Source organism: Variovorax sp. YR216, from assembly GCF_900107745.1.
In the GTDB taxonomy this organism is placed as follows: Bacteria; Pseudomonadota; Gammaproteobacteria; order Burkholderiales; family Burkholderiaceae_C; genus Variovorax.
Genome location: NZ_FNRO01000014.1, coordinates 57,672 through 112,400 on the forward strand (window position 1 = coordinate 57,672; position 54,729 = coordinate 112,400).

Sequence of the window (54,729 nt, forward strand, 5' to 3'; positions counted from 1 at the left end):
ACCACCGCCAGCGCCGCGCATCGCGCGCAGATACAGGCGAGCCCGCGCTTCTCCTGCGGCACCCTGGCCAGCAGTTCGGGGCTGAAACTGAATTCCGCCGCCATGCACCAGCACGGTGGCTGCTTCTGGCCGGTTTCGCGCTCGACGTCCATCGCGCAGCGATTGGCCTCGCCGCACAACGGGCAGCGAGATGCATCGACGCCGGGAGATTCGCTCATCACGCCTTCTCGAAAGCGGGCAGCTTCTTCGCTACCGGGTGATTCTCGAGCGTCACGTACACCGGCAGGCCGTGGCTGTAAGCCGGATAGTCCTCGCCCTGGATCAACGGCAGCAGATAGCGCCGGCACTTGTCGGTAATGCCCCAGCCGTCCTCGGAGATGAAATCGCGCGGCATGAACTTCTCGGTGTTCGCGACCGCGTCGAGCGGCGCGGTGCCGATGCGGTACTGGTACGGCTCGTCGGCAATGCGCTCGATGGTCGGCATCACCGCGTTCTTGCCTTCCAGTGCCAGCTCGACCGCGCGCTGCCCGAGTTCATAAGCCTGCTTCACGTCGGTGGCCGACGCAATGTGGCGCGCCGCGCGCTGCAGGTAGTCGGCCACCGCCCAATGGAACTTGTGGCCCAGCGCTTCCTTCACCATCTGCGCCACCACCGGCGCCGCGCCGCCGAGCTGCGCATGGCCGAACGCGTCCTTCGTGCCCTGTTCGGCGATGAAGGTGCCGTCGGGGTGATGGCAGCCTTCGGACACCACCACGGTGCAGTAGCCGTGGTACTTCACCAGTGCGTCCACGCGTGCCAGGAACGCCGGCTGGTCGAACGGGATTTCCGGGAACAGGATGACCACCGGCACGCCTTGATCCGCGACCAACCCGCCGGCCGCTGCGATCCATCCCGCATGCCGTCCCATCACCTCGATCACGAACACCTTGGTCGAGGTGGCCGCCATCGAGCGCACATCCATGGAGGCTTCGAGCGTCGACACCGCCACGTACTTCGCGACCGAGCCGAAGCCCGGGCAGCAGTCGGTTATCGGCAAGTCGTTGTCGATGGTCTTGGGCACATGGATGGCCTGCAGCGGATAGCCCATCGACTGCGACAGCTGGCTCATCTTGAAGCAGGTGTCGGCCGAGTCGCCGCCGCCGTTGTAGAAGAAGTAGCCGATGTCGTGCGCCTTGAAGACCTCGATCAGGCGCTCGTACTCGCGCCGGTTCTTTTCGAGCGACTTGAGCTTGTAGCGGCACGAGCCGAACGCGCCGGAAGGCGTCGTGCGCAGCGCGGCGATCGCTTCGGCTGATTCGCGGCCGGTGTCGATCAGATCCTCCGCGAGCGCGCCGAGGATGCCGTTGCGGCCCGCGTACACGGTGCCGATGCGGTCAGGGTGCCGGCGCGCCGTTTCAATGACGCCGCAGGCCGACGCATTGATCACGGAGGTGACGCCGCCGGACTGGGCGTAGAAGGCGTTGAGGGTGGGCATGCGGCATTCTCCCGCAGCCCCTTGCACCGCGCCAGTGGCGCGAACTCAGCGGTTCAACGACCTGGAAGGCCCATCGAACGCGTGATCACCTCCTTCATGATCTCGTTCGTGCCGCCGTAGATGCGCTGCACCCGTGCATCCGCATAGGCGCGTGTCACGGGGTACTCCCACATGAAGCCGTAGCCGCCGTGCAGCTGCACGCACTCATCCATGACCTTGCATTGCAGGTCGCTGGTCCAGTACTTGGCCATGCTCGCGGTCGCCGTGTCGAGCTTCTCCTGCATGAGCAGCTCGATGCACTTGTCGACGAACACGCGCGCAACCTGCACTTCCGTCTGCAATTCGGCGAGCGTGTAGCGCGTGTTCTGGTAGGCGGCCACCGGCTGGCCGAAGACCTTTCGGTCCTTCACGTAGGCCACGGTCTGGTCGATCGCCGACTGCGACGCCGCCACCGCGCCGATCGCGATCTGGAGCCGTTCCCACGGCAACTGCTCCATCAGGCAGACGAAGCCGCGGTTCTCCTGCGCCGCGCCGCCGAGCAGCGCGTCCGCCGGCACGCGCACATCGTTGAAGAACAGCTCGGACGTGTCCTGTGCCTTCAGTCCGAGCTTCTTCAGCCGCTTGCCTTTCTCGAAGCCGGGCATGCCGCGCTCGATCAGGAAGAGGCTGGTGCCCTTCGCGCCGCCGGCCGGATCGGTCTTCGCGACCACGATCACGAGGTCCGAATGCCAGCCGTTGGTGATGAAGGTCTTGCTGCCGTTGAGCACGTAGCTCCCGTCCGGCTGCTGGATCGCGGTGGTGCGCACCGCCTGCAAGTCGCTGCCGGCGGAAGGCTCGCTCATCGCGATCGCGCCGATCATCTCGCCGCTCGCGAGCTTGGGCAGGTAGTGCTGCTTCTGCGCCTCGGTGCCGTAGTTCAGGATGTACGGCGCCACGATCTCGCTGTGCAGCCCGAAGCCGATGCCGGTGAAGCCGCGCGACCAGAGCTCCTCGAACTGGATCACCGAATAGAGCAGGTCGGCGCCGGAGCCGCCGTATTCCTCCGGCAGTGCCATGCAGAGAAATCCGTTCTCGCCGGCCTTGTTCCACACGGCGCGATCGACGTAGCCCTGGTCTTCCCAGGCTTCGTGGAAAGGCGCGATCTCCTTGTCCATGAAGCGGCGGAAGCTGTCGCGGAAGGCCTCGTGGTCGGGCGTGAAAAGTGTGCGTTCGATCATCGGGTTCAGCGTGGAGGAAAGACGGGGACGCGCTTCTGCAGGAAGGCCATCACGCCCTCGGCGAACGTCGGCTTGTCGAGCAACTCGCGCTGGCGCTCGCTCTCGTAGTGCAGTTGCTCGGAGAGCGAATGGTGCTCCGACACTTCGATGGCCTTGCGTGCTTCGAGCACCGCATGCGCCGGCAGCCGTGCGAGGCGCTGCGCGATCTTCAGCGCTTCGAGCAGAAGCAGCCCATCGTCGATGCAGGCCCAGATCAGGCCCCATTGCGCTGCCATCTCCGCGCCGAGCTTTTCGTCGAGAAGCGCCATGCCCAGTGCGCGCGCCGGCCCGACGCGGCGCGGGATGAACCAGGTGCAGCCGAGGTCCGGCACGATCCCCAGCTTGGGCAGGAAGGGCAGATAGAAGTACGCGCTGCGCGCCGCCACCACGATGTCGCATGCCAGCGCCACGCCCACGCCCGCGCCCGCCGCAGGCCCGTTGACAGCGCAGACCACCGGCACCGGCAGCGCGCGGATTTCCTCGATCAACGGATGGCTCATCGACTGCATCCATTCGGCGGTGCGATTGCCGAGCGTCTTGCCGTCGTCGGGCGGATTCATCGCGCTCAGGTCCGCGCCCACGCAGAAGGCCTTGCCCGCGCCGGTGAGCACCACCGCGCGCACCTCGTTGTGCATGCGCACCCGCGCGAGGCTGTCGCGTAGCCCCTCCTGCAATTCGAGCGCGATCGGGTTCAGCTTGGCCGGCAGGTTGAGCGTGATCGTCGCGATGCCGTCATTGACTTCGTAGAGAACGCTGTCGTTCATGCTCACAGCCTCTCCACGATGGTGACGTTGGCCATGCCGCCGCCTTCGCACATGGTCTGCAGGCCGTAGCGCTTGCCGCGCTGGCCGAGCGCGTTGACCAGCGTGGTCATCAGCTTGGTGCCCGATGCGCCCAGCGGATGGCCGAGCGCGATCGCGCCACCGTTGACGTTGAGCCGCGCCGGATCGGCGCCCAGCTTCTGCAGCCATGCGAGCGGCACCGGCGCGAAAGCCTCGTTGACCTCGAAGAGATCGATGTCGTCGATCTTCATGCCGGCTTTCTGCAGCGCACGTGCGGTGGCCGGGATCGGCGCCTCCAGCATGATCACCGGGTCGTGCCCCATCACGCTCATGTGGTGGATGCGCGCGAGCGGCTTCACGCCCAGCGCCTTCAAGCCGCGCTCGTTGACCACCAGCACGCCGCTGGCGCCGTCGCAGATCTGGCTCGCGGTCGCGGCGGAGCAGCGGCCGCCTTCGGCGATCAACTTCACGCCGGCGATGGACTCCAGCGTGGCATCGAAGCGGATGCCTTCGTCGATGGTGTGCATCTCGCCGCTCGCCGAACCGTCGGCGAGGCGGATATCGACCGGCACGATCTCGTCCTTGAACGCGCCTTCACGGGTCGCCGCGATCGCGCGCCTGTGGCTTTCGAGGGCGTAGCGGTCGAGCGCGTCCTTCTCGATGCCGTAGTTCCGCGCGATCAATTCCGCGCCGGTGAACTGGCTGAACTCGACGCCCGGGTAGCGCTTCTGCATCGCGGGGCTCATGTAGATGCCGAGTCCGGCCTTCGCCGGCAGGGCGTTGGGCGTGAACATCGGCACGCGCGTCATGCTTTCGACGCCCGCGGCGATCACCGCGTCCATCGCGCCCGACATCACCGCCTGCGCAGCGAAATGCAGTGCCTGCTGCGACGAGCCGCATTGCCGGTCGACCGACGTGCCCGGCACCGATTCGGGCAGCTTCGATGCGAGCACCGCGTTGCGCGCGACATTGGTCGCCTGTTCGCCGACCTGGCTCACGCAACCGAGGATCACGTCTTCGACGGCGGCCGGATCGATGCCGCTGCGCGCGACCAGTGCGTCGATGACCTGCGCGGCGAGATCGACCGGGTGCCAGCCCGCGAGCTTGCCGCCGCGACGGCCGCCGGCGGTGCGGCCGGTGGCCACGATGAATGCTTCTGCCATGGAGAGTCCCTTCGTCCGAGTGATGAACCCGGCACGGAAGGCGCTCCACTGCCGGGCAAACGTCGATGGTTCGACGCCCGGCGGGTCAGGTCAAGCCGGGGACATCCCGTGGAGCCAGAGTCGCCAAGGTGACGCGATGCGCCGCGGGGCTTCCTGCGCGACCGCGACCGACAGCCGCCGCGCGGAGAAGCGCACGCAGGCGGGTTCCAGCGCCGCGACCAGCGCACGCTCGTGCGAGTCGCTGCGGAAGTGCTCGCCGGGGTTCAGGACGATGTCCCGCCGGTCATGGTCGATCGTGATCCACACCGCGCCGCTCTGGCACTCGATGTCGACCTCGTGCGCATCGGGCAGCGTGAAGATCGCCTTCTTCGGCAGGCTCAGGGAAAGACGTTGCGGGCGGGCGTTCATGGCGGCTCCTTGCATTCACTCTGCGAATGAATATAGTCATCGCTCCTCCTGCTGTCATACGGTCATTTGGAACTCGTTGCATGCGTGCAGAGAATGCGAAGCCCCTTCCGTCGCCGATGGCCGAGCTGCCGCCGCTTGAGCTTTTGCGCAGCTTCGAGGCCGCCGCGCGCACCCTCAGCTTCACCGAGGCGGCGGGCGAACTCTTCGTCACCCAGTCGGCGGTCAGCCGGCAGATCCAGCAACTCGAAGCGAGCCTGGGCGTGTTGCTCTTCGAGCGCCGCCATCGCGCGCTCGCGCTGACCGAGTCCGGCCGCATCTACCAGCGCGCCGTCGTCGAAAGCCTGGAGCGGCTGCGCGACGCCTCGGCCCGCGTGCGCGCCGTGCCCGCGTCGCGTCAGATCGCGCTCACCACCACGCCGGGCTTCGCGTCGCTGTGGCTCATTCCGCGCCTTGCGCGCTTCACGGCGGACCATCCGCTGGTCGACGTGCGGGTCTCGGCCACGCTCGAAGTCATGGACCTCGAACGCAGCCGGATCGACGTCGCGGTGCGCTTCGTGCCGATCGAGCGCGGCACCGGGCCGACGCTGTTCGAGGAATCGGTGATGCCGCTGTGCGCGCCGCATGTGGCCGCCGCCCTGCATGCGCCGGGTGATCTCGTCGATCAGACCCTGCTCACCGTCGATCTCCCGAACCACGCCGAAGCGCCCACCGCCGACTGGGAACCATGGCTCGAGGTGATGCGGCTCACCGACCTGCGCATGAAGAACACCATGCGCTTCACGCAGTACGCGGACGCAGTCGCCGCTGCGGTGGCGGGGCAGGGCGTGGTCATCGGGCGGCTGCCGCTGCTTCGCGAACTGGTGCGTTCGGGCCAGCTCGTGGCGCCTTTCGGCGAGGGGGCGGCGTCTCGCCGGGGCTATTTCATCGAGACATCGCGCCGCGCCGCCACCAATGCCGATGCGCAGGATTTCGTCCGTTGGCTGCGTGCCGAGGCCGAAGTGGCGCAGCGCGGCTGAGCAAGCGCATTAAAGTGGAGGGCTTGGCCGTTTCGGCGGTCTTGCATCCACCGACCAGATATTCCGATGACCTCGACGATCGACAACGACGCTGCCGCGCCTGCGGCTCCGGCTGCACCCACGGCGCCCGCCGCCCCCCGAAAGCGCCGCCGCCGCGGTGGGCAGAAATCAAGGCCCGCTGAGGCGAACGCCGGCCAGCAGCCTGCTGCGCAGCAACCCGCCCAGAAGGCCCAGAAGACCCCAAAAGGCCAACAGAAGCCCGCACGCAAGGTGCATCCGGTGCTCCAGCGCCTCTTCGAGCTCTATCCGAAGATGTTCGGCGCGCGCTTCCTGCCGCTGAAGCTCGGCGCCTACCAGGACCTGCTTGCCGCGCATCCCGATGAGTTCAAGAAGGAAGACCTCAAGATCGCGCTTGGCCTGCATGCGCGCTCCACGCGGTACCTGGAGGCCGTCGCCGCCGGCGAACAGCGCCATGACCTGAACGGCGTCCCGGTCGAGCCGGTCGCGCCGGAGCATGTGCACCACGCGATCCTCGAAGTCTTCAAGCGCCGGCAGGCGCGCACCGGGGAAGACCTGCGTCCCAAGCTGCGCGAGCGGCTGGTCGCGGCCATCGAAAGCTCGGGACTCACGCGCGAGGACTACGTGCTCGCGATGCGCGGCGGCGACGAGACGTCGAATGCGGTGCTCGACGAAGCCTTCGCCGAAGTCGGCGCGCGCAACGCCAAGCGCGAGGCGCTCCGGCGTGCGTTCGAGGCCAGCGGCAAGTCCGTCGTGGAATTTGCCGAGATGTACGGCATGGCGCCGGAGGACGTCGAGCGGACGCTGCAGCGCGCGGCGGCCAGCAAGACGGCCTGACGTCCCGCCGCACAAAGAAAGACGGCACCCCTGAGGTGCCGTTTTTTTCATTCTCCGAGGCGGCTCAGGCTCCAGCCTTCACCTTCAGGCGCCACGCATGCAGCAGCGGCTCGGTGTAGCCGCTCGGCTGCTCGACGCCCTTGAACACGAGATCCTGCGCCGCCTTGTACGCGGCCGAGGTGCCGAAGTTGCCGGCCATGTTCTTGTAGAGCGGGTCACCCGCGTTCTGCTGGTCGACCACGGCCGCCATGCGTTCGAACGTGGCGTTCACCTGTTCTTTGGTCACGACGCCATGCAGCAGCCAGTTGGCGATGTGCTGGCTGGAAATGCGCAGCGTCGCGCGGTCTTCCATCAGGCCCACGTTGTGGATGTCGGGCACCTTCGAGCAGCCGACGCCCTGGTCGATCCAGCGCACCACGTAGCCAAGGATGCCCTGCACGTTGTTGTCCAGCTCCTGCTGGCGTTCGGCATCGGTCCAGTTCACCGACGGCGCGACCGGCACCTTCAGCAGGTCGTTCAGGATGTTGTCGCGCTCGGCTTCGGCGTCGATCTTCTCGAGCTGCTTCTGCACGTCGGCCACGCTGACCTGGTGGTAGTGCAGCGCATGCAGTGTCGCGGCGGTCGGCGAGGGCACCCAGGCGGTGTTTGCGCCGGCCTTGGGGTGGCCGATCTTCTGCTCGAGCATCGCGGCCATCAGGTCGGGCATGGCCCACATGCCCTTGCCGATCTGCGCCTTGCCGCGCAGGCCGCACGAGAGGCCGACCAGCACGTTGTTCTTCTCGTAGGCCTGGATCCACGGCGTGGCCTTGATGTCACCCTTGCGCAGCATCGGACCGGCGTACATGGCGGTGTGCATCTCGTCGCCGGTGCGGTCGAGGAAGCCGGTGTTGATGAAGGCCACGCGCGCGGCCGCCTCGGCGATGCAGGCCTGGAGGTTCACGCTGGTGCGGCGCTCTTCGTCCATGATGCCGAGCTTCACCGTGTTGGCCGGCAGGTTGAGCACCTTCTCGACGGCGCCGAACAGCGCGCTCGCGAAGGCCACTTCGGCCGGGCCGTGCATCTTCGGCTTGACGATGTAGACGCTGCCGGTGCGCGAGTTGCCCTTGCGCTTGAGGTCGATGGTCGCGATGGTCGTGGTGATGACCGCGTCCATGATGCCTTCCGGAATCTCCTTGCCGTCGGCGTAGAGGATGGCCGGGTTGGTCATCAGGTGGCCGACGTTGCGCACGAACATGAGCGAGCGGCCATGCAGCTTGACCGGCTTGCCGTCGGCGCCGGTGTATTCGCGATCGGGGTTCAGGCCGCGGGTGAAGGTCTTGCCGCCCTTGGTGACTTCCTCCGTCAACGTGCCTTGCAGGATGCCGAGCCAGTTCGAATAGGCGAGCACCTTGTCTTCCGCATCGACCACGGCCACCGAGTCCTCGAGGTCGAGGATGGTCGAGAGCGCGGCTTCGAGCACCACGTCGCTCACGCCGGCCGCGTCGCTCTTGCCGATCGGCGTGCTGCGATCGATCTGGATGTCGAGGTGGATGCCGTTGTGCTTGAGCAGCACCGACTTCGGCGCAGCCGCGTCGCCCTGGTAGCCGATGAACTGATCGGGGTTCTTCAGGCCGGTGCTGCTGCTTTGCAGCGCGACCACGAGCTTGCCGCCCTCGACCTTGTAGCCGGTCGCGTTCTTGTGCGAGCCGTTTTCCAGCGGTGCGGCCTGGTCGAGCACGTTGCGAGCGAACTCGATGACCTTCGCGCCGCGCGCCGGGTTGTAGCCCTTGCCCTTCTCGGCGCCGCCGGTTTCGGGAATGGCGTCGGTGCCGTAGAGCGCGTCGTACAGCGAGCCCCAGCGTGCGTTCGCCGCGTTGAGCGCATAGCGGGCATTGAGGATCGGCACCACGAGCTGCGGGCCGGCCTGCAGCGCGAGTTCGGCATCGACATTGGCGGTGGTCGCCTTCACGCCCTGGGGCTGCGGCAGCAGGTAGCCGATCGATTCGAGGAAGGCGCGGTAGGCCGGCATGTCGGCGATCGGGCCGGGGTGTGCCTTGTGCCAGGTGTCCATCTCGGCCTGGATGCGGTCGCGCTCGGCCAGCAGCGCGATGTTCTTGGGCGCGAACTCGCTGACGATCGCGTCGAAGCCCTTCCAGAAGGTCGCGCTGTCCACGCCGGTGGCGGGCAGCACGGTGTCTTCGATGAAGCGGTGAAGCTCGGTGGCGACCTGAAGGCCGTGGACGGTGGTGCGGGCGGTCATGGTTCTTTCTCCTGGGGGAATACGGGGATTCAGCCGGTAACTTTATTCGATACCTGGCTGGCGAGTAATAGCCGAAATCGGGTTTTATCGATGACCAAAATGCAGGTAATCGGGGCGGCGCCCCGCCAAATGCGAGCGTACGCCGGGTGAGCGCCTGCTTCCAGAGTCGGTGGCTAAACGGTCCCGGTGAGCCGTTGTGCCGCCGCGCATACCGGCTCGATGTAGCGCTCGTCGTAGCGGTGCGCCGGCATCGTCAGCGTGACCGCTGCCGCGAGGCCCCCGTCTGCATGCAAGACCGGTGCCGAGATGCCACCGAGTTCGGCCGTGCGATCGCCGACCGCAGCGTAGTAACCCTGCGCGCGGATCGATTCGCAGAGCTTGCGTTCCTTCGCACTCCGCGGCCATTCGGCTTCGGGACCGAACGCGATGAGGACCCGTGCGCCCGCGCCCCGATCAGCCGGCAGCAGATCGCCGGCGCGGACGTGATCGCGCACCGGATGCGGCGAGTCGACCCGGTAGAGACACAGCCGCGCCCAGCCGTCGCCCTGCGGCTGCCGGACGTGGTACGCCGCGCTTTCGCCGGTGGCGGCAACAAGATCGCGCAACACTGGCATGACGACGCCTTCGAGCGAGAACGAAGCGGCGTACAGGCCGTGCAGCCGCGCGATTTCCGCGCCGAGCGCGTACCGGCCGTCCTCCTGCCGGCGGATCAGGCGCGCATGCTCCAGCGACGCCAGCAGCCGCAGCACGGTGCTCTTGTAGAGCTGCGTGCGTTCGGCAAACTGGGCGAGCGTCAACGCGCCATCTCCGGCCTGAAATGCCGCGAGAAGGCTCAGCGCGCGATCGACCGCAGCGGCACCGCCGGGCGCCGCGTTGAGGTCGGACGCCGATTCGATCTGGGCTTTGCGTGGCATGGGCTTCCTTGACAGCGGGGGCGATCGCCGGTCTAATTCTGTTCTATGGAATTTAGTTCTGTTAGATAGAACTGTCAATTCCATTCGAACCCTAGGAGACAGTTCCTGTGAATCCACCCGACATCCTCATCAGCGAGGTCGGTCCGCGCGATGGCCTGCAATCGGTCAAGGGCACCATGCCCACCGCGGACAAGCTGCGCTGGATCGACGCGCTCTACGCGGCCGGCGTGCGTGAAATCGAGGTTGCCTCGTTCGTGCCTGCGCGCTTGCTGCCCCAGATGGCCGACGCTGCCGATGTTGTTCGCCACGCGGTCACGCTGCCTGGCCTGACCGTGATGGCGCTTGTCCCCAACCGCAAAGGCGCCGAGGCGGCGCTCGCGGCTGGCGCGCACAAGCTGACGATGCCGGTGTCCGCGAGCGTGGCGCATTCGCTCGCCAATGTGCGCAAGACGCGCGAGGAAATGGTCGAGGAGGTTCGCGCCGTGTCCGACCTGCGCCGCGAGATCGCGCCGCACGTCAAGCTCGAGGCCGGCATTTCCACTGCCTTCGGCTGCACCTTGCAGGGCGATGTGCCGGAAGACGACGTGATCCAGCTCGCGGCGCAATGCATCGCGGCGGGGGCCGACGAGTCGGGGCTTTCCGACACCGTGGGCTATGCCAATCCCGCGCAGGTGCGCCGGCTGTTCCGCCGCCTGCGCGCCGAGATCGGCGACAAGGCCGGCGCGGCGCACATGCACAACACGCGTGGCCTCGGGCTGGCGAACTGCCTTGCGGCGTATGAAGAAGGCGTTCGTACCTTCGATGCATCGCTCGGTGGCCTCGGCGGCTGCCCCTATGCGCCCGGGGCCTCGGGCAATGTCGTCACCGAAGATCTCGTCTTCATGTTCGAGGCCATGGGCGTGCGCACCGGCATCGACATCCAGAAACTCATCGCGGCCCGCTCGCCGCTCATCGCCGGCCTGCCGGGCGAACCGGTCTACGGCATGACGCCCGAGGCCGGCCTGCCCAAGGGCTTCATGCAAGGAACCGTTCATGTCTGAACCCACCCCACTGCCTTACGCAGGCGTCCGCGTCGTCGAGTTCACCCACATGGTGATGGGGCCGACCTGCGGCATGCTGCTGGGCGACCTCGGCGCCGAGGTCATCAAGGTCGAGCCCATCGAAGGCGACAGCACCCGCCGCCTGCTGGGTTCGGGCGCGGGTTTCTTCCCGACCTTCAACCGCAACAAGAAGAGCATCGCGCTCGACCTCAAGCAGCCCGAAGGCGTGGAGGCCGCGCTGCGCCTGGTTGCCACCGCCGACATCGTGAGCGAGAACTTCAAGCCCGGCACGATGAAGAAGCTGGGGCTCGACTACGAGAGCCTGAAGAAGCTCAACCCGCGCCTCATCTACGTGAGCCACAAGGGCTTCCTGCCGGGCCCCTACGACCACCGCACCGCGCTCGACGAAGTGGTGCAGATGATGGGCGGCCTGGCCTACATGACCGGCCGCGTGGGCGACCCGCTGCGCGCCGGCACCAGCGTCAACGACATCATGGGCGGCATGTTCGGCGCGATCGGCGCGATGGCCGCGCTGCGCCAGCGCGAGCAGACCGGCCAGGGCTGCGAGGTGCAGTCGGCGCTGTTCGAGAACAACATCTTCCTCGTCGCGCAGCACATGATGCAGTTCGCCGCCACCGGCCGCGCGGCCGACCCGATGCCCAGCCGCATCTCGGCCTGGGGCATCTACGACGTCTTCACCGTGAAGGACGGCGAGCAGATCTTCCTCGCGGTGGTCAGCGACAAGCAGTGGGCGATCTTCTGCAAGGCCTTCGGGCTCGACGAGATGTTTGCCGACCCGCGCCTGGCGACCAACAACGACCGCGTGCTCGCCCGCGAATGGATGATGCCGATCCTGCGCTCGCAACTCGCGAATCGCAGCGCGGCGGAACTCAGCGCCGTGTTCGAGCAGAACGAACTGCCCTTCGCGCCCATCACCAAGCCCCAGGACCTGTTCGACGATCCGCACCTCAACGCCACTGGCGGCCTCGCGCCGGTGCGCATGAACGACGGCAGCGAGTCGAAGGTGCCGCTGATGCCGTTCACCATCGGCGGGGAACGGCTCGGCATCCACCAGCAGCCGCCGCTCATCGGTGAGCACACGGATGAACTGCTGCGTGAGGTCGGCTACAGCGATGGGCAGATCGCCACGCTCAAGACGAGTGCCGTCGCCCGGGGCGTTTGACCCCGAAGCCAGGAACCCCGCGGAACCGGCTTCGCCGGGCCGCCAGGGTTGCCCCCGGAAGGGGGTGGAGAGCGACACGAAGTGCGCGAGCCTGGGGGTGAGTCAAATGTCTTCGTGGAGGCAGAGGATGTTGCCTTCGGGGTCCTCGAACCACGCCGCCTTTTCCGAGCCGAGCACGCAGACGTGCTCGACGGTCTTTAGCCCGGGCAGGTCATAGTCCGCGAAGCGCACACCCCGCTTCTCGAGCGCGGCCACCGACTCCGCGATGTGATCGACGCGGAAGCTCACCGCCGTGTGCTCCGCTTTCGTCCCTTCGGGCTTCGGAAAGAGCGCCAGCTCGGTGCCGCCGCAGCGGTAGATGAACTTGCCATCCGGCTTGGCGCCGAGCGGCTCCAGGCCCAGCGCGTCTTCATAGAACCTGCGCGCGCGATCAAGGTCCTTCACGGGCAACATGCACGTGACGCTGCTTGCGGAAAGTGGGTTCATGGCGTGCTCCGGAGGGTTTCCGAAGCCTTCCTTTCTAGGCCGATCGCGCCTTGAACGCAATGCCGGCGGTGCGATCGGATGCTGCGGGCGCATGCAAGCAGGCATCATTGGCGCCGCCATGGACAGACTCAAGCAACTCGAATCCTTCGTCTCGATCGCCACACGGGGCAGTCTCACCGCGGCGGCCAAGGCGGAGGGCGTCGCGCCCGCCATCGTCGGGCGGCGCATCGATGGGCTCGAAGAGCGGCTGGGCGTCAAGCTGCTGGTGCGCACCACGCGGCGCATCACGCTCACGCACGAGGGAAGCGCGTTCCTGGAGGATTGCCAGCGCCTGTTGACCGAGCTCGCGAATGCCGAGGCGAGCGTGAGCGCCGGCGGTGTCAAGGCCAGCGGCCACCTGCGCGTGACCGCCCCGGCGGGCTTCGGGCGCAGGCATGTCGCGCCGCTGGTGCCGCGCTTTCACGAGCTGCATCCGGAAGTGACCCTCTCGCTCAACCTGAGCGACCGCGTGATCGACGTGGCCGGCGAGAACTTCGACTGCGCGGTGCGCGTCGGCGACCTGCCCGATTCATCGCTGGTGAGCGTTCGCCTCGCCGACAACCGGCGCCGCTGTGTGGCGACGCCCGAGTTCGTCCGCCGCCACGGCGCGCCGAAGCATCCGTCGGAGCTGTCGCGCTTCGATTGCCTGAGCCTGTCGAGCGACGCCTCGCAGACGCGAGGCTGGGCGTTTCGCGTGCCGACCGCCAACGGCGAGCACGAGGTGATCCACCTCAAGCCCTCGGGGCCGCTCGACTGCTCGGATGGCCAGGTGCTGCACGACTGGTGCCTCGCCGGGCACGGCATCGCGTGGCGCAGCACCTGGGAGGTCGAAGCCGAGATCGACGCTGGCCTGCTGGTGCCGCTGCTCGACGATTTCGCCGCGCCCCCGAACGGCATCTATGCGGTCTTCCCCCAGCGCAAGCACCTGCCGCTGCGCGTGCGGCTCTGGCTCGACTTTCTGAAGGCGCACTATGCGCGGCCGGAGTTCTGGGGCGGCACAATCAATGCGCCATCGACAACCGAGGAATCCCACCGATGACGCTCGAAGCCATCCTTGCGTACCTGCACATCCTGGCCATCCTGACGATGGTCGTCTTCATTTCCAGCGAGGCGGCGTTGTGCCGGGCCGAGTGGATGAATGCGGCGGTGGTCGAGCGGCTCGCCCGGGTCGACATGGTCTATGGCATTGCGGCCATCGCCGTGCTCGCGACCGGCGTGGCGCGCACCTGGTGGGGCATGAAGGGCACGACGTGGTACTGGACCAACCCGTTGCTGCACCTGAAGCTGACGCTCTTCATCATCGTCGGCCTGCTGTCGATCAGGCCGACGATGACCTACTCGCGCTGGCGCAAGGCGCTGCGTTCGAGCGGCACGCTGCCGGCCGAGGCCGAGGTGCGCAAGACGCGCAAGCAGTTGATGGTCCAGGCGCACATCATTGCGCTGATTCCGCTGGCCGCCGTGTTCCTCGCGCGCGGCTTCGGCGCCAGGAGCTAGCGCGATGTCGCCGGCGACTTCCCGGGGGCTGTTCGCCGGCACCATCTTCACCAGCGCCTTCCTGCTGTTTCTCGTCCAGCCGCTGATCGCCAAGCAGATCCTGCCGTGGTTCGGCGGATCGGCGGCGGTGTGGTCGATCTGCATGGTGTTCTTCCAGGTCGTGCTGCTGGCGGGCTATGCGTATTCCGACTGGGTCACGCGGCGGCTGGCGTCCCGGGCACAGGCGCGGCTGCATATCGGCCTGCTGCTGGCGAGCCTCATCTTTCTGCCCATCGTGACGGATGCGCGCTGGAAGCCGACCGGCACCGAGGACCCGACGCTGTGGATCCTCGGCCTCTTGCTTGGCACGATCGGGCTGCCGTACTTCCTTCTGTCGACCACCGGTCCGCTGGTGCAGTCCTGGGTTGCGCGCACGCCCTGGGGCGCACAGGTCTACCGCTACTTCTCGTTGTCGAACTTCGCGTCGCTCGCCTCCCTGCTGGCCTATCCGGTGCTGATCGAGCCGCGCAGCTCGCTGGTCCAGCAGGCATGGGGTTGGTCGGCCGGCTATGCCGCGTTCGTGCTGTTGTGTGCGGGGACGGCGCTGCATGTCTCGCGGCGCTGGCCGGCCGGGGCGCCGGTCGTGGCGTCCAGTGCGACCGTTGCGCCATCGGCCCGGCCCGCCGCCGGCGACTACCTGATGTGGCTCGCGCTGCCGGCGCTCGGATCCTGGCTGCTGCTGGCGATCACCAACCACCTGACTCAGAACGTCGCGGCGATTCCCTTCCTCTGGGTGCTGCCGCTGTCGGTGTATCTGCTGACCTTCGTGCTGACCTTCGAGAGCGATCGCTGGTATCGCCGGGCGGTCTTCGTGCCGCTCGCCGCTGCAATGCTCGCGCTGTGCGCCTTCGGCCTGCAGGACAGCCTGGGCACCAACCTGCGGACCGCGCTGCCGATCTACGTCGTCGGGCTGTTCGCGCTGTGCATGTTCCTCCACGGCGAGATGGCACGGCTGCGGCCGGGCGGGGCGTACCTCACGCGCTTCTACCTGATGCTGTCGCTGGGCGGCGCCCTCGGCGGGGTGAGCGTCGGGCTGATCGCGCCGCACGTGCTGCCGGCCTACTACGAGCTTGGCGTGGGACTGATGCTCTGTGCGCTGATCGCAGCGGTGCTGTGGCGGCAGCGTCGCGTCGGCATGGTGGCATCACTCGGCCTGGCCGCCGCCTGCGCGTGGTTCCTGGCGCTGCAGGTGGCGGGCGATGCGTCCGGGGCGCGCCGCATGGAGCGCAACTTCTACGGGACGCTGCTCACGCTCGATACGTTTCGTGGCGATGCGAAGGAGCAGGTCCGCCAGATGTACCACGGCTCCGTCAAGCACGGCGAGCAGTACCTCGCGGCTGCGCGGCGCCGCGAGCCCACCACCTACTACGGCCGGTCATCCGGCATCGGCCTCGCGATCGAGTCGGCGCCGGCGAAAGGCCGCCGGGTCGGCCTGATCGGCCTGGGCGCCGGCACGCTGGCCGCGTATGGCCGGACCGGCGACGTCTACCGCGTCTATGAGATCAACCCCGAGGTGTTCACGCTGGCCGACAGCGAGTTCAGCTTCCTCGCCGACAGCCACGCCCGCATCGAGCGCGTGCTCGGCGACGCGCGACTGGCGCTGGAGCGCGAAAGCCCGATGTCCTTCGACGTGCTCGCGGTCGATGCCTTTTCGGGCGATTCGGTGCCGATCCACCTGATCACCTGCGAGGCGATGGACATCTACTGGAAGCACATGAAGCCGGATGGCATCGTGGCCTTCCATGTCACCAACCGCTTCCTCGCGCTCGCGCCGGTGGTCGAGCAGATCGCGCTGGAGAAGGGTCTGCATGTCGCCTTCGTGCACGACGAACCGGCCGACCCGGCGCTGCGCAACACCGATTGGGTGCTCGTCGCACGCGATCCCGACGTGCTCCAGCGCGACGCCATCCGCCGCGCGAGCTCCGACATCGCGCCGATCCCAGGCCTGCAGGCCTGGACCGACGACTACAACAACCTCTTCAGCGTGTTGAAGTAAGAGCCCCCCGACAAGCGGCCGGCGAAGACAGGCCCGTTCGGGTGAACCCCGCGGAACCGGCTTCGCCGGGCCGCCGGGGTTGCCCCCTGGAAGGGGGTGGAGAGCGACACGAAGTGCGCGAGCCTGGGGGTCAGCCTTTGGCCTCTGCCTCGCACTTCTTCATGAAGCTGTTCTTGGCGGCGCCCGCGAGCGGCTTGCCGTTCTTGTCGATCGCCTTGGTGGCGCAGGTGGCCGACATGGCCGCCTTGGCGTCTTTCTCGCACTTCTTGACGAAGCTGGTCTTGGCGGCACCGTTGAGCTTCTTGTCCGCAGCCTGGGCATCGCAGGTCTGTGCGTGTGCCACGCCGAAGGAGAGGGTGGCGCCCAGAGCCAGCAGGGAAAGGAGTTTTTTCATGATGGAGAAATCCTTGCAGATGGGTTGCGACAGGTGATCCCCCGCCGCCGGGGCTGCCCACCCTAACGGTCCATCTTGACTGTTGGATGACGTTCGTCACAGATCGTCATCCTGCCCCTCGTAAAATCCCGCGATGCTATTGGTCAAACAGGAGCTGCTCGCGGCACTCGCGAACACGCTCGAAACCCTCTCGCCCGGCGCCGGCAGCAAGGCCGCGTTCGAGTCCCCCAAGGTTGCGGCGCATGGCGACTTCGCCTGCACGGCGGCGATGCAGCTCGCCAAGCCCCTGCAGCGCAAGCCACGCGAACTTGCAGAACAGATCAGCTCGGCGCTGATGGCGACGCCGGTCTTCGCCCAGTGGGTGGACGCGATCGAGATCGCGGGCCCCGGTTTCCTCAACATCCGCCTCAAGACGGCCGCCAAGCAGCAGGTGGTGCGCGAGGTGCTCACCGCGGGCGACCACTTCGGCGAACAGCCCCAGGACGGCGAGCGGGTGCTGGTGGAATTCGTCTCGGCCAACCCGACCGGCCCGCTGCACGTCGGCCACGGCCGCCAGGCGGCGCTCGGCGACGCGATCTGCAACCTGCTCGCCACGCAGGGCCACGACGTCTATCGCGAGTTCTATTACAACGACGCCGGCGTGCAGATCCAGACGCTGGCCAACAGCACGCAACTGCGCGCCAAGGGGCTCAAGCCGGGCGACGCCGGATGGCCCGAGCAGGCCTACAACGGCGAATACATCGCCGACATCGCCGAGGACTTCAAGGCAAAGAAGACGGTGCGCTCGGACGATCGCGAATTCACCGCGAGCGGCGACGTCGAGGACATCGACTCGATCCGCCAGTTCGCCGTCGCCTATCTGCGCCACGAGCAGGACCTGGACCTCAAGGCCTTCCAGGTCCGCTTCGACAACTACTACCTCGAGTCGAGCCTCTACACCAGCGGCCGCGTCGAGGCGACGGTCAAGAAGCTCGTCGAGGCCGGCAAGACCTACGAGCAGGATGGTGCACTGTGGCTCAAGTCCACCGATTACGGTGACGACAAGGACCGTGTTATGCGCAAGGGCGACGGCACGTACACCTACTTCGTGCCCGACGTGGCCTATCACATCGCCAAGTGGGAGCGCGGCTTCCACAAGGTGGTGAACATCCAGGGCACCGACCACCACGGCACCATCGCGCGCGTGCGCGCCGGTCTTCAGGCGGCGGGTGTCGGCATTCCCGCCGGCTATCCCGACTACGTGCTGCACACGATGGTGCGCGTGATGCGCGGCGGCGAAGAGGTCAAGATCAGCAAGCGCGCCGGCAGCTACGTCACCTTGCGTGACCTGATCGAATGGACCAGCACCGACGCGGTGCGCTTCTTCCTGCTCAGCCGCAAGCCCGATACCGAATACACCTTCGACATCGACCTCGCGCTCGCGCAGAACAACGACAACCCGGTCTACTACGTGCAGTACGCGCATGCGCGCATCTGCTCGGTGCTCGCGGCCTGGGGCGGCGATGCCGCGACGCTCAAGGATGTCGACCTGTCGCCCCTGCAGAGCCCGGCCGCACAGGCGCTGCTGCTGCAGCTCGCGAAGTACCCGGCCATGCTCACCGGCGCGGCCAAGGATTTCGCGCCGCACGACGTCACCTTCTACCTGCGCGAACTGGCTGCCAGCTACCACAGCTATTACGACGCCGAGCGCATCCTGGTCGACGAGGAGCCGGTCAAGCGCGCCCGGCTCGCGCTGGTCGCTGCCACTGCGCAGGTGCTGCACAATGGCCTCGCTGTTCTCGGCGTGAGCGCGCCGCAGAAGATGTGATTTCGACCCCCACCATGAAGCAAAGACAAAGCGGCAACATCGTCATCGGCCTGATCATCGGACTGGTGCTCGGCCTGGGCGTGGCGCTCGGCATCGCGGTCTACGTGACCAAAGTGCCGATCCCGTTCATGACGAAAACCCAGCGCAGCGGCCCCGAACAGGACGAGGCCGAGGCACGCAAGAACCGCGACTGGGATCCGAACGCGCCGCTCGCGGGCAAGGCCGCGCAGCAGCCTGCGCGCCCGCCCGCGACGACCGCGAATGCGAGCCCGACGACGGCCCCGCCCCAGCCGGCGACGGCTGGGCCGCTCAACCCGCCGAGCGCGCCGGTGCCGGTCGTGGTCGCGCCGAATGCCAAGAGCACTGAATCCGCACCCGCGCGTCCGCGCACAGCGCCCGTTCCGGCAGAGGCGAACGCGACGCCGTCGAGCGATCCGCTGGGCGACCTTGCCCGGGCGCGCGCCGGCATCGGCGGCGGCAGCACGTCGACCGCCAGCGCCGGCAAGAGCGCCGGTAATAGCGCCGGTAATAGCGCTGGCACGGGCGCCGATCCGTTCATCTACTTCGTCCAGGCGGGGGCGTTCCGCACCAACGAAGACGCCGAGGCCCAGCGCGCCAAGCTCTCGTTGATGGGCGTCGAGGCCAAGGTGACCGAGCGCGAGCAGTCCGGCCGCACCGTCTACCGGGTGCGCGCGGGCCCGTTCAACAAGAAGGAAGACGCTGACCTGCTCAAGGAACGGCTCGACGGTGGCGGACTCGAGTCCGCGCTGGTCCGAGTCCAGCGTTGACCGCTGACATTTCTTTACTTCGCGTGTCCGGGGAACTCGCCCCGGAGCGCAGGCTCTTTCAGCCGCATAGGAGAACTCATTAATGAAACGTCGTGACTTTTCACTGGCCGCAGCTTCGCTGGGTCTTCTTCCGCTGGTTTCGAACGCGCAGGCGCGTATGCCGAAGGCCGGAACCGACTACATCGTGCTCGGCACGCCCATGCCGGTCGATGTACCGGCCGGCAAGGTGGAAGTGGTGGAATTCTTCTCGTACAACTGCCCGCACTGCGCCGCCTTCGAGCCGCAGCTGGAAGCCTGGGTCAAGAAGCTCCCTCCGAACGTCGTGTTCCGGCGCATCCCGGTGCCCTTCGTTGGCAACGACACCGAAGCCAAGCAGCGCATGTACTACACGCTCGAGGCCATGGGCAAGGTGGACGAATTCCAGCCGCAGATCTTCGACGCCATCCACAAGCAGCGCCAGCCGCTGTTCGGCGACGCAGCCATCCTCGCGTGGGCCGAGAAGCAGCCGGGCCTGGACGCCAAGAAGTTCGCCGAGCTTTACAAGTCCTTCTCGGTCGCCGGCAAGGCCAAGCGCGCGGCCCAGCTCACCAATGACTACCGGGTGGCCGGCGTTCCGGCGCTGGGCGTCGCCGGCCGCTGGTATGTCGACGGCGACACCGCCGGCTCGCTCGACCGTGCGCTGCAGGTCGTCGAGTACCTGATCGGCGAAGCCAAGAAGAGCTGAGCGCATTGCCCGGGACGGTCGCCGCGATCGTCCCTCCGCTTCGCAAAGCCCGCCTTGGCGGGCTTTTTCATCCTGGCCGCGAAACCGCGTCCAACGGCCGCATACAATCGTGCAGCAAGTTTCGTGCCTTTATGAATTCGCCATCCCACTTCCCCTCCCTTCGTCACCTCGGCCGCGCGGTCGTTCTGGCCCTGGCATTGGCGGGCATCGGCTCCGTCGCCCAGGCTGAAAAGGCCGACCGGGCCAAGCCGATGAACATCGAGGCGGACTCGATGCGCTACGACGACCTCAAGCAGACCAGCGTCTTCACCGGCAACGTGGTCGTCACCAAGGGCACGATCACCATCCGCGGCGAACGCATCGACGTGCGGCAGGATCCGGAGGGCTACCAGTACGGCGTGGTCACCGCCGCTCCCGGCAAACTGGCCTACTACAAGCAGAAGCGCGACGCCGGCACCGACGAATGGATCGAAGGCGAAGCCGAAACCATCGAATACGACAGCCGCGCCGACAACGTGAAGTTCATCCGCCGCGCGGTGATGCGGCGCCTGATCGGCGCGACGCCCAATGACGAAAGCAGCGGTCCGCTGATCGTCTACGACCAGAGCAACGACACCTTTACCGTCAACGGCGCCGGCCTGCCGCCGAATGCCGGGGTCGCGAGCCAGCCGAGCGGGCGCGTGCGCGCCATCCTGACGCCCAAGCCCGTCGCCCAGGCCCCGGGTTCAACCGCGGCCGGCGCCAAGACCCCGGCGCCGGCGGTCGAAACGCCTGCGCCCGGAAAGGGCCTGCGCTCCACGACCACCCTGGGCGGAGAAGCAAAGAAGTGATCGAAACCGCTGGCTTCAACGACAACGCGGATTTCACCGGCAGCCGACTCGAAGCGCGCGGCCTGCAGAAGTCCTATGGCAGCCGCAAGGTGGTCAAGGACGTGTCGCTCGGCGTGCAGAAAGGCGAAGTCGTCGGCCTGCTGGGTCCGAACGGCGCGGGCAAGACCACCTCCTTCTACATGATCGTCGGGCTGGTCCGGGCCGATGCCGGCGACATCACCATCGATGGCGAGCCGATCGCGCACATGCCGATCCATCGGCGCTCGCGCATGGGCCTGAGCTACCTGCCGCAGGAAGCCTCGATCTTCCGCAAGCTCACGGTGGAGGAGAACGTTCGCGCCGTCCTCGAACTCCAGCGCGAACCCGACGCCAACGGCCGGCCGGTGACGCTGTCGAAGCAGCGTATCGAGGAGCGCCTGGCCGAACTGCTGGCCGACCTGCGCGTCGACCACCTTCGCGACTCCCCGGCGCTGGCGCTGTCGGGCGGCGAGCGCCGCCGTGTCGAGATCGCCCGCGCACTGGCCACGCAACCGCGCTTCATCCTGCTGGACGAGCCGTTCGCGGGCATCGATCCGATCGCGGTCATCGAAATCCAGCGGATCATCAGCTTCCTGAAGGAGCGCGGCATCGGCGTGCTGATCACCGATCACAACGTGCGCGAGACGCTCGGCATCTGCGATCACGCTTTCATCATCAGCGACGGGCATGTGCTGGCGCAGGGCACACCGTCGGAGATCGTCGACAACGCCGAGGTCCGGCGCGTGTACCTCGGCGAGCACTTCCGTATGTAAGGCGGGGACTCCAGAGTCGTCATGAAACAGGGTCTCTCGCTGCGGGTTTCGCAGCATCTCGCGTTGACTCCCCAGCTCCAGCAGTCGATCCGGCTGCTGCAGCTGTCCACGCTGGAGCTCTCGCAGGAAGTCGAGCAGATGCTCGACGAAAACCCCTTTCTCGAACGCACCGTCGAGGACGCGCCGCGCGAGGAATTCGGCCTCGAAGCCGCCGACACGCCGGTGCGCGAGGACGATCGGCTCGCGGAGAGTGACGGCGACTTCGCCAGCGCCGCATCGTCTTCGCTGTCCGACACCACCACGGCGACCGGCGATGCGGAGACCGCGGTCGCGGAGGGCTTCGACGGCGAGCCCGACTGGGAGGGCGACGGCACCGTCGACCTCGCGCCGGACGACAGCGAATGGGGCAGCGACGCCCCCGCGCGCGCCAACAACCTCGGCGACGACGAGCGCGCCGACGCGACCGAACTCGCGCGCAGCCAGGAGTCTCTCCAGTCCCATCTGCACCGGCAGGCGCTGGCGCTGAGGCTGAGCGAAACCGACAGGGCTGCGTTGCGCTTTCTGATCGAATCGCTCAACGACGACGGCTACCTCGAGGATTCGCTGCCGGCGCTGGCTTCCGGATTGGCCGGCGACGACAACGACCAGTTCGACGACCTCGTGCATCACTTCCAGGTCGCGCTGGGCCTGCTCCAGAGCCTGGAGCCCGCCGGCGTCGGTGCGCGCAATCTCGGCGAATGCCTCACGATCCAGCTTCGCGCCCTCGCGCACGAGGACGAGACCGACGACGAGGAGCAGATCCGCAAGACCGCGATCGCGATCTGCAAGCAGCCGATGGAGCTGCTCGCCAAGCGCGACTTCAAGCGGCTCGCCACGCTCACCCGCAGCAATGAGGAAGAAGTCCGCGCGGCGCTGCAGCTCATCGCCAGGCTCGAGCCCAAGCCGGGCCGCCGCTTCGTGGACGTGGAGCGCAACGTCGTCATCCCCGACGTGATCGTCACGCGCGTGGGCAACGGCGGCAACGTGAAGTTCCGCGTCATGCTCAACCCCGAGGTGATGCCGCGGCTGCGCGTGCATGACATCTACGCCGGGGCGCTCAAGCAGCACAAGGGCGAGGGCAGCCAGGCGCTGTCGCAGCGCCTGCAGGAGGCTCGCTGGTTCATCAAGAACATCCAGCAGCGTTTCGACACCATCCTGCGTGTGTCCAATGCGATCGTCGAGCGGCAGAAGAACTTCTTCGTGCACGGCGAGCTCGCGATGCGCCCGCTGGTGCTGCGAGAGATCGCCGACGAGCTCGGCCTGCACGAATCGACCATCAGCCGCGTGACCACCGCCAAGTACATGGCCACGCCCTACGGCACGGTCGAGCTCAAGTACTTTTTCGGCTCCGCGCTCGGCACCGAGACCGGCGGGAACGCATCGAGTACCGCGGTGCGCGCGCTCATCAAGCAGTTCGTCACCGCCGAGGACCAGAAGAAGCCGCTGTCGGACAGCCAGATCTCCGAGATGCTCAAGGAGCAGGGCATCGAGTGCGCGCGCCGCACCGTGGCCAAGTACCGCGAAGCCTTGCGCATCGCCCCGGCGAACCTTCGCAAGGCGCTCTGAGCGCATCCTGACCTTGCGCTTTCAACGCGGTGGGGGACACGACGTCGGGTCTACTGGCTGCGGACCGCCTCGACCTGCACCAGCAGCTTCACCTTGTCCTCGAAGCCGAAGGTGGTGCCCCAGGTGATGCCCCACTGGCTGCGCTGCACCGTGGCCTCGAAGTCGCCACCGCAGGTCTGCCGGTTGATCAGCGGGCTGATGTAGCAGTTGAAGCGGACGGCCTTCAGGGTGACGGGGTGCGCCTGGCCCATCAGCGTGAGGGTGCCGTCGACCGCGGCCACCTTGTCTGCGCTGAAGCCGATCCTGTTCGACACGAAGCGACCGGTCGGAAACCGCGCCACGTCGAAGAACTCCGGGCTCTTGAGGTGCCGGTTGAGCAAATCGACGCCGGTGCTGACGGTGCCGATGTCGACCGTGATGTCGATTACGCCGCCTGTGCCGCTCGCGTCGATCCTGACCGTGCCGCCCTGGGTGCTGAAGCGGCCGCGGTTGGTGGTGGTGCCGTAGTGATCGATTTCGTAGATCACGAAGGTGTGATCCGGGTCGACGGTATAGGTCGCGCCCCGAATGGGACTGCCGCCCGGCTTGGGCGGTGGAAGGACTTCGGACGACTGCTGCGCCGCCGCGAGTGCCGCCGCGGTCGTCAGCGCGGCGAAGGCAATGAGCGGCTTGGCGGTGGCCGTGGCCGGAGCATAAGTCCGTCGTCAGCCCTGCGCCTGTAGGAGCAGCGCCCGCAGCGCCACCGGCTGGACCGGCTTGCGCAGCGCCCGCCACCCCCGCAGGCTCGCGAGGTCCTGCGTGGCATCGTCGATGTCGGCGGACACGAGCGCGATCGAGAGTGTCGGCGCGCGCCGCTGCAGTTCCTTGGCGAGCGTGATGCCGTCGATCGAGCCCGGCAGGCGGATGTCGCACAGGGCGATGTCGAAGCCCGCGAGGGTCTTCAGCGCCAGCGCCTCGACCGCGCTGCCGCACACATGCGCGCGCGCGCCCCACAGCCGCAGCAGCGCCGCCATGCTGTCGGCGACCACCGCGTTGTCTTCGATGATGAGCACCGAAAGATCGGGGCGCAGCGGCGTCGCGTCCTGTGCCGTTGCGGCGGCAGCCTCGCCGGCCAGACCCACTCCGGTGGTGATGGGCGCATCCTTCGGCGCGGCCGGCAGCTCGAATCCGAAGACCGATCCGCGCCCGGGCGCGGAGCGCAGCGTGATCTGCACGCCGAGCCGCAGGGCCAGCCGCCGCACGATCGCGAGCCCCAGGCCATGGCCGCGCTGCAGGTTCCGCTCCACATTGCCGATCTGCTCGAAATCGCCGAACACACGGTCCTGCGCCTCGGGTGCAATGCCGATGCCGGAGTCGCGCACCTCGATGCGCCATCCGCCCGCCCGCCGCCGGCAGGCCAGCAGCACGCGGCCTCGCGGCGTGAACTTGAGCGCGTTGTCCACGAGGTTGCCGAGAATGCGTCGCAGGGTGACTACATCGGTCCACACCACCGCGTCGTCCGGGCAGCGCACCCGGACCCGGCCGGTGCCGGTCTGGCGGGCCAGTTCGCTGAGCAGCGGCGCGAGCGCGATCGCGACCGGCGAGATCGGATCGGCCGCCGCCTCGATGCGCCCGATCTCGAGCAACTGGTTGGTGAGCCCCTCGAGCGCCTGCTGGGCGCGCGACAGCGCCGCCAGCGTGTTCTGCACCGTGACCTGGTCTTCGCCCGCTTCGAGCTGATGGCGCAGCACCTCGGCCTGCAGGCCCATCGCCATCACCGGCTGGCGCAGGTCGTGGTTGGCGGCCGAAAAGAAGCGCAGCCGTTCGGCCTGCGCCTGCTGCGACTGGCGCAGGCCGGCCATCGCCTGCTCGCGCAGCGTGCTTTCGTTGTGGCGCAGGCCGATGTTCTCTTCGAGCTGGCGCGCTCGTTCGCCGACCAGCCGCCACACCATGACCAGCAGCCCGATGCCGAGCAGCGCGAGCGACACCATCGCCGGCGCGCCGAAGGCCACGCCCATGGCGATCACCGGTGCGAGCAGCAGCGTGATCGCGATCTGCATCGCGGGCGCGAAGTACGACACCGAGAACACCGACGACAACGTCATCGCCATCACGACCACGCCGATCATGAGCTGGGTGGTCGGGTTCGCCGGATCGAACAGCAGGATTCCCGCGGCGCCATGCGCGCCCTCATGGATTGCGATGCGCAACGTGTGCAGGCGCAGTGCGCCAGGCAGGTTGTCGCGCGTCAGAGGACTCGGAAGGCGTTGCGGAAAGAAGGCGCGATAGCCGGTGGTGACCGCGATCAGGGTGATCCAGATCGCCGCGTTGCGCGCCGAATACTGCCATCCGAAGAGCACCGCGGCGCCGCAATCGAGCAGGAACTGCACGAGCAGCATGCTGCCGCTGGGCTGCGCGCTGAGCCGCAACACTTCGCAACGGACAGCAAATCCGTCGGCTTTGAAAGCCTCGGTCGCTGTGGGATTCGGCGAGTTGCTCATCTGCGGCTGAGTCCGAAGTAGAACAGCATCAAGACGCGGCGACAATCGCATCGTGAACGAACTCTCGCTTTTTCTCCCGTGCGCCGCGGGCGTGGAGGACTTCCTTGCACAGGAAGTCCACGCGCTCACCGGGCGCGTCGGCCAGGACCTGCTCTCGGCGCGCGGCGGCGTCCGTGTCCGGGCCGGCTGGCGCGATGCGCTCAAGCTCAACCTGCACAGCCGCCTCGCCCAGCGCGTGCTGATCGAGGTCGCGCACGCGCCCTACCGCAGCGAGAACGACCTCTACGCCATCGCGGGCGGCGTCGCCTGGGAAGTCTGGTTCACGCCGAAGCAGACTTTCAAGATCGAGACCACCGCGCAGCACAGCCCACTCCAGAGCCTCAACTTCGCCACCCTGCGCATCAAGGATGCGATCGCCGACCGCTTTCGCGCCAAGGCGGGCGGCGTGCGTCCCAGCATCGAGACGCAATGGCCGGACGTGCGGGTCTTCGCGCACCTGACGACCGAGTTCTGCACGCTGTACATCGACACCTCGGGCGAGCCGCTCTTCAAGCGCGGCTGGCGGCAGGACAAGGGTGATGCGCCACTCAAGGAAACGCTCGCCGCCGCGATGCTGGCCGCCAGCGGCTGGTGGAATCCGGAAACCGGCGAGGTCTCGCCGCAGCCGCTGTACGACCCCTGCTGCGGCAGCGGCACCATCGCGATCGAAGCGGCGCAGATCGCGACCGGCATCGCAGCCGGCTCGTCGCGGCGGTTTGGTTTCGAGAAGCTCCTGCCTTTTCAGTCCCACGTGTGGGCAGCACTGAAGGCAGAGGCCGCTCCCAGGGCCGATCGGCGGCCGACGCCGGTCTTCGGCTCCGACGTGTCGCACCGCATGGTCGATTTCGCCGAACGCAATGCCGAGCGCGCGGGTGTCGCGCAAGCGGTGCAGTTCCGCGGCGGCGATGCCTTGCAGCGGATGCCGCCGGCGGAGTCGGGGGTGATCGTGCTCAACCCGCCGTATGGAGAGCGCATCGAAGTCGGCGGCGTCGCGCGCGGACGCGCCGGCCCCTCCGGCGCGCCGGCGCGCGGACGCGAAGAGGCGCAGACCGAGGACGGCGGCGAGTTCTTCGTCCAGCTCGCCAGCCACTGGAAGAAGAACTACGCCGGCTGGACCGCGTGGGTGCTAACGCCCGACATGCAGTTGCCCAAGCGCATGCGGCTCAAGGAATCGCGCCGCGTACCGATGTGGAACGGGCCGATCGAGTGCCGGCTGTTCCGCTTCGACATGGTGGCCGGCTCGGCGCGCGAGCGAGCACCGGCGCCGCAGCCTCAGCCTCAGCCGTAGCGTTTGCGCGCGAGCGCCGAGCCATCGGCCAGCGCCTGGAGCTTTCGCAGCGCGACGTCGCGATCCATCGGCGCCATCCCGCAGTTGGTGCACGGCAGCAGCCGCTGCTTCGGCACGTACTTCAGCGCCAGTCCGATGGTGTCGGCCACCTGCTCGGGCGTCTCGACCTCGTCGCTCGCCACGTCGATCACGCCGACCATCACGTCCTTGCCGTCCAGCAGCTTCATCAGATCCGGCGGCACATGCGAATGGAAGCACTCCAGGCTGACCTGGTCGATGCGGCTCTTCGCAAGCGCCGGGAACACCGCTTCGTATTGCCGCCACTCATCGCCAAGGGTCGCCTTCCAGTCCACGTTGGCCTGGATGCCATAGCCATAGCAGATGTGAACCGCGGTGGTGCAGGTGAGCCCCTCTGCCGCGCGCTCGAGCGCCTTCACGCCCCAGTCGGCCGCGTCTTGCATGTAGACGTTGAACGCCGGCTCGTCGAACTGGATGATGTCCACCCCATCGGCCTGGAGCGCGAGCGCTTCCTGGTTCAACAGATCCGCGAACGCCATCGCCATCTTCACGCGGTCGCCGTAGAAGCGGTCGGCCACGGTGTCGACGATGGTCATGGGCCCGGGCAACGTGAACTTGATCCGGCGGGTGGCGTGCGCGCGCAGCAATCGCGCTTCGGTCGCGTGCACCCGGCCCTTGAGGCGGAGCGGCGACACCACCTGCGGCACCATCGCGTCGTAGCGGTTGTTGCGGATGCCCATCCTGACCTTGTGGTCGAAGTCGATGCCTTCGACCTGCTCCAGAAAGCCGTGCACGAAGTGCTGGCGCGACTGCTCGCCGTCGCCGATCACATCGAGGCCCGTATCTTCCTGCGCCTTGATCCACAGCAGCGTCGCGTCGGCCTTGGCCTGCGCGAGCTCGGCGCCATCGGCCTTCCATTGCGGCCAGAGCTTCCGGGTCTCGGCCAGCCAGGACGGCTTGGGCAGGCTGCCCGCGATGGTCGAGCTGAAAAGGGGACGTGACATCGTGATCCTTCCTGAAATCGGTTCGGGAGCGTACGCGAATCCCGCCGACGCACGCATCGGGCATACCTGGGCCAGAATGCAGCCCTTCCGGCCTTGAGCCGCATCGGTGGCATCCGCTGCCCACCCCCAACTTCCACCTCACGCCATGACCGATCTTTCTGCGTTCCCCATCACGAAGAAGTGGCCCGCCCAGCATCCCGACCGACTGCAGCTGTATTCGCTGCCCACGCCAAACGGCGTGAAGGTGTCGATCGCGCTGGAGGAAACCGGCCTGCCCTATGAGCCGCACCTGGTGAGCTTCGAGTCGCACGACCAGACCTCGCCGGCCTTCCTCTCGCTCAACCCCAACAACAAGATCCCCGCGATCATCGACCCGAACGGCCCCGGCGGAAAGCCGCTGCCGCTGTTCGAATCCGGCGCGATCCTCATCTATCTCGCCGACAAGACCGGCAAGCTCATGCCCAAGGATCCGGTGGCCCGCTACCAGACCATCCAGTGGCTGATGTTCCAGATGGGCGGCATCGGGCCGATGTTCGGCCAGGTCGGCTTCTTCCACAAATTCGCCGGCAAGAACTTCGACGACAAGCGCCCGCGCGACCGCTACGTCGACGAATCCAAGCGCCTGCTGCGTGTGCTCGACCAGCACCTCGAAGGCCGCCAGTGGGTGATGGGCGACGACTACACCATCGCCGACATCGCGATCTTCCCGTGGGTGCGCAACCTGGTCGGCTTCTATGGCGCGGCGGACCTCGTTGGCATCGCCGACTTCCCGCAGGTCACGCGCGTGCTGGAGGCCTTCGTCGCGCGCCCGGCGGTGATCGCCGGCCTCAACATCCCGAGCCGCGGCTGAGCATCGGCCCACACGCCGGCATGACCGTCGTCCTCGACACCAACATCGTTCTCGACCTCCTGGTGTTCGACGATCCGGAGCGGGCGCCGCTCGCGGCCGCGCTTGCGGCCGGCGAGCTGCGCTGGCTCGCCACGGCCGCGATGCGCGACGAGTTCGAGCGCGTGCTCGGCTATCCGCTGATCGTGGCTCGGCTGGCGGCCATCGGCCGGCAGTCCGCCGAGGTGCTTGCCGCCTTCGATGCGCGCGTGCACATGATCGACGCCGTGCCGGCCCGCGCGCCCTGCGTATGCAGCGATCCGGACGACCAGATCTTCATCGACCTCGCGGTCGCGCACGGTGCGCGGCTTGTGAGCAAGGATCGCGCGGTGCTTTCGATGCACAGGCGGCTGGCGGCGCACGGCGTCGCCGTTTCGACGGCCTAGTGGCTGTACCAGCGCGCCAGCAGGCTCGCTACTGCGCGCACCCGCTGCGTGTCGCGCCCCCAGCGCCGCCCCGAGGGCAGATGCCGCAGCCACCGCATGCGCCGCGCTGCGACGGTCAGACGGTCGCGCACTTCGTCGCTCGCATCCGCCAGTACCGCGTGCCAATGCTGGGCGGCTGCATGGGGCGATGCGGCATCGACCAGCATCGCGGTGGAGTGCAGGTAGCTGAGCCAGTCGCGCGTCTGGCATTCGGGCAACGGCAGCGTCTCGCCGGGGTCGTCCTCGAAATCGATGTAGCCGATGGCGCCGTCCGGGCACTGCACGAGGTTGCGGTCGAAGGCCTGGCTCAGGTAGGCGTCGCGCGAATGCACCAGCGCGATGGCGTCCAGCCCGTCGCGCCAGACCGCGAGCAGCGCGACGGGACCGGCGGCAGCCGCCTGATCGAGCCGCTCCTGGAGCACCACGGCCGGGCGGCCGCTTTCGCCGAGGTCGGAAATCAGCATGCCATCCGTCTGCTGTGCCAGCACCGCCGGAACGCGCAGGCCGGCATCGCCGAGCTGCCGCAGCCGCCGCGCCTCGATCTCGATCGCCGCCTCGCCGCCCGGGTTGGGCACGGGCGACAGCACATCGAGCCGGAGCACGCCGGAAATCGCCGCCAGCAGCCGGTAGCGCGCCTGGCCATGCCGGGGCCCGGCCTTCTTCAGCCAGACGCGCTGGCCCCCGAAGCGATGGCTCGAAACCGCCTTCGTCTGCTGCGGCAGCATGAGCCGCAGAAATTCGGCGTAGTCCTCCGCCTGTGGCGGCGCGTCCGCCTCGAGGGGCGCGGGCGCGGAAGCCGTGCCTTTTCGCATCTGAACGCGGGAGGAAACCCCGCCCCGTCTGACAACGCTCATACGGACAGGATCGGGTGCGGGAGGGGTTGCGCAATTTCGCAAGGCGAAAAAATGGCGCAACCCGCGGGGAGCGGCGGAATCGACGGGGTAGGAATAGCGGTCTCCGGGAACCTTGCTGCATCATAGAGGGCTGCCTGTGCACTGACATGACAACCCTTCCCGACACCCCCCCCAACACCCCGCCCGCGGACGCGCCGCTCGGCCCCGACGATTTCGACGCCCAGGACAACGCGCTCGACGCCATGCGCGAGCACGACGAGGAGATTCCGCAGTGGGAATTCTGCGAAGGCTTCCTGGCCGCGCTGGTCTGCTCGCGCCGGCCCATCGAGCCTTCCGAGTACTGGCCCGTGCTGCTGGGCGATGGCTTCGCGCCCGCGCAGCACATGGAGTTCGTCTGGCGCTGGAAGCGCCGCTGGCGCGAGATCGAGACCGCGCTCGATGCCGACGTCGAGTCGCTCGAGGACGAACGCACCTTCCAGCCCGAGGTGCTCGACACGCGTGGCGCCATCGCCGCGCTGCCCGAGGAGGAGCGCGGCGAGATGGATGGCGAGGCCATCCCGTCCTTCGCGCAGGTGTGGGCGCTCGGCTTCATGTACGCGGTGGAGAACTGGCCCGACGAATGGGCCGCGCCGCGCGACAAGGAAGCGGCGCAGATGCTCGACGACGCGCTCGACGCGATCGTCACGCTGACCGAGGACGACAAGGGCCAGCCCGTGGTCTCGATGTACGCCGAGGACGGCCCGCCCAGCGTGAGCCAGCAGCGCGTGGATGATTTCGGCGCCGCCATCTGGGCGGTGTACGACCTGCGGCAGCTCTGGCGCAGCATGGGTCCGCGCGTGGAGACCATCCGCAAGGAAGCGACCCCGGGGCGCAACGACCCGTGTCCCTGCGGTAGCGGCAAGAAGTACAAGAAGTGCCACGGGCAGTAGCGCTCCCTCCGACGGAGCTGGGGCGTTGAGTTCGGCGTCGATCGCTCTTCCCGCGCGCACGGCGTGGGCGATGGTGCTCGCGCTGTGCACCGCCTTCGCGCTCAGCCAGGCCTTCCGCACCGTGGGCGCGATCATGGCCGGGCCGCTGCAGAAGGAATTCGGGCTGTCGGCGCAGGCGCTCGGGATCTTCTCGGGCTCGTTCCACTTTGCCTTCGGCGCGATGCAGCTCTTCATGGGCATCGGCATCGACCTGCACGGCGTGCGCCGCACGATGCTCACCGCGTTCCCGCTCGCGATCGCCGGTGCGGTCCTTTCCGCTTTCGCGCCGGGCTACGGGTGGCTGGTGGTGGGGCAGGTGCTGATCGGCGTCGGCTGCGCGCCAGCCTTCCTGGTGTGCACGGTGTTCATCGCACGGCACTTTCCGGTGACGCGATTCGCGTCGATCTCGGGGCTGGTGCTCAGCATCGGCGGCGTGGGCATGTTGATGACCGGCACGCCGCTCGCATGGCTGGTGCAGGAGCATTCGTGGCGCATGGGCTTCGCGGTGCTCGCGGTCGCTTCGGTGCTCGCATGGCTGTCGATCCTCTGGGGCGTGCGCGAGCCCTTGCCGCAGGGCAGGGGCCCGCGCGAATCGATGACGGCCGCGCTGCGGCAGTTCGGCGCGCTGTTCGCGATGCCGCACACGCTCGGCATCATGGTGCTCGGCGCGGTGACCTACGCCGCGTTCATCTCGCTGCGCGGGCTGTGGCTGGGGCCGCTGCTCGTGGAGCGCCACGGCTTCACGCTGGTGCAGAGCGGCAACGTCGCGCTGATCGTGTCGGTCATTTCGCTGATCGGTGCACCGCTCTTCGGCCGCATGGACCGCGACGGCCCGACGCGCCGGCGGCGCATCGTGGCCTGTGCCTTCGCGTACGCGGGCTTCTTCGTCGCCATCGCGCTCTTCAACAGCGCGTGGATCGACATCGTCTGCGCGGTGCTGATCGGCTTCGTGTCGGGTTTCATCGTCTGGCAGTACGCCGACGTGCGGGCGGCCTATCCGTCCGCCATCACCGGCCGCGCGATGGCAGTGTTCACGATGGCGATGTTCCTCGGCGTGGCACTGATGCAGTGGGGCACCGGTGTCGCCGCGTCGGTCGCGCAGGCGCATGGCGCCGATCCGTTCAGGGCGGTGCTCGCGACGATCGCGGTGCTGCTGGTGGGCGCGACGTTCGCGTTCGCGTGGCTGCCGGCGCCGAAGAACGAGGGTTGAACGGGGGCCTCAGGCGGCCGTGTTCTGCGCCGGTGCGGCGAAGGTCACGTCGCTGATCCAGTTGCGCTTTCTGCGCGCGAGGCGCGCGTCGATGTCCTCGCCCTCGAACGACGCCGGCACCGGGCGAAGCAGCGCGCGGTCCACATTGCCGAAGGCGTTCACGTTCACCACCGCGTAGGTGCGATCGTCCAGCGTGCAGGTCACCAGCGGCACCACGCCGCACCGGCTGCAGACGTGGAAGCGGCCGGTGCCCGTGCCGAAGAAGTAGCCGGGATCGAGCGACGGGTCCCGCACTGTCACCCGCAATGCGCCGGCCGGGTTGGAGGTCCACACGCCGCCGTGCTTGACGCAGAACGAGCAGCCGCAGGCGCGCGCCGGTATCTCGGTGGGGTCCGGCTCCCACGTGAGGTCGAAGGAGATGTTGCCGCAGTGGCAACCGCCCTGGATCAGCATGGCGGACCTCCTGTCCGGATTCGGGATCGCCCGTTCAGATGTTGAAAGCGCGCCGCGACGCGGGTTGCACGATGTCCGCGTACTCGGGGTGCTTGCGCAGCCACCCGGCGATGAACTGGCACACCGGAATGACCGGCAGGCCTCGTGCCCGCGCCTCGTCGAGCACGTGTCGCGCGATCGCGGAGCCGACGCCCTTGCCTTCGTGCGCCGGCAGCACCTCGGTGTGCGTGAACATGATGGCATTGCTCAGCAGGTTGTATTCGCAGTAGCCGGCGAGCTCGCCGCCGATGGTCGCTTCGTAGCGATGCAGTTCGGGTTTGTCGGTGATCGTGATGTCGGTCATGCGATGTCCATGCGGTTCAGGGTTGGCGGGCGAGGAAGGCCGCGAGGTTCGCCGCCGCGGTGGCGCGCACCTTCCTGCGGAGTATCGGCGACCAGCCCAGCAACAGGCCCGGTGTGCCCAGCGCCTGCCGGGACCAGCGCCAGAAATCGAAGCTGTCGCGCTGCGTGGCGATGAGCCCCTCGGGCGTGAAGGTGAAGCGCGAGTCGATCGCGTTGTCGACGATGCGCCCGGTCGCGCTGAACAGGTAGTGCGCGTCCCAGTGCGCGCTGCCGCCCGTGGCATCGGCTCGCACGTCGCGATAGCTGAGCTTCCAGACGGCCGCGCCCTTGGCCCGCGTGCCCCCACAGAGCATCTTCCACATGCCGCCGATCTCGCGCGCGCCGCGCAGCGAAAAGGCTTCGTCGTCGAAGGTGGCATCTGCGGCGTAGCAGGTCGCCATCGTCTCCGCGTCGAGGCGGGCGAAGGCGTCGTAAAGAAGGTGGATGGTTCTTTCAGGGGACATGGGTATTGGGGAATTGAAATGGATCTGTGGCCATTGGAGATATCGAGAAGACGAGTAGTAATTGTGTAGTAGTCGTCAATTGACTTTGGTTTGTTTGCATCAATTCGTTCGTTCGAAGGCAATTTCGATTTTTCAGCCTTTTCTTATATGGCCCGATTTTCAGTATTGAAAGAATAGCCACGCTGCAACGCACCAATTCTTTCTGCCTGGTCCGTTGCCGCTCTCCCGGCACCCGATCCCGTGGCACTCCAAGCGGCCCCGGACGGATTGCCATTCACACTCCAACTAAGGGAATTTTCGAATGAAAGCATCACTGGTCGCATCCGCAATGTTCGCCGCCCTGCTCGCTGCAGGCAGCGCCTCGGCGGAGTCGACGATCACTTTCACGGGCAGCGTGACCGATCGCACCTGCTCGTTCACCGGCGGCAACGGCACCAGCGGCGGCACCAATGGCAACTTCACCGTTCCGCTGTCGCCTGTTTCGGCCGCCGAAATCGACGGGGCTCCAGCCAGGACATTCGGCGCCAAGGGTTTCGCGATCAACATCACAGGTGGCGGCACCGCCACCTGCGCGGACGGCACGCCGGCCAAGATGTCGTGGAACGCGCTCCAGGCCACCATCGATCAGGCCAACGGCACGCTGCGGAACACCCTCACCGGCGCCACCGCCGCCACCAACGTCGGCATCGGCCTGTTCAATGTCAACGGCAGCCGGATCGACCTGCGCAACACCGACGATGCGAACAACCCGACGGTGAACGTGTCCGGCTCGAGCGCCCAGCTGCAGTACGTGGCCAAGTACGTGGGCTTCGGCGGCTCCGTGACGGCCGGCGCTGTCCAGTCAGCGCTTGAGTACGTCGTGTCGTTCAACTGACGCGCCGCTCCGGCCGCAACGCTCGCACGGCCCCGCCTTGGCGGCCGTGCGAGCCCTCTTCACCTTCCCCGTTCCGCAAAGATGATTCCGTTGTTCGCTCGAATGGCCATTCCCGTGGTGGCACTGTTCTGTTGGTTCGCGCCCGCGCAGGCCAGTCTGGTGATCGAAGGCACGCGTGTCGTCTTTCCCTCGTCGGCGAGGGATGTCACCGTCGGCATCGTCAATCCCGACACCAACGCCTACCTCATGCAGGCATGGCTGGACACCACTTCGGAAGCCGAGAGCAGGCCCGATACGTCCAAGGCCCCGTTCATGCTGACCCCGGTGGTGAGCCGCATCGACGCCGGAGAACGACGCAGCATCCGCATCGTCCCGCTGGCCGCGACGCTCCCGCAGGACCGCGAATCCATCTTCTATCTGCATGTCCTCGGCGTGCCCGCGATGCCGAGTGACGTCCAGGCCGACGACAACTTCGTCCAGGTGGCCGTGCGCAGCGTGATCAAGGTGTTCTACCGCCCCGCCGCGCTGAAGAGCACCGATGCCGTCGCCGCGCCCGCCGCGCTGGTCTGGAGGCTGGTCCCGCAAGGCAGGGGCCACGCCCTGGAGGCGCACAACCCGACGCCGTTCCATGTCTCGTTCTCGCAGTTCAGCGTCGATGTCGACGGCAAGACCATCGACGACTTCTCCGGCGGCATGGTCGGGCCGGGGCAGACCGTGGTGATGAGCACGCCGCGATTGAACGCGCATCTTGCGCAAGGCGGCATCGCGATCCGCTACACCGCCCTCAACGATTGGGGTGGGCGCATGACCGAGCCCCTGACCCTCGCAAAGTAGTCCTCCATGTCCTCGATCTTCACGAATCGCCACTCGGCCACGAGTGGCGGGAGGCGCAGCTCGCGCCTGCGGTCCGGCCCGCAATCGCTTCGTCGGGCCATCCTCATGGCAGTCGGCACCCTGGCCGGTGCCGCCTTCGCCCAGGATTCCGTTCCCTCGCCGGCACCCGAGCGCCGGGGCGGCGTGCAGGTGGCCCAGTTCAACACCGACCTGCTGTTCGGCGGTGGCGCGGTCGATGCCAGCCGCTTTCGTTTCGGCAACCCGGTCCTGGCCGGCGACTACCGGGTCGATATCAACGTCAACGGCGATCATTTCGCGCGTGAAACCCTGCGCTTCGTCGACCCGGGGAACACCGGCAGCGCAGGGCCGTGCCTGAGCGTCGAGTTGCTGCAGCGCATGGGCGTGCTGACGACCGGGATCGTCCCCGACGCCACCGGCTGCGTGGATCCGGGCCAGATCAGCCCCGACGCGAGCTATCGCTTCAACGACGCGGCCTTGACGCTGGACCTGGGCATCCCGCAGGTCGCGCTGTCGCAGCAGCCGCGCGGCTATGTCGATCCCGCGCTGTGGGATCCGGGCGTCAACGCCGCCACGCTCGGGTACAGCCTGAGCAGCTTCCGCTCGAGCTCGTCGGGCCGCAGCGACACATCGAACTTCCTGGGGCTCAATGCCGGCGTGAACGTGGGTGCCTGGCGATTCAGGCAGTACGGCACCCTCAGCAACGCCAGCAGCCAGGGAACCCACTGGAACACCATCTCGGCATTCGTCCAGCGCGATCTCCAGTCGCTGCAGTCGCAGCTGACCATCGGCGACACCTTCACCACCGGCGACCTGTTCGACTCCATGGGCTTTCGCGGCGTGCGCATCGCGACGGACGACCGCATGCTGCCGCAATCGCTGCGCGGCTACGCGCCGATCATCCGTGGCGTCGCCAACAGCCAGGCGCGGGTGGAAGTCCGCCAGAACAACAACCTCATCTACCAGACCACCGTGGCGGCGGGCGATTTCGCGATCACCGACCTCTATTCGACCGGCTACGGCGGCGACCTGGAGGTGACGATCACCGAGAGCGACGGCAGCAAGCGTTCCTTCCGCGTGCCCTATGCGTCCGTGGCGCAACTGCTGCGCCCGGGCTACAACCGGGTGAGCGCGACCGTCGGGCAGTTGCGGGACATGTCCCTGTCGCGCAAGCCCTACGTCGGCGAAGTCACCTGGCAGCGCGGGCTGACCAACACCATCACCGGATACACCGGCGCGCAGGCCACCGACGATGCCTACCAGGCGGTCATGGGCGGCGTGGCCTTCAACACGCCGGTGGGGGCGGTGGCCCTCGATTCGACCTATGCCCGGGCCCGTATCCGGCTGGGCCAGGTCGGGGCATCGGACACGCAGGACGGCACCAGCACGCGCCTGACCTACACCAACAACATCACGAGCACCGGCACCAACTTCACGCTGGCCGCCTACCGCTACTCGACCAAGGGCTTTCTTTCGCTCAGCGACAGCGCCAGGCTCAACGATCTTGCCGATCGCTCGGGGCCGGACGTACTGCCCGACAGTGCTTCGAGTGCCAGCGACATCCTCGAACGCCAGAAGCAGCGCCTGCAGCTCAACCTCAACCAGACCATCGGCACATCGAGCGCCGTCTTCTTCAGCGGCTCGACGCAGAACTTCTGGAATCGGTCGGGCAGCGTGCGCCAGTTCACCGCGGGCTTCAATCACATTGCCGGAGCCGCAAGCATCGGCCTCTTCGCGGCCCGCCTGCAGCGGTCCGGGGGGCAATGGGACAACCAGATCGGCGTCAGCGTCAGCGTCAGCCTGGGGCCGCGCACCGAGACGCGCAGCCCCGTCTCCGTGGCGCTTCGCACCAACAAGATCGACGGCGGGGACTGGCACACCCAGGGCTCGGTCGGCGGGACTGCCGGCGAACGCGGCGAGTTCGGCTATTCCGCCAACGCGGGCCATGGCGGCGGTACCTCCGACTTCGGCGTGGCGGGCAGCTACTCCGGCAGCGCGGGCAACGTCGGCGTCGGCTACAGCCGAAGTTCCGGCGGCAGCAGCAGCGTCTCGGCCAACGCCAGCGGCGCTCTCGTCGCCTTTCCCGGCGGCGTCAGCCTGGCGCCCAGCCTCGGCGAGACGGTGGGCGTGGTCGAGGCCAAGGGTGCCGCGGGCGCAAGGCTGACGCAGGGCACCAATGTGTCGATCGGGCGCAACGGCTACGCCGTGGTTCCCTACCTGTCGCCCTACCAGTCCAATGAGATCGCCCTGGATCCCTCCGGGACCAGCCTCGACTTCGAACTCAAGTCCAGCAGCAAGCGTGTCGCGCCGACGGCCGGTGCTGTCGTCAAGGTGGCGTTCGAGGTGGAGCGCGGGCGTGCCATGGTCGTGCGCGCGCGCATGCCGGACGGCCGCCCCTTGCCGTTCGGCGCCGATGTCTATCAAGGCGACACATTGCTCGGCGCGGTGGGCCAGGGCAGTCGCATGCTCGTGCGGGTCGCCGAAGACAGCGGGCGGCTCAGCGTCAAGCCCGGATCAGGCGTGGCGTGCGCGATCGACTACGCCCTGCCGCCGCTCGCGGACAACGAGCAGCCGGTCGGCCTGCCCACCGTCGATGCGGTCTGCCAACCCGCGTCCGGCAAGGGAGGTTGAAGGGTGAAATTCATCGCATTCCTTCTGCAGCAACCCGGGCATTGCCGCCGCGTGCTGCGCGCCGCCGGGGTGGCCTGCCTTCTTGCCGCCACGGGCGCCGCGTCGGCGGGCGTCGAAGCCCCCACGCGTGTGGTGTTCGAAGGCACCAGCAAGGACATGAGCCTCGTGCTGCGCAACCCCGGGCAGACGCCCTCCCTGGTTCAGGTCTGGATCGACGAGGGTGATCCGCGCGTCGATCCCAGCAAGGTGAACAGCCCCTTCCTGATCCCCCAGCCCCTCGCGCGGGTCGATCCGGGCGAGCGGCATCGCATGCGACTTCTCTATGCCCCCGACGCGAAGCCCCTGCCAGAGGACCGCGAGAGCCGCTTCTTCCTCAACATCCTGGACATTCCCCCCAAGGTGGACCCCGTGCCGGGCGGCGCTGCCATGCTGACCTTGGCGGTGCGCTACCGGATGCCGCTCATCTACCGGCCGGCCGGCCTGACGAAGGTTTCCCGCCCGGCGTACGTGACCGCTTCGTTCATGCCCTGGGGGTTGGAGCAGGAAAACGGCCAGTGGCAATTGCAGGCGAAAAACGAAGGGCGGTACTACCTCACGCTCGGCGATTTCGAGCTGAAGCAGGACGGCGCCACCTTCGTCGCCAAGGGTGACGAAGTCGCGCCCTACTCGCAAAAGAACTTCGCGCTGACTGCGTCCGACGCCACCAGGGACATGTCCGCGCTGGACAAGTCCAGGCCGATGGAACTGACCTACACGGTCGCCGACGACGGCGGGCAGCGGGTGACCGTCCGCCGCGAGATGGTGCCCGATGCCTCCCACCTCCGGACTCTCCCGCCTGGTTCCCCGGCGGATTCAGAAAGCAAAGCCGTAGCCCCATGAACAACTCCTCCCTCTTTCGTTGCCTGGGCCGCTTCCGGGTGGCCGCGCCGATCGTCATTCCGGCCCTGATGGGCGCACCCCTCCTGGCACATGCACAGAATGTGCAGTGCGCCAGTCCGGCCCCCACCCTGACCGTGCAGAGCGCGTGGGCCGCAACCAACAGGAACCCGATGGATGTCGCCAAGAACACCGAAGCGATCAACACGGCGAAGCTGCTGATCGCCTACGCCGTGACGAAGCTCGATAGCGGGCAGGCGGCCATGTCCCTCCACATCGGCTATACCTCGCTTCAGGGTAGCGAATGGGTCGCGGCGGCCAACGCCGTGCGCTTCAATCAGTACGCGAATACGGCCAAGGGCTTTGGAATGCGCATGACCGACGTCACAACGCCGAACTCCCCCAAGGCATGGACGCCCGGTCTGGAGGACCCGGTCTTCGGCAATCAGGTTTCCAACGCGGGGATCAACCAGACCACCCTGCTCGCGACGTCGATCCAGTTCGATCTGGTGCGGCTGGATGACCTGACCACTCCGGGCACGCTGCGTTACTTCGGCGGCAACGGGGTTGCTTTCAACCCTCGCTACATTCCCAGGGGCGGCGGGCCCTGGACCAACATTCCCAACTGCGCCCTCGGCGTGGGCATCGTCGACTTCGGCCGATTCAGCATGCCTGAACCGCCTCCTCCCCCTCCGCCCAAGATGGCCTGCACCTTCAACGGCGGCAATGCGATCAACATCCACCTGCCTCAGGTGTATGTGGGCAACCTGGTCACTGTGGGGCAACCCCCGGCGGGCAACTACCCCAAGGTCCAGTTCCCGCTTCGCTACAGCTGCGAGACGGGGGGCGTCGTCAATCCCAACTACGTGCTTCAGCTCAATGGAAACGCAGCCCCCAGCGGCAGCAGCGCGCTGGCCACCAATCTGGCCAACGTGGGCGTGAAGGTGGAGGCGGTGAGCAGCCGTGGCGGCGCGGCGGTCACGCTGGAGCCCAACACGACCCAGATGCCGCTGTACGACGCCGGCGCCGCGGGCGGCTCCACGATGACCCTTGTCAGCTATCCGGTACGCACGCAGAGTGGCGCCATCACCGCGGGCAGCTTCCAGGCGGAGGGCACGCTGGAGGTCTTCTCCAACTAGCGGGCAGCGCTAGTCAGAGGGGCCTCGCTGATGCCCAGGGGCGACGAGGTCGCTCCCTATTCGACCAAGGCCTTCAGCGTCTGCAGGGCGTGATGCACGGTGGCGCTGCGCACCGCGGCGCGATCCCCATCGAAGCGGCGGCGTTCGGTGCGCACCTGGCCGGCCACGCCCCAGCCGAACCACACGGTGCCCACGGGCTTGTCGGGCGAGCCGCCCGTGGGCCCGGCGACACCGGTGACGGCGACGGCCACCTGCGCCTTCGAATGTCCGATGGCGCCTTGCACCATCGCCCGCGCGACCTCTTCGCTCACCGCGCCATGCGCCGCGATCAGTGCCGCGTCGACCCCGAGCATTTCGGACTTGGCCTCGTTGGAGTAGGTCACGAAGCCGCGCTCGAACCAGTTGCTGGAGCCTGAGAGATCGGTGCACGCGCCGGCGATGAGGCCGCCGGTGCAGCTTTCGGCGGTGGCCATCATCCAGCGCTTGCGCTGCAGCAGATCGGCAAGCGCCAGCACCAGCGCGGGCGTGTCGAGGTCGGAAAGCGAGGGAGTTTGCGTCATCGGGTTCACCATGCGCCAAGGGCAGAGACTGCGGCGATCACCAGCAGCGTGCAGAAGGCGGCCACCAGGTCGTCGAAGATGATGCCGAATCCTGCCCTGTGCCAGCGCATCGTTTCCGGCGTGGCGTCCTTCTGCTTGAAGAGCTGGTCGGCCCAGCCCACGGGACCTCGCTTGACCGCGTCGAACAAGCGAAAGAGCGCGAAAGCGAGGATCTGCATCGGCAGCCCGGCCGGCATGACGAGCCAGAGGATGATCCAGAACGCGACGACTTCGTCCCACACGACATTGCCCGGGTCCGCCACGTTCATGTGGCGCGCGGTCACGGTGCAGGCCCACCAGCCGATCGGCAGCGACGCGAGGATCACCCAGCCGATGGTCGTGCTGGACAGCCACAGGTGCATGACGAGGTAGGCCGCCCACGCCCACAGCGTGCCGATGGTGCCCGGCGCGCGGCGCGGAAGGCCCGAGCCGAAGCCGAGGGCGATGAGGTGCGCCGGGTGCGCGAACATGAAGCGCACCGTGGCGCGGCGTGGCGAAAAGTCGGAGGGGGTGCCGGAAGGGGAAGCAGCAGACATGAGGGCGACAGTGTCGCGCATCTGCGCCGATGCCGGAGCAAAAGGAAAGCAGGCTCAGGCGGCGGCCACCTCCCGTACCACCTGGCCGCGCAGGCGCGCCACCAGATCGCCCGTGTCTTCGGGCACGCAATCGCCACGCCATGCGACATGCTGGTCGGCCCGACAGAGCAACAGCCGGTGACGGTAGGCGGCCGGGACGTCGGCCGCATCGACGTCGACGAGGGTCAACGGCATGCCGCACGATGCCGCGGCCCGCACCAGCGTCGAGACATCCGCCGCGCGATCGAAGCGCAGCAGCGTGTAGCCGGGCCCGAAGGTGTCGTACAGCGAGCGTCCGTCGGCAAGCCAGATATGCGGCGCGCGGCAGCCCGGCACGGTGGAAGGCGTGAAGCTGCCCATCGAGTACGCCGGCGGCTCCTCGCCGTCGGCCGCGATGATCGGCGAACCCATGTAGTAGTAGCCGAAGTTCAGGCCGCCGCAGCAGAACTGCTGCACGTTGAGTTCGTAGGCCTCTCGCCCGACCTCGGCGCGCAGCGCATCGCCCTCGGCGCCCGGCGCCTCGATGTCGGCGGGCACGGCCCGGCGGGCGCGGATCATCTTCTGCGCGTGATCCATCGCGAAATGCGATACCTGTTCGGTGATCGGCTGGCGTTCGGCCTCGTAGGCGTCGAGGATGCCCTCGTCCGCCCAGCCCTGCACGCAGGCAGAGAGCAGCCAGGACAGGTTGACGGCATCGGCGATGCCCGCGTTCATGCCATAGCCCGCGTACGGTACCCACAGGTGCGCCGCATCGCCCGCGATGAACGCGCGGCGGTCGCGGAAGCGGTCGGCAACGAGCCGGCGCCCGACCCAGTCTTCCTTGCTGATCACTTCGTAGCGGAAGTCCGCGCCGACGCCGAGAATCTCTCGGATCGCCCAGTCGCGATTCACCGAATCGAACTCGGGCTCGTCGACATTGAGGTGGTTGTGCACCAGCCACGTCTCCTGGCCGTCGATGGCGAACACCGTGCCGCAGCGGCGCGGGTTCACGGAATAGTAGGACCACGCCGGTTTGCCGGGGATCATCGCGCGCAGTTCCGGCGCCCGGATGAAGGTCGACTGCACCCGCTGGATGACCGCGGTGCCTTCGAGCTTCGCGCCGATCTTCTTGCGCACGCCCGAGCTGCCGCCGTCGCAGCCCACCAGGAACCGGCACCGGATGGTGCGGGCGGTGCCGTCATCGAGGTCGAGAGCCGTGGCCGATACGCCCTCGTCGTCCTGTTCGAAATCGGTGACCTGCGTGCGATTGAACAGCGTCACGTTCGGCAACGCCGCCGCGTGCCGCAGCAGGATCGGCTCGAGATAGATCTGGTTGATGCGGTGCGGCGGCTCCGGCGTGGGCCACCAGGCGTCCGGGCCTTCGGTCTCGGTGTAGCGGTCGCGGCGGCACGGGATCGGGATGCGCGTGAGCTCCGTGCCTGTCATGCTGGTGCGGAACACCACGTCGTTCGGATGATCGGCGGGCAGGCCGGCGTCGCGCAGCTTCTGCGCCACGCCCAGGCGGCGGAACTGCTCCATCGTGCGCGCCGACACGTGGTTGCACTTCACGTTCGGCGGCTCGGCAAAGCGGCGGGTCTCGGCGATGGCGACCCTCACGCCGCGCGAGGCCAGGTCCATGGCCAGGGTCAGGCCCACGGGGCCGGCGCCGACGATCAGTACGTCGGCTTGGAGTTCTTGGTTCGTCATCGGGTTCTCAGTCCAGCTTGATGCCTGCGGTCTTGATGACCTTGGCCCATTTCTTCGTCTCGGCGCGGATGTAGTTGTCGAAGTCCTTGGGCGTGCCCGGCGCGGGCTCCACGCCAAGGTTGCGCATGGCGGCCTTGACCTGCTCGTCGTTGAGCGCGTCGACGATTTCCGCGTTCAGCCGCGCGACGATCGGGGCCGGCGTGTCGGCCGGGGCGACGACGCCGAACCAGCCGGTCGAGTCGTAGCCCGGCAATCCCGCTTCGGCGACGGTGGGGACGTCCGGCAGCATCGGCAGTCGCGCCGGGCTGGTCACGGCATAGGCGATGAGCTTGCCCGCCTTGATCTGCTGCAGGGCCGACGGCAGATCGACGACCGCCAGCGGAATCTGACCCGCCAGCGCGTCGAGCGCCGCGGGGCCCGAACCGCGGTACGGCACCTCCACCAGCTTCACGTCTGCCATCTGGCCGAAGAGCGCCGCCGACAGGTGCATGGCCGTGCCGTTGCCGCCGTGGCCGATCGACAGCTTGCCCGGCTGGGCCTTCGCCAGTGCGATCAGGTCGCGCTGCGCCTTCGCCGGCACCGAGGGATGCCCGACGATCACGAATGGAATTGCGGCGAGCATGCCGACCGGCTTGAAATCCTTCAGCGGGTCGAAGGGCATGTTGGGGTAGAGGCTGGAATTCGCCGACAGCGCGCCAGCGGCGCCGACACCCAGTGTGTAGCCGTCGCCCGTCGCCTTCGCTACGGCCGCGAGGCCGACGTTGCCGCCGGCGCCGGGCCGGTTGTCGACCACCACCGGCTGGCCGAGCTTGTCGTTCAGTTTCGGCACCAGCATGCGGACCACCGCGTCGGCGCTGCCGCCGGGCGGGAAGGTGACGATCACCCGGATCGGCTTGGTGGGGAAGTCGCTGCCGCCGGCAGCCTGGCCGTGCGCGGGGCCGGCGAGCAGGGCGCAGGCCGCGCCCAACAGCGCCAGGGCGCGTGCGAATCTTTTCATGGATCGATCCTCATGTTGTCTCCAGCGCGCATTGGACGGCAGGGAGATTCATTCGTAAATCAATAATTTCCGAACGAAATATGATGTCTTCTGATGAATCAGAACTTCAGTCCCACGGTGCGGCAGTTGCGCGCCTTCGTTTGCGTGCACCAGCTGCGCAAGGTCAGCGCGGCGGCCGAGAAGCTGTATGTCACGCAGTCGGCGGTGAGCATGTTGATCCGCCAACTCGAGGAGGGCCTGGGCGCGCGGTTGTTCGACCGCACCACGCGCTCGCTGCAGCCCACGGCGGCTGCGCAGGAGATGCTTGCGACGGCCGAGCGCATCCTGCGCGACGTCGATTCCCTGAGCGCAGGTTTTCGCGAGCTCTCCACGCTGCAGCGTGGCCGCGTCTGTCTCGCGATCACGCCGACGCTGGCTTCATTCCTGATGCCTTCGGCGATCCGCCGCTTCGGCGAGGCGCATCCGCAGGTGCGTGTCGTGGTGGACGATTGCGCGCCCGAGCAGTTCGTCTCGCGCATCATCGGCGAGCATGTGGACTTCGGCATCGGCACGCCGGAGCGGCCGGGCGCGGCGGTCGAGACCGAGACGCTGCTGCGCGACCATCTGAGCCTGGTGTGCCTGCGTGACCACCCGCTCGCCGGCAAGAAGGCCGTGCGCTGGGCCGACCTGGGTGGCCATCCGCTGGTCACGGTGCGGCCGGGCTACGGTATTCGCCCCCTGATCGACAGCACGGCCCGGGGCGCGGGCGTGGAGCTCAACGTGGTCAATGAGGTGTCGTTCCTGTCGACCGCGATCTGGATGACCGAGAGCGGCATGGGCGCATCGATCATGCCTTCGGCCTTCGCGAAGGCGGCGGGCAATCCCGCGTTGATGATCAAGCCGATCGCCGCGCCGCGCGTGTCGCGCGACATCTTCGTGGTGACCAAGCCGGGGCGTTCGCTGTCGGCGGCGAGCCGCAGCTTCATCGAGGCGTTGCGGCGCGCCTTGAAGGACGGTTGAGAAGGCCCCGGCCCTTCAGGCCGGCTGGAAGTGCTGCTCGATGCGCTGGGCGACGGCCTTCGGTGTGCGGCGCAGGGCCTCGATGGCGCAGGCGCCGAGGAACAGGCCTTCGAGGTTCAGCTCCACGGTCGTGAAGTAGTGTCCGAGCGAGGCGGCCGCATCGATCAGGCAGTGCTCGATCGATGCGAACGCGCCACCGGCTTCCTGATCGCTGATGCGGTAGGAGTAGGCGTCGGGTTCGACACGGCGGATCTCGAGCACGGGCTTCATTGCAGGGTAATCATCGGCACGGGGCCTTGGGAGGTAAATAGTCCATTTGGACCGCCCGGTCTGGACCGCCCGGACTTCGCGCAGAATGCGCGGGTCATGCTGCCGGCCAAGATTCTTCTCATTGACGACCACGCGATGTTCCGCTGCGGATTGCGGATGGTGCTCACGTCCGGGATTCCCGATGTCGAAGTGGCCGAGGCCGGCTCGCTGGAAGAGGCGATGAAGACCGGCTTGGCCGATCCGGGCCTGGTGCTGCTGGACATCCAGCTCCACGGCTTGAACGGTCTCGAAGGCATCGCGCTCGTCAGGCGCAAGTGGCCCGAAGCGCCGGTGGTGATCCTCTCGTCGGATGCCACGCCGCAGAGCGTGCGGCTGGCGCTGGATCGCGGCGCGGCGGCCTTCGTCTCCAAGGCCGAGACGGCGGACAACATCCTCGCGGTCATCGAGAAGCTGCGGCGCGGGCAGGAAGTCGAAACGCCCGTGCAAGCGGATGCGCAGTCGACCGACGGCGAGCCGCCCCGGCAACTGTTGACGCCGCGCCAGTTCGAAGTGCTCGACCTGCTGTGCCAGGGCCTGTCGAACAAGGTGATCGGCCGTCGTCTCAATCTTTCGGAGAACACGGTGCGCGGCCATGTGCAGGCCGTGCTCGCGGCGCTCGAGGTGTCTAGCCGCTCGGAAGCGGGCTTCGAGGCACGGCGCCGGGGGCTGGTCTCCTGATGCGCAATCCACTGCGGCTCGCCGAAGGGCGTACGCTGGTGGAGCAGCTTCGCCTGCTGCTGGGCAACGTCGGCAGCTCGGTGGGGCCGACCATCCTTGTGGCGCTGCTGCTGGTGTGGGTGCTGTCGAACGGAAGCAACGCGACCAGCCTGCGCGTGTGGGCCGGCATGGTGATCCTGAGCAAGCTCTGGTGTGCACGCGAGGCGCGGCGAATGCTGGCCATGGAAATCCCGCCCGACCGTGCGCGCGGGCTCGTGTGGCAGCAAATGACGCTCAACGCGGTCGATGGTGCGATCTGGGGCGCCCTGGGCTGGGCCGCGCTCGGCACGACGACGATGGCCGGCAGCGTGCTGGTGGTCGCGGTGCTCGCGGGCGTGGCCGGCAGTTCGATGTCGTCGCTGGCGCCGGTGCTGCCGGTGTTCATCGTCTTCGGCTCGACCGAACTCGCGGTGCTCGCGTCGAAGCTGTGGACGCTGGACGACCCGGCCTACAACGCGCTGGGCGTGGCCGGTTTTCTCTACGTCGCGACGCTGCTCGGTCAGGCGCGCAACAGCGCGAAGGCGGCGTTGGCGGCGATCAATCTGCGCTTCGAGAACGTCGAGCTGATCGAGCGCCTGCGCGTCGAGACCGAGCACGCGCAGGCGGCGCACCAGCAGGCCGAGCAGGCGAATCTCGCCAAGTCCAAGTTCCTCGCGGCGGCGAGCCATGACCTGCGCCAGCCGATCCATGCACAGGGGTTGTTCCTCGAAGTGCTCGCGCGCAGCAAGCTCTCCGCGTCGCAGTACGACGCGCTCGCCAATGCGCGCGCCACCTGGCAGGCATCGGCGGAAATGCTCGACACGCTGCTCGACTTCTCGCGTATCGAGGCGGGCGTGGTCGAGCCGCAGATGCAGGTGTTTCCGCTGCAGCCGCTGCTCAACAAGATCGAGAACGAGCTCGCGCCGCAGGCGGACGCGAAGGGCATCGTCTACCGCTCGCACGAAACCCACGTGGCAGTGCGCTCCGACCCGGCACTGGTGGCGCTGATCCTGCGCAACCTGGTGTCGAACGCGATCCGCTACACCGAGCGCGGCGGCGTGCTCGTGGCCTGTCGCGAGCGGGACGGCCGCGCGGTGATCGAGGTGTGGGACACCGGCATCGGCATCGATGCGTCGCAGCACGAGGACATCTTTCGGGAGTTCCACCAGCTCGGCAATGCGGAGCGCGACCGCCGCAAGGGCCTGGGACTGGGCCTCGCGATCGCGCAGGGCCTCGCGCGTGCGCTCGGCAGTGCGCTCACGCTCGCTTCGCGGCCGGGGCGTGGGAGCGTCTTCCGCATCGCGTTGCCGACGGCGCAGATGGGTGTGGTGAGCAGCGGCGTCGAAGTCATTCCGGGCCACTCGAGCGTCTTCAATGTGCGCGTGCTCGTCATCGACGACGACGATGCGATCCGCGCCGGCATGCGCCAGCTGCTGACCGCATGGGGCTGCGAATGCGACGCGGCCGATTCGATCGAGGAGGCACTGGCGCTCGCGCGGCTGCGTCCGCCGGGGCTTGTCATCAGCGACTACCGCCTGCGCGAGCTGCGCACCGGCGCGGAGGCGATCGCGGCGCTGCGTGCGGAATTCGGCCAGCAGTTGCCGGCGCTGCTCATCACGGGTGACACCGCACCGCAGCGGCTGCGCGAGGCGCGGGCGAGCGGCGTGCCGCTGCTGCACAAGCCGGTGTCGCCGAACCAGCTCTATCACGGGCTGGTGTGCGTGCTCAACGATGTCGAGCTGGACTCGTCCTTCGCCATGCTCGAGGCCACGCCCGATGCTGGCCTGAAGCGGGCCTGATGACGCGCTGCCGGGCGCTGCCCGGCTACTTGAAGTGGTCGAACGAGGCGTATTGCCGCGCGACCGGCTGGCCCAGCCCATCGACGAGACGCAATCCTGCTTCCGCTTCGATGCGGCCGATGCGCGTGACATGCACCGAGGCCGCGCGACCGGCCTGCTCGACCGCTTCGCGCGCCGAAGGCGGCGCGGTGAACGCGAGTTCGTAGTCGTCGCCGCCGGCGAGTGCGCAGGCGCGCAATGTCTCGATGCCGAGATCGTGCGTGGGCTCGTCGATCCCGACCAGCCCCGCCGCCGCATCGGCGTCGAGCGTCGCGCCGACGCCGCTGGCCTTGAGGATGTGGCCGAGATCGCCGACCAGCCCGTCGCTGATGTCGACTGCCGCGGACGCAATGCCGCGCAGCGCCTGCCCGAGCGCCACGCGCGGTGTCGGCAGCTCCATGCGGGCGCGCGCCCGCTCGAAAAGCTCGCCCGGCAGCGACAGCGTGCCGCGGAACACTTCGAGTGCCAACCGCGCATCGCCGAGCGTGCCGCTGACCCAGATGTCGTCGCCGACCTTCGCGCCCGAGCGCAGCAGCGCCGTGCCGGCGGGCACTTCGCCGAACACCGTGATGCAGATGTTGAGTGGCCCGCGCGTGGTGTCGCCGCCGACCAGCTCGCAGCCATGCAGATGCGCCAGCGCGAAGAGGCCGCGCGAAAAGCCCGCGAGCCAGTCCTCGTCGACCGACGGCAGCGCCAGCGCGAGCGTGAACGCGAGCGGCTTCGCGCCACAGGCCGCGAGATCGCTGAGATTGACCGCCAGCGACTTGTGGCCGAGCCGCTCGGCATCGACGGTCGAGAGAAAGTGCCGGCCCTCCACCAGCATGTCGGAGGACACCGCGAGCTGCATGCCCGCGGCCGGCGCGAGCAGTGCGCAATCGTCGCCCACGCCCAGCGGCGAGCGCTTGACGGGGCGTGTGAAGTAGCGCGCGATCAGGTCGAATTCGCCAGTGCTCATGTCAACCTCACGCCGCACCGCGGAACCGGAGCGCTGACTGCCGCACCGTCTCGGCCAGCAGCTTTTCCCTGCCCTGGCGCTCCCGCAGCCAGCGCGCATCGTTGCGGTTGGCTTCGACGCTGGTGCGCAGCCCGGCCAGCGCCTTCGTCGCGTTGAGCGCCTCGCTGTGCCATTCGAGCTGTGTCATGGTCATCAGGATGTGGTCGCGCAGCGGCATGTGTTCCCCGCTCGCCGGGTCGACGTACACCGCATCGAGCCCGAAGCGGCACGCCTGGAAGCGGTTGTAGGTGTAGACGAGGTAGTCGTCCTCGACCGGCGTGAAGGGCTGCTCCTGCAGGAACCATGCGGCGAGCGACTGGACGTAGCCCGCGAGCGCGGCCGCGCGTTCGACGGTCAGCGGCGTGTCGAAGACGCGGATCTCGATGGTGCCGAACTCGGGCTTCGGGCGGATGTCCCAGTAGAAATCCTTCATGCTGCGCACCACGCCGGTCCGCGTCATGCGCATGAAGTAGTTCTCGAACTCCTTCCACGACAGCGTGAACGGCGCGCGGCCCGAGAGCGGGAATGCGAACACCGAATTCAGGCGCGCCGAATCGAACTGCGTGTCCTGCCCCTGCACGAAGGGCGAGGATGCCGACAGCGCGATGAAGTGCGGGATGTAGCGCGACATGCGATGCAGCATCAGCAGGGCTGCATCCGCGTCGGGGCAGCCGATGTGCACATGCTGGCCGAAGATGGTGAACTGCTTCGAGAGATAGCCGTAGAGCTCCGACAGCTCGCGAAAGCGCGGCTTGTCGTAGATGCGCCGCTCGTGCCACTGCTGGAAGGCATGCGTGCCGCCGCCGACCACCGCGATGTTGAGCTTGTCGGCATTGCGCACCAGCGCGTCGCGGATCGGCGTGAGCTGGTCCAGCACGTCCTGGGCGGAATGGCAGATGCCGGTGGAGATCTCGATCATGCTGGAGGTCATCTCCGGCACCACGCTGCCGGGCAGCGGCGTCTGTGCCATGAGGCGCAGCATGTCCTCGGCGTAGGGCGCGAGGTCGTAGTCGTGCGTGTTGACGAGCTGCAACTCGACCTCGACGCCCAGCGAGAGGGCGACCGATTTGTTGAAGCGCTCCATGTGCACCACGCGGCTGGCCGGCGTGTCGGGCATGTCGTCGGCATTCGAGGGGGTGGGCGGTGGCGTACGCAGGCTCATACCGGCCCCCATGCTCGGCACTGCGTGTCCTCGCGGCCCCCCGAGGGGGCGCGAGCTTGCTTGGGGCGGCCCGGCGCTGCGCTCATCGTTGCGTGTCCTCCACGGCGCGGAAGGCTTCGGGGAACCAGGGCTTGGAACTCTCGCCAGCGCCGTGGATGGCGATCGTCGCGATCACCGCGCCGAGCACTTCCATCAGCAGGATGGCCGGCAGCGTGATCTGCGTGATCATCGCACCCAGGAGCGGCGAGGCGGTCACGAAAGCCGACGCGATCAAGAGGGCGATGGACGACAGCGGCGACATCGCGCAGCCGACCCAGAAGGCCTGCTTCCAGCTTGCACCGCTGCCCGGGTTGGCGATCGCCACGCCCGCGATCTTGGCGAAGGCACGCACCCCGATCATCGCGAGCACCATGCTCGCGACCGGCAGGCTCCAGTCGGCCTGCGCGGCCACGGTGGAGACGAGCACGAACATCATCATCGTGATCAGCGTGGCCGCGGTGCCGAGCTGGCGCGGCCACGCCCACGGCTTGGGATTGAGCGCCTTGAGCAGCACGCCGCCGATGAGTGCGGCGAGCGGCGCGGAGCCGCCGAAGTGCGCCGCCAGCGCCGCGCCCGCGGCGATGATCGCAAGCAGGAGGATGGAGGTGTTCTCGCTGGTCGGGCTCATCACGCGCAGCGCCGAGCGCAGGGACAGCGCCATCAGCGCGCCCACCACGAAGGACATGCCGAGCACCACCAGCACCGGCTGCAGTTTCTGGATGAGCCCGAGCGGCGCATGCTCGATCAGACCCGCTTGCGCGTAGCCGAGCGTCAGCGCATAGAAGGTGTTGAGCGTCGCGAGCGTCATCGCCCGCTCGGTCACCGGACCCGAGGCACGCGTGTCGATCACCACCCGCATCAGCACTGCCGGCGACGCGACGATGGCGATCAGCGCGACGGGGTTGGCCACCGGATCGGGCACGTCGAGCCAGTGCAGGGTCCAGAAGACGCCGAAGTAGGTCAGTGTCGATTCGAGGATGCTCTGCACGAGGATCATCGGGTTGTGCCGGAACCAGCGCAGCGGCAGTCGGCCGCCCGCCTCGAACAGCACGATCGCCACGCCGAGTTCGACGAGGAAGAGGCTGATGCCCTGCAGCGGCCAGATCGCACCTTCGAACCCCGCGAAGCCGACGACCGTACCGACGATCGAGTAGCCGAGCACCTTCGGCATGCCGATGTAGCGTTGCACGAGGTGCCCGGACGCAGCCGCCGTGGCGAGCAGCAGGGCCCACAGCACCGTGGGGAGACCCGCGGAAGGCCGGACCCACTCAGCCCAGAAACCCAGCAGGTCACTGGAAAACCAAGAACTCATTCAATACTCCGCCACGCTTCGCGCGGCCTATGAACTGTTGCAGCCCATCCGTGGGCACCCGCAGATCCGGCTTCGCCGGGCTGCCGGGTGCGCCCCCTCGAGGGGGCGCCCGAGCCACACGAAGTGGGCGAGGCTGGGGGTGGGCTAATGGATCACCCGCGAGGAGGGCATGCCGCCTTCCGCATCGGCTTCCAGCACGAACATCGGAATGGGCACGTCGAAGCGCTCCGCCCGTTCCGTCACGATGAAAAAGCTTCCGCGCATCGTACCGGTCGATGCCTGCAGCCGGCAGCCGCTGGTGTAGTGGAAGGTCTCGCCGGGCGCGAGCAGCGGCTGCTGCCCGATCACGCCGAGGCCGGCGACTTCCTGCGTGTGGCCGGTGGCATCCTGGATGAACCAGTGACGGGCAATGACCTGCGCGGCCCGATCCCCGTTGTTGGTGATCGTCACTGCGTAAGCAAAGGTGAACACCCCGTCTTCGGGCGAAGACTGGTCGGGCAGGAATCGGGGTTCGACCTGCACGGTCATGGGGAAGCTGGACATCCCGGACATCCTACATCGCTGCGACAATTCGCCCCCATGAGCAGCCCCTTCCGCATCGCCCCCTCGATTCTTTCGGCCGATTTCGCGCGCCTCGGCGCCGAAGTGAGCGACGTCATCGCCGCCGGTGCCGACTGGATCCATTTCGACGTGATGGACAACCATTACGTGCCGAACCTCACCTTCGGTCCCATGGTGTGCCAGGCGCTCAAGCCGCACGCCAAGACGCCCGACGGCACGCCGGTGCCGATCGACGTGCACCTGATGATCGAGCCCGTCGATGCGCTTGCCGCAGCCTTTGCGCAGGCCGGTGCCGACTACATCAGCTTCCATCCCGACGCTTCGCCGCACATGCACCGCAGCATCCAGGCGATCAAGTCCGCCGGCTGCAAGGCAGGGCTGGTGTTCAATCCCGGCGCGGGGCTGGATGCACTCGACTGGGTGATCGACGAGATCGACCTGATCCTCATCATGAGCGTGAACCCCGGTTTTGGCGGCCAGAGCTTCATCGATTCCGCGCTGCGCAAGATCGAACTTGCCCGCAAGCGCATCGACCAGACCGGCCGCGACATCCGCCTCGAAGTCGATGGCGGCATCAAGACCGACAACATTGCGCGCGTGGCGAGTGCCGGCGCCGACACCTTCGTGGCCGGCAGCGCGATCTTCAATGCCAAGGATTACAAGAGCGTGATCACCGCGATGCGCGGTCAACTCGACGCCTCGCTCAAGGCTTGAGCTTCCTGTTGTAGACCTCGTCGGCGACCGGCCCGCGGTCGGTACGCCATGGCGGGAAACACGGTAGGACCGGCGTTTGCCACCCTGTAGGATGGCTGGCCCATGACCGTTTCGACCGCCGCACTCACCGCCCACGACACGCTCCGCATCCACGGCTATGCCGCGCTCGAGGCCGGACCGAAGTTCATCGTGCTGGGCGGCGTGCACGGTGACGAAACCTGCGGCACAGCGGGCATCGAGCGCGCCGTGGCCGCGTTCGATTCGGGCGCATTGCGCCTGCTGCGCGGGCAACTGACGATGGTGCCGGTCGCGAATCCGCTCGCGCGCCGTCGCCTGCGGCGCGAGGGCGAGCGCAATCTCAACCGTCTGTTCGAACCCTCCGCACCGGGTACGGAACCGGCCGACTACGAAGCCCGCATCACCAACCTGCTGTGCCCGCTGCTCGACCGGCACGATGTGCTGCTCGACCTGCATTCGTTCCAGAGTGCGGGCGAGGCCTTTGCCATGATCGGACCGCGCGACAACACCGGCACGCTGGAGCCTTTTGCGCGCGCCTTCGAGGAAGGACAGCTCGCACTGCACCTGCGCACGCCGCGCGTGGTCGAGGGCTGGCTCGACATCTACGCCGCCGGTGTCGCGCAGCGCGCGGGCGGCAAGCCGGTCGATCCCATGGAAGTGGCTTTCGGCAAGGGCACCAACGAATACATGCGAAGCCGCGGCGGCTACGGTGTCACGCTCGAATGCGGGCAGCACGAGGACCCGGCGGCGCCCGGCGTCGCCTACGAAGCGATTCTTTCGGCGCTGCGCGTGCTCGGCATGATCGCGCCCTCACCGGATGAGCTGCCGCCGCCGAAGCCTTCGCTGCTGCGGCTGGTCAGCGTGGTCGATCGCTTCCATGAAGAAGACCAGTTCGTGCGCGAGTGGGCCACGTTCGATCCGGTCTCGCGTGGCGACCCGATCGCGATGCGTGAGGACGGCAGCGTGCTGCACGCGGAACGCGACGGGTTCATCGTGTTCCCGAATGCGGAAGCGCTTCCGGGGACGGAGTGGTTCTACTTCGCGGTGGACAGCGACCGGGATCTGGCGCAGCAGCCCCGATAGTCCCGTACCCCACCTCTACCTACTGGATCGAGATGGCCTTGTGGGCCGGCGTGGCGTCGAAGATGAGCGTCGAGGGCCAGGGCTGCCAGGTCACGCCAAGTGCCGCCGGTGCATTGGGATCACCCCGCCGGGCAAAGGCGCCGAGGCTCTTCATCATCGCGTCGGACAGGTCGAGGCGGCCCGGCTTGTTGGCCGTCGAATTGGCGATGTTCGAGAACAGCGAAGGCCCGAAGTTGCCGAAGACGAAGGCCAGGTCGAAGGCATGCGCGGCACCATAGATGTCGTTCCACGGCGCAGGCTCCTCGTCCCAGTCGAAGCGGTAGTACCAGACCTCGTTCTGCTGCGACTTCAGTGCGTTGAGGACGTTGTCCCGGCTCGCGATGAAGAAGAGCTGGTTGAGCAGGTCCGTCCTCGCGTTGAAGCCCGTGACCGGCGTCGTCACCGGCAGGTACACCGACGGAATCCACTGTTGCACAGTGACCGTCGGCGGGGCGTCGGGGTTGTAGCCGAACTGCGTCGAGAACAGCGTTGCGTCGCTCACCAACCGGCCGCTCACACCGCCGAGCGCAGGTGACAGCGCAAGGAAGGTGGGGAACAGCTTGGCCTCGTCGCGGGTGTTCCCCGCCAGAACGGGTACCCGCAGGTAGTTGCCCGACTGGATGGCAGCGATGGGGTCGACCGGCAGCACGATGCCATCCGGAATCGGGCCCGAGCCCGCCAGCCCGAGCGGCGCGAGCCGGGTCAGCAGCGTGAAGAGCAGCGTGCTCGGGCTCTTCGAGTGCAGGTAGGCCGCGATCTGCGCGGGCGTCTGGCTGGCCACGTAGGCCGCGGCGGATGCCGCGTCGGTGGCCAGGCCGTCGGCGATGAGCTGGCTGGTGAGCAGGGCGCTGCCCTGGGCGGCATAGGTCGCTTGCGGACTGAGCGTGGGAATGCGCCCTGGCGCGAGGTTGCTTGCCAGCGAAATCCCGCCGCTGAGCGGCAC

Annotated in this window: 55 protein-coding genes (2 of these 55 running past the window's edge); 28 read left to right on the forward strand and 27 right to left on the reverse strand. The window is 67.7% G+C overall.

Features of this window, described 5'->3' with window-relative positions; all coding sequences use genetic code 11:
* The 6 genes from BLW05_RS26235 to BLW05_RS26260 all read right to left on the reverse strand — a co-directional run.
* On the reverse strand, positions 1–218 hold the 5' portion of the coding sequence (locus BLW05_RS26235; protein ID WP_093166517.1) for a cysteine-rich CWC family protein. 10 nt of this gene lie to the left of the window's left edge; 218 of the gene's 228 nt are visible here — the first part of the coding sequence; it begins with the start codon at positions 216–218; its stop codon lies off the left edge, out of view.
* The gene (locus BLW05_RS26240; protein ID WP_093166518.1) at positions 218–1,474 is read right to left on the reverse strand and encodes a 6-phosphofructokinase; all 1,257 of its coding nucleotides are present in this window, start codon (positions 1,472–1,474) and stop codon (positions 218–220) included. The genes BLW05_RS26235 and BLW05_RS26240 overlap by 1 nt, the downstream gene beginning before the upstream one ends.
* Before the next feature lie 53 nt (positions 1,475–1,527).
* Positions 1,528–2,691, reverse strand: coding sequence for an acyl-CoA dehydrogenase family protein (locus BLW05_RS26245; RefSeq protein ID WP_093166519.1), 1,164 nt, complete (start codon positions 2,689–2,691; stop codon positions 1,528–1,530).
* Positions 2,692–2,696: 5 nt separating this feature from the next.
* Positions 2,697–3,494, reverse strand: coding sequence for an enoyl-CoA hydratase-related protein (locus tag BLW05_RS26250; RefSeq protein WP_093166520.1), 798 nt, complete (start codon positions 3,492–3,494; stop codon positions 2,697–2,699).
* Between the two features lie 2 nt (positions 3,495–3,496).
* Positions 3,497–4,675 (reverse strand): acetyl-CoA C-acetyltransferase, encoded by a 1,179-nt coding sequence (locus tag BLW05_RS26255; protein WP_093166521.1) that lies wholly within the window; start codon positions 4,673–4,675, stop codon positions 3,497–3,499.
* Positions 4,676–4,765: 90 nt separating this feature from the next.
* Entirely contained in the window at positions 4,766–5,083 is a 318-nt protein-coding gene (locus BLW05_RS26260) for a DUF2917 domain-containing protein (protein ID WP_093166522.1), read from the reverse strand.
* An 80-nt stretch (positions 5,084–5,163) separates the two neighbouring features.
* On the opposite strand from BLW05_RS26260, the gene BLW05_RS26265 reads away from it, so the two are divergent.
* Positions 5,164–6,099, forward strand: a complete 936-nt coding sequence (locus BLW05_RS26265; protein WP_093166523.1) for a LysR substrate-binding domain-containing protein — start codon at positions 5,164–5,166, stop codon at positions 6,097–6,099.
* 66 nt (positions 6,100–6,165) lie between these two features.
* On the forward strand, positions 6,166–6,954 hold the full coding sequence (locus tag BLW05_RS26270) for a ProQ/FINO family protein (RefSeq protein ID WP_093166524.1): 789 nt from the start codon (positions 6,166–6,168) through the stop codon (positions 6,952–6,954).
* A gap of 64 nt (positions 6,955–7,018) precedes the next feature.
* Here the strand turns inward: BLW05_RS26270 and BLW05_RS26275 are convergent, their stop codons facing one another.
* Positions 7,019–9,193 carry a malate synthase G gene (locus tag BLW05_RS26275; protein ID WP_093166525.1) on the reverse strand — a complete coding sequence of 725 codons (2,175 nt, stop codon included), beginning with the start codon at positions 9,191–9,193 and terminating at the stop codon, positions 7,019–7,021.
* A gap of 173 nt (positions 9,194–9,366) precedes the next feature.
* Positions 9,367–10,107 carry an IclR family transcriptional regulator gene (locus BLW05_RS26280; RefSeq protein WP_093166526.1) on the reverse strand — a complete coding sequence of 247 codons (741 nt, stop codon included), beginning with the start codon at positions 10,105–10,107 and terminating at the stop codon, positions 9,367–9,369.
* A gap of 107 nt (positions 10,108–10,214) precedes the next feature.
* On the opposite strand from BLW05_RS26280, the gene BLW05_RS26285 reads away from it, so the two are divergent.
* Positions 10,215–11,147: a hydroxymethylglutaryl-CoA lyase gene (locus BLW05_RS26285; protein ID WP_093166527.1), complete on the forward strand. Its 933-nt coding sequence runs from the start codon at positions 10,215–10,217 to the stop codon at positions 11,145–11,147.
* Entirely contained in the window at positions 11,140–12,330 is a 1,191-nt protein-coding gene (locus BLW05_RS26290) for a CaiB/BaiF CoA transferase family protein (RefSeq protein ID WP_093166528.1), read from the forward strand. The genes BLW05_RS26285 and BLW05_RS26290 overlap by 8 nt, the downstream gene beginning before the upstream one ends.
* Before the next feature lie 102 nt (positions 12,331–12,432).
* Here the strand turns inward: BLW05_RS26290 and BLW05_RS26295 are convergent, their stop codons facing one another.
* Positions 12,433–12,816 carry a VOC family protein gene (locus BLW05_RS26295; RefSeq protein WP_093166529.1) on the reverse strand — a complete coding sequence of 128 codons (384 nt, stop codon included), beginning with the start codon at positions 12,814–12,816 and terminating at the stop codon, positions 12,433–12,435.
* 118 nt (positions 12,817–12,934) lie between these two features.
* On the opposite strand from BLW05_RS26295, the gene BLW05_RS26300 reads away from it, so the two are divergent.
* The 3 genes from BLW05_RS26300 to BLW05_RS26310 are packed head-to-tail and all read left to right on the forward strand — an operon-like array spanning position 12,935 to position 16,384.
* Entirely contained in the window at positions 12,935–13,894 is a 960-nt protein-coding gene (locus BLW05_RS26300) for a LysR family transcriptional regulator (RefSeq protein WP_093166612.1), read from the forward strand.
* Positions 13,891–14,349: a DUF2214 family protein gene (locus BLW05_RS26305; RefSeq protein ID WP_093166530.1), complete on the forward strand. Its 459-nt coding sequence runs from the start codon at positions 13,891–13,893 to the stop codon at positions 14,347–14,349. The genes BLW05_RS26300 and BLW05_RS26305 overlap by 4 nt, the downstream gene beginning before the upstream one ends.
* Positions 14,350–14,353: 4 nt before the next feature.
* Positions 14,354–16,384, forward strand: a complete 2,031-nt coding sequence (locus BLW05_RS26310; RefSeq protein WP_093166531.1) for a fused MFS/spermidine synthase — start codon at positions 14,354–14,356, stop codon at positions 16,382–16,384.
* Positions 16,385–16,514: 130 nt separating this feature from the next.
* Here the strand turns inward: BLW05_RS26310 and BLW05_RS26315 are convergent, their stop codons facing one another.
* On the reverse strand, positions 16,515–16,778 hold the full coding sequence (locus BLW05_RS26315; protein WP_093166532.1) for a hypothetical protein: 264 nt from the start codon (positions 16,776–16,778) through the stop codon (positions 16,515–16,517).
* Between the two features lie 133 nt (positions 16,779–16,911).
* On the opposite strand from BLW05_RS26315, the gene argS reads away from it, so the two are divergent.
* The 6 genes from argS to BLW05_RS26345 all read left to right on the forward strand — a co-directional run bounded on the left by argS (position 16,912) and on the right by BLW05_RS26345 (position 23,323).
* The gene (gene argS, locus BLW05_RS26320) at positions 16,912–18,585 is read left to right on the forward strand and encodes an arginine--tRNA ligase (RefSeq protein ID WP_093166533.1); all 1,674 of its coding nucleotides are present in this window, start codon (positions 16,912–16,914) and stop codon (positions 18,583–18,585) included.
* Between the two features lie 14 nt (positions 18,586–18,599).
* On the forward strand, positions 18,600–19,373 hold the full coding sequence (locus tag BLW05_RS26325; RefSeq protein WP_093166534.1) for an SPOR domain-containing protein: 774 nt from the start codon (positions 18,600–18,602) through the stop codon (positions 19,371–19,373).
* 82 nt (positions 19,374–19,455) lie between these two features.
* A complete protein-coding gene (locus BLW05_RS26330) occupies positions 19,456–20,097 on the forward strand; it encodes a thiol:disulfide interchange protein DsbA/DsbL (protein ID WP_093166535.1) in 642 nt (213 codons plus the stop codon).
* Between the two features lie 131 nt (positions 20,098–20,228).
* Positions 20,229–20,927: a lipopolysaccharide transport periplasmic protein LptA gene (gene lptA / locus BLW05_RS26335; RefSeq protein WP_093166536.1), complete on the forward strand. Its 699-nt coding sequence runs from the start codon at positions 20,229–20,231 to the stop codon at positions 20,925–20,927.
* Positions 20,924–21,718 (forward strand): LPS export ABC transporter ATP-binding protein, encoded by a 795-nt coding sequence (gene lptB, locus BLW05_RS26340; protein WP_093166537.1) that lies wholly within the window; start codon positions 20,924–20,926, stop codon positions 21,716–21,718. Before lptA ends, lptB begins: the two co-directional genes overlap by 4 nt.
* 21 nt (positions 21,719–21,739) lie before the next feature.
* Positions 21,740–23,323 carry an RNA polymerase factor sigma-54 gene (locus tag BLW05_RS26345; protein ID WP_093166538.1) on the forward strand — a complete coding sequence of 528 codons (1,584 nt, stop codon included), beginning with the start codon at positions 21,740–21,742 and terminating at the stop codon, positions 23,321–23,323.
* A 50-nt stretch (positions 23,324–23,373) separates the two neighbouring features.
* On the opposite strand, the gene BLW05_RS26350 is transcribed toward BLW05_RS26345, so the two are convergent.
* Both BLW05_RS26350 and BLW05_RS26355 read right to left on the reverse strand, forming a co-directional pair.
* Positions 23,374–23,892 (reverse strand): YceI family protein, encoded by a 519-nt coding sequence (locus BLW05_RS26350; protein ID WP_256330506.1) that lies wholly within the window; start codon positions 23,890–23,892, stop codon positions 23,374–23,376.
* A gap of 135 nt (positions 23,893–24,027) precedes the next feature.
* On the reverse strand, positions 24,028–25,803 hold the full coding sequence (locus BLW05_RS26355) for a hybrid sensor histidine kinase/response regulator (RefSeq protein WP_093166540.1): 1,776 nt from the start codon (positions 25,801–25,803) through the stop codon (positions 24,028–24,030).
* A 52-nt stretch (positions 25,804–25,855) separates the two neighbouring features.
* Here BLW05_RS26355 and BLW05_RS26360 point away from each other — a divergent pair, with 52 nt between their 5' ends.
* Positions 25,856–27,130, forward strand: a complete 1,275-nt coding sequence (locus BLW05_RS26360; protein ID WP_093166541.1) for a THUMP domain-containing class I SAM-dependent RNA methyltransferase — start codon at positions 25,856–25,858, stop codon at positions 27,128–27,130.
* On the opposite strand, the gene BLW05_RS26365 is transcribed toward BLW05_RS26360, so the two are convergent.
* Positions 27,121–28,152: a methionine synthase gene (locus tag BLW05_RS26365; protein ID WP_093166542.1), complete on the reverse strand. Its 1,032-nt coding sequence runs from the start codon at positions 28,150–28,152 to the stop codon at positions 27,121–27,123. The genes BLW05_RS26360 and BLW05_RS26365 overlap by 10 nt on opposite strands.
* Before the next feature lie 145 nt (positions 28,153–28,297).
* On the opposite strand from BLW05_RS26365, the gene BLW05_RS26370 reads away from it, so the two are divergent.
* Both BLW05_RS26370 and BLW05_RS26375 read left to right on the forward strand, forming a co-directional pair.
* Positions 28,298–29,002 carry a glutathione S-transferase N-terminal domain-containing protein gene (locus BLW05_RS26370; protein ID WP_093166543.1) on the forward strand — a complete coding sequence of 235 codons (705 nt, stop codon included), beginning with the start codon at positions 28,298–28,300 and terminating at the stop codon, positions 29,000–29,002.
* Positions 29,003–29,022: 20 nt separating this feature from the next.
* Positions 29,023–29,424: a putative toxin-antitoxin system toxin component, PIN family gene (locus BLW05_RS26375; protein ID WP_093166544.1), complete on the forward strand. Its 402-nt coding sequence runs from the start codon at positions 29,023–29,025 to the stop codon at positions 29,422–29,424.
* Here BLW05_RS26375 and BLW05_RS26380 read toward each other — a convergent pair.
* Positions 29,421–30,317, reverse strand: a complete 897-nt coding sequence (locus BLW05_RS26380) for a BUD32 family EKC/KEOPS complex subunit (protein WP_093166545.1) — start codon at positions 30,315–30,317, stop codon at positions 29,421–29,423. The two genes, BLW05_RS26375 and BLW05_RS26380, sit on opposite strands and share 4 nt — an antisense overlap.
* Before the next feature lie 146 nt (positions 30,318–30,463).
* Between BLW05_RS26380 and BLW05_RS26385 the strand changes: the two genes are divergently transcribed.
* Positions 30,464–31,246, forward strand: a complete 783-nt coding sequence (locus tag BLW05_RS26385; protein WP_093166546.1) for a YecA/YgfB family protein — start codon at positions 30,464–30,466, stop codon at positions 31,244–31,246.
* A gap of 70 nt (positions 31,247–31,316) precedes the next feature.
* A complete protein-coding gene (locus BLW05_RS26390; protein ID WP_093166613.1) occupies positions 31,317–32,495 on the forward strand; it encodes an MFS transporter in 1,179 nt (392 codons plus the stop codon).
* 9 nt (positions 32,496–32,504) lie between these two features.
* Here the strand turns inward: BLW05_RS26390 and BLW05_RS26395 are convergent, their stop codons facing one another.
* The 3 genes from BLW05_RS26395 to BLW05_RS36560 are packed head-to-tail and all read right to left on the reverse strand — an operon-like array spanning position 32,505 to position 33,793.
* Positions 32,505–32,948, reverse strand: a complete 444-nt coding sequence (locus BLW05_RS26395; protein WP_093166547.1) for a GFA family protein — start codon at positions 32,946–32,948, stop codon at positions 32,505–32,507.
* Between the two features lie 34 nt (positions 32,949–32,982).
* A complete protein-coding gene (locus tag BLW05_RS36555) occupies positions 32,983–33,291 on the reverse strand; it encodes a GNAT family N-acetyltransferase (protein WP_256330501.1) in 309 nt (102 codons plus the stop codon).
* Positions 33,292–33,307: 16 nt separating this feature from the next.
* Complete coding sequence (locus BLW05_RS36560; RefSeq protein WP_093166548.1) at positions 33,308–33,793, reverse strand: nuclear transport factor 2 family protein; 486 nt, start codon at positions 33,791–33,793, stop codon at positions 33,308–33,310.
* 301 nt (positions 33,794–34,094) lie between these two features.
* Here BLW05_RS36560 and BLW05_RS26410 point away from each other — a divergent pair, with 301 nt between their 5' ends.
* The 5 genes from BLW05_RS26410 (at position 34,095) to BLW05_RS26430 (ending at position 40,165) form a co-directional block, all read left to right on the forward strand.
* Positions 34,095–34,667, forward strand: coding sequence for a fimbrial protein (locus BLW05_RS26410; protein WP_093166549.1), 573 nt, complete (start codon positions 34,095–34,097; stop codon positions 34,665–34,667).
* A gap of 102 nt (positions 34,668–34,769) precedes the next feature.
* Positions 34,770–35,501 carry a fimbrial biogenesis chaperone gene (locus BLW05_RS26415; RefSeq protein WP_177142822.1) on the forward strand — a complete coding sequence of 244 codons (732 nt, stop codon included), beginning with the start codon at positions 34,770–34,772 and terminating at the stop codon, positions 35,499–35,501.
* Between the two features lie 105 nt (positions 35,502–35,606).
* The gene (locus BLW05_RS26420) at positions 35,607–38,150 is read left to right on the forward strand and encodes a fimbria/pilus outer membrane usher protein (protein ID WP_177142823.1); all 2,544 of its coding nucleotides are present in this window, start codon (positions 35,607–35,609) and stop codon (positions 38,148–38,150) included.
* 51 nt (positions 38,151–38,201) lie between these two features.
* Positions 38,202–39,029, forward strand: a complete 828-nt coding sequence (locus BLW05_RS26425; RefSeq protein WP_143044930.1) for a fimbrial biogenesis chaperone — start codon at positions 38,202–38,204, stop codon at positions 39,027–39,029.
* A complete protein-coding gene (locus tag BLW05_RS26430) occupies positions 39,026–40,165 on the forward strand; it encodes a fimbrial protein (RefSeq protein ID WP_093166553.1) in 1,140 nt (379 codons plus the stop codon). Before BLW05_RS26425 ends, BLW05_RS26430 begins: the two co-directional genes overlap by 4 nt.
* A 56-nt stretch (positions 40,166–40,221) precedes the next feature.
* Here the strand turns inward: BLW05_RS26430 and BLW05_RS26435 are convergent, their stop codons facing one another.
* The 4 genes from BLW05_RS26435 to BLW05_RS26450 are packed head-to-tail and all read right to left on the reverse strand — an operon-like array spanning position 40,222 to position 44,022.
* Positions 40,222–40,737 (reverse strand): CinA family protein, encoded by a 516-nt coding sequence (locus tag BLW05_RS26435; protein WP_093166554.1) that lies wholly within the window; start codon positions 40,735–40,737, stop codon positions 40,222–40,224.
* Positions 40,731–41,300, reverse strand: coding sequence for a phosphatidylglycerophosphatase A family protein (locus BLW05_RS26440; RefSeq protein WP_256330502.1), 570 nt, complete (start codon positions 41,298–41,300; stop codon positions 40,731–40,733). The genes BLW05_RS26435 and BLW05_RS26440 overlap by 7 nt, the downstream gene beginning before the upstream one ends.
* A gap of 54 nt (positions 41,301–41,354) precedes the next feature.
* Entirely contained in the window at positions 41,355–43,025 is a 1,671-nt protein-coding gene (locus BLW05_RS26445) for an FAD-dependent oxidoreductase (RefSeq protein WP_093166556.1), read from the reverse strand.
* 7 nt (positions 43,026–43,032) lie between these two features.
* Positions 43,033–44,022, reverse strand: coding sequence for a Bug family tripartite tricarboxylate transporter substrate binding protein (locus tag BLW05_RS26450; RefSeq protein ID WP_093166557.1), 990 nt, complete (start codon positions 44,020–44,022; stop codon positions 43,033–43,035).
* Positions 44,023–44,115: 93 nt separating this feature from the next.
* Between BLW05_RS26450 and BLW05_RS26455 the strand changes: the two genes are divergently transcribed.
* A complete protein-coding gene (locus BLW05_RS26455) occupies positions 44,116–45,021 on the forward strand; it encodes a LysR family transcriptional regulator (RefSeq protein WP_093166558.1) in 906 nt (301 codons plus the stop codon).
* Positions 45,022–45,036: 15 nt separating this feature from the next.
* On the opposite strand, the gene BLW05_RS26460 is transcribed toward BLW05_RS26455, so the two are convergent.
* The gene (locus BLW05_RS26460; protein ID WP_093166559.1) at positions 45,037–45,291 is read right to left on the reverse strand and encodes a hypothetical protein; all 255 of its coding nucleotides are present in this window, start codon (positions 45,289–45,291) and stop codon (positions 45,037–45,039) included.
* Positions 45,292–45,387: 96 nt separating this feature from the next.
* Here BLW05_RS26460 and BLW05_RS26465 point away from each other — a divergent pair, with 96 nt between their 5' ends.
* Positions 45,388–46,008 carry a response regulator gene (locus BLW05_RS26465; RefSeq protein ID WP_093166560.1) on the forward strand — a complete coding sequence of 207 codons (621 nt, stop codon included), beginning with the start codon at positions 45,388–45,390 and terminating at the stop codon, positions 46,006–46,008.
* Complete coding sequence (locus BLW05_RS26470) at positions 46,008–47,825, forward strand: ATP-binding response regulator (RefSeq protein WP_093166561.1); 1,818 nt, start codon at positions 46,008–46,010, stop codon at positions 47,823–47,825. The genes BLW05_RS26465 and BLW05_RS26470 overlap by 1 nt, the downstream gene beginning before the upstream one ends.
* 25 nt (positions 47,826–47,850) lie before the next feature.
* On the opposite strand, the gene thiL is transcribed toward BLW05_RS26470, so the two are convergent.
* From thiL to apaG, 4 genes are all read right to left on the reverse strand, one after another.
* Positions 47,851–48,819: a thiamine-phosphate kinase gene (gene thiL / locus BLW05_RS26475; RefSeq protein WP_093166562.1), complete on the reverse strand. Its 969-nt coding sequence runs from the start codon at positions 48,817–48,819 to the stop codon at positions 47,851–47,853.
* A 7-nt stretch (positions 48,820–48,826) separates the two neighbouring features.
* Positions 48,827–49,948 (reverse strand): YbdK family carboxylate-amine ligase, encoded by a 1,122-nt coding sequence (locus BLW05_RS26480; RefSeq protein WP_093166615.1) that lies wholly within the window; start codon positions 49,946–49,948, stop codon positions 48,827–48,829.
* 154 nt (positions 49,949–50,102) lie between these two features.
* Complete coding sequence (locus BLW05_RS26485) at positions 50,103–51,371, reverse strand: cation:proton antiporter (RefSeq protein ID WP_093166563.1); 1,269 nt, start codon at positions 51,369–51,371, stop codon at positions 50,103–50,105.
* 144 nt (positions 51,372–51,515) lie between these two features.
* A complete protein-coding gene (apaG, locus tag BLW05_RS26490) occupies positions 51,516–51,914 on the reverse strand; it encodes a Co2+/Mg2+ efflux protein ApaG (RefSeq protein WP_093166564.1) in 399 nt (132 codons plus the stop codon).
* A gap of 36 nt (positions 51,915–51,950) precedes the next feature.
* On the opposite strand from apaG, the gene rpe reads away from it, so the two are divergent.
* Entirely contained in the window at positions 51,951–52,646 is a 696-nt protein-coding gene (gene rpe, locus BLW05_RS26495; RefSeq protein ID WP_093166565.1) for a ribulose-phosphate 3-epimerase, read from the forward strand.
* 102 nt (positions 52,647–52,748) lie between these two features.
* Positions 52,749–53,747, forward strand: a complete 999-nt coding sequence (locus BLW05_RS26500) for a M14 family metallopeptidase (protein ID WP_093166566.1) — start codon at positions 52,749–52,751, stop codon at positions 53,745–53,747.
* Between the two features lie 19 nt (positions 53,748–53,766).
* Here BLW05_RS26500 and BLW05_RS26505 read toward each other — a convergent pair whose 3' ends face one another.
* On the reverse strand, positions 53,767–54,729 hold the 3' portion of the coding sequence (locus BLW05_RS26505; protein WP_093166567.1) for a carboxylesterase/lipase family protein. It continues 825 nt past the right edge of the window; the window shows 963 of its 1,788 coding nt (coding positions 826–1,788); the start codon falls outside the window, past its right edge; the stop codon is at positions 53,767–53,769.

Excerpts from the sequence above, each read along its gene's own strand:
- BLW05_RS26240 (WP_093166518.1), bottom strand. The coding sequence starts at position 1,474 with ATGCCCACCCTCAACGCCTTCTACGCCCAGTCCGGCGGCGTCACCTCC.
- BLW05_RS26245 (WP_093166519.1), bottom strand. The coding sequence starts at position 2,691 with ATGATCGAACGCACACTTTTCACGCCCGACCACGAGGCCTTCCGCGAC.
- BLW05_RS26250 (WP_093166520.1), bottom strand. The coding sequence starts at position 3,494 with ATGAACGACAGCGTTCTCTACGAAGTCAATGACGGCATCGCGACGATC.
- BLW05_RS26255 (WP_093166521.1), bottom strand. The coding sequence starts at position 4,675 with ATGGCAGAAGCATTCATCGTGGCCACCGGCCGCACCGCCGGCGGCCGT.
- BLW05_RS26260 (WP_093166522.1), bottom strand. The coding sequence starts at position 5,083 with ATGAACGCCCGCCCGCAACGTCTTTCCCTGAGCCTGCCGAAGAAGGCG.
- BLW05_RS26265 (WP_093166523.1), top strand. The coding sequence starts at position 5,164 with ATGCGTGCAGAGAATGCGAAGCCCCTTCCGTCGCCGATGGCCGAGCTG.
- BLW05_RS26270 (WP_093166524.1), top strand. The coding sequence starts at position 6,166 with ATGACCTCGACGATCGACAACGACGCTGCCGCGCCTGCGGCTCCGGCT.
- BLW05_RS26275 (WP_093166525.1), bottom strand. The coding sequence starts at position 9,193 with ATGACCGCCCGCACCACCGTCCACGGCCTTCAGGTCGCCACCGAGCTT.
- BLW05_RS26280 (WP_093166526.1), bottom strand. The coding sequence starts at position 10,107 with ATGCCACGCAAAGCCCAGATCGAATCGGCGTCCGACCTCAACGCGGCG.
- BLW05_RS26290 (WP_093166528.1), top strand. The coding sequence starts at position 11,140 with ATGTCTGAACCCACCCCACTGCCTTACGCAGGCGTCCGCGTCGTCGAG.
- BLW05_RS26295 (WP_093166529.1), bottom strand. The coding sequence starts at position 12,816 with ATGAACCCACTTTCCGCAAGCAGCGTCACGTGCATGTTGCCCGTGAAG.
- BLW05_RS26300 (WP_093166612.1), top strand. The coding sequence starts at position 12,935 with ATGGACAGACTCAAGCAACTCGAATCCTTCGTCTCGATCGCCACACGG.
- BLW05_RS26305 (WP_093166530.1), top strand. The coding sequence starts at position 13,891 with ATGACGCTCGAAGCCATCCTTGCGTACCTGCACATCCTGGCCATCCTG.
- BLW05_RS26310 (WP_093166531.1), top strand. The coding sequence starts at position 14,354 with ATGTCGCCGGCGACTTCCCGGGGGCTGTTCGCCGGCACCATCTTCACC.
- BLW05_RS26315 (WP_093166532.1), bottom strand. The coding sequence starts at position 16,778 with ATGAAAAAACTCCTTTCCCTGCTGGCTCTGGGCGCCACCCTCTCCTTC.
- argS (WP_093166533.1), top strand. The coding sequence starts at position 16,912 with ATGCTATTGGTCAAACAGGAGCTGCTCGCGGCACTCGCGAACACGCTC.
- BLW05_RS26325 (WP_093166534.1), top strand. The coding sequence starts at position 18,600 with ATGAAGCAAAGACAAAGCGGCAACATCGTCATCGGCCTGATCATCGGA.
- BLW05_RS26330 (WP_093166535.1), top strand. The coding sequence starts at position 19,456 with ATGAAACGTCGTGACTTTTCACTGGCCGCAGCTTCGCTGGGTCTTCTT.
- lptA (WP_093166536.1), top strand. The coding sequence starts at position 20,229 with ATGAATTCGCCATCCCACTTCCCCTCCCTTCGTCACCTCGGCCGCGCG.
- BLW05_RS26345 (WP_093166538.1), top strand. The coding sequence starts at position 21,740 with ATGAAACAGGGTCTCTCGCTGCGGGTTTCGCAGCATCTCGCGTTGACT.
- BLW05_RS26355 (WP_093166540.1), bottom strand. The coding sequence starts at position 25,803 with ATGAGCAACTCGCCGAATCCCACAGCGACCGAGGCTTTCAAAGCCGAC.
- BLW05_RS26365 (WP_093166542.1), bottom strand. The coding sequence starts at position 28,152 with ATGTCACGTCCCCTTTTCAGCTCGACCATCGCGGGCAGCCTGCCCAAG.
- BLW05_RS26370 (WP_093166543.1), top strand. The coding sequence starts at position 28,298 with ATGACCGATCTTTCTGCGTTCCCCATCACGAAGAAGTGGCCCGCCCAG.
- BLW05_RS26375 (WP_093166544.1), top strand. The coding sequence starts at position 29,023 with ATGACCGTCGTCCTCGACACCAACATCGTTCTCGACCTCCTGGTGTTC.
- BLW05_RS26380 (WP_093166545.1), bottom strand. The coding sequence starts at position 30,317 with ATGAGCGTTGTCAGACGGGGCGGGGTTTCCTCCCGCGTTCAGATGCGA.
- BLW05_RS26385 (WP_093166546.1), top strand. The coding sequence starts at position 30,464 with ATGACAACCCTTCCCGACACCCCCCCCAACACCCCGCCCGCGGACGCG.
- BLW05_RS26390 (WP_093166613.1), top strand. The coding sequence starts at position 31,317 with ATGGTGCTCGCGCTGTGCACCGCCTTCGCGCTCAGCCAGGCCTTCCGC.
- BLW05_RS26395 (WP_093166547.1), bottom strand. The coding sequence starts at position 32,948 with ATGCTGATCCAGGGCGGTTGCCACTGCGGCAACATCTCCTTCGACCTC.
- BLW05_RS36555 (WP_256330501.1), bottom strand. The coding sequence starts at position 33,291 with ATGACCGACATCACGATCACCGACAAACCCGAACTGCATCGCTACGAA.
- BLW05_RS36560 (WP_093166548.1), bottom strand. The coding sequence starts at position 33,793 with ATGTCCCCTGAAAGAACCATCCACCTTCTTTACGACGCCTTCGCCCGC.
- BLW05_RS26410 (WP_093166549.1), top strand. The coding sequence starts at position 34,095 with ATGAAAGCATCACTGGTCGCATCCGCAATGTTCGCCGCCCTGCTCGCT.
- BLW05_RS26415 (WP_177142822.1), top strand. The coding sequence starts at position 34,770 with ATGGCCATTCCCGTGGTGGCACTGTTCTGTTGGTTCGCGCCCGCGCAG.
- BLW05_RS26420 (WP_177142823.1), top strand. The coding sequence starts at position 35,607 with ATGGCAGTCGGCACCCTGGCCGGTGCCGCCTTCGCCCAGGATTCCGTT.
- BLW05_RS26430 (WP_093166553.1), top strand. The coding sequence starts at position 39,026 with ATGAACAACTCCTCCCTCTTTCGTTGCCTGGGCCGCTTCCGGGTGGCC.
- BLW05_RS26435 (WP_093166554.1), bottom strand. The coding sequence starts at position 40,737 with ATGGTGAACCCGATGACGCAAACTCCCTCGCTTTCCGACCTCGACACG.
- BLW05_RS26440 (WP_256330502.1), bottom strand. The coding sequence starts at position 41,300 with ATGTCTGCTGCTTCCCCTTCCGGCACCCCCTCCGACTTTTCGCCACGC.
- BLW05_RS26445 (WP_093166556.1), bottom strand. The coding sequence starts at position 43,025 with ATGACGAACCAAGAACTCCAAGCCGACGTACTGATCGTCGGCGCCGGC.
- BLW05_RS26450 (WP_093166557.1), bottom strand. The coding sequence starts at position 44,022 with ATGAAAAGATTCGCACGCGCCCTGGCGCTGTTGGGCGCGGCCTGCGCC.
- BLW05_RS26455 (WP_093166558.1), top strand. The coding sequence starts at position 44,116 with ATGAATCAGAACTTCAGTCCCACGGTGCGGCAGTTGCGCGCCTTCGTT.
- BLW05_RS26460 (WP_093166559.1), bottom strand. The coding sequence starts at position 45,291 with ATGAAGCCCGTGCTCGAGATCCGCCGTGTCGAACCCGACGCCTACTCC.
- BLW05_RS26465 (WP_093166560.1), top strand. The coding sequence starts at position 45,388 with ATGCTGCCGGCCAAGATTCTTCTCATTGACGACCACGCGATGTTCCGC.
- BLW05_RS26470 (WP_093166561.1), top strand. The coding sequence starts at position 46,008 with ATGCGCAATCCACTGCGGCTCGCCGAAGGGCGTACGCTGGTGGAGCAG.
- thiL (WP_093166562.1), bottom strand. The coding sequence starts at position 48,819 with ATGAGCACTGGCGAATTCGACCTGATCGCGCGCTACTTCACACGCCCC.
- BLW05_RS26485 (WP_093166563.1), bottom strand. The coding sequence starts at position 51,371 with ATGAGTTCTTGGTTTTCCAGTGACCTGCTGGGTTTCTGGGCTGAGTGG.
- apaG (WP_093166564.1), bottom strand. The coding sequence starts at position 51,914 with ATGTCCAGCTTCCCCATGACCGTGCAGGTCGAACCCCGATTCCTGCCC.
- rpe (WP_093166565.1), top strand. The coding sequence starts at position 51,951 with ATGAGCAGCCCCTTCCGCATCGCCCCCTCGATTCTTTCGGCCGATTTC.
- BLW05_RS26500 (WP_093166566.1), top strand. The coding sequence starts at position 52,749 with ATGACCGTTTCGACCGCCGCACTCACCGCCCACGACACGCTCCGCATC.